Annotated in this window: 49 protein-coding genes and 1 riboswitch; of the genes, 17 read left to right on the forward strand and 32 right to left on the reverse strand. The window is 67.9% G+C overall.

From position 1 onward, the window contains the following. Positions 1-68: 68 nt before the first annotated feature. Positions 69-647: a histidine phosphatase family protein gene (locus IAE58_RS07400; protein WP_108752070.1), complete on the reverse strand. Its 579-nt coding sequence runs from the start codon at positions 645-647 to the stop codon at positions 69-71. A gap of 141 nt (positions 648-788) precedes the next feature. Continuing rightward, positions 789-1012, forward strand: a riboswitch (cobalamin riboswitch). Between the two features lie 116 nt (positions 1013-1128). On the opposite strand from IAE58_RS07400, the gene btuB reads away from it, so the two are divergent. Next, positions 1129-2970, forward strand: coding sequence for a TonB-dependent vitamin B12 receptor (gene btuB / locus IAE58_RS07405; RefSeq protein WP_199933204.1), 1842 nt, complete (start codon positions 1129-1131; stop codon positions 2968-2970). Between the two features lie 52 nt (positions 2971-3022). On the opposite strand, the gene gph is transcribed toward btuB, so the two are convergent. Genes gph through IAE58_RS07420 form a run of 3 tightly spaced genes read right to left on the reverse strand, consistent with a single transcriptional unit; the run spans position 3023 to position 5474 of the window. Further along, positions 3023-3694 (reverse strand): phosphoglycolate phosphatase, encoded by a 672-nt coding sequence (gph, locus tag IAE58_RS07410; protein ID WP_199933203.1) that lies wholly within the window; start codon positions 3692-3694, stop codon positions 3023-3025. Between the two features lie 59 nt (positions 3695-3753). Then, positions 3754-4545: a methyltransferase domain-containing protein gene (locus IAE58_RS07415; RefSeq protein ID WP_199933202.1), complete on the reverse strand. Its 792-nt coding sequence runs from the start codon at positions 4543-4545 to the stop codon at positions 3754-3756. After that, positions 4542-5474 carry a LysR family transcriptional regulator gene (locus tag IAE58_RS07420; protein ID WP_199933201.1) on the reverse strand — a complete coding sequence of 311 codons (933 nt, stop codon included), beginning with the start codon at positions 5472-5474 and terminating at the stop codon, positions 4542-4544. Before IAE58_RS07420 ends, IAE58_RS07415 begins: the two co-directional genes overlap by 4 nt. Positions 5475-5581: 107 nt before the next feature. Between IAE58_RS07420 and IAE58_RS07425 the strand changes: the two genes are divergently transcribed. Further along, positions 5582-6220 (forward strand): NAD(P)H-binding protein, encoded by a 639-nt coding sequence (locus tag IAE58_RS07425; protein WP_199933200.1) that lies wholly within the window; start codon positions 5582-5584, stop codon positions 6218-6220. Positions 6221-6341: 121 nt separating this feature from the next. Further along, positions 6342-7250, forward strand: coding sequence for an MBL fold metallo-hydrolase (locus tag IAE58_RS07430; RefSeq protein WP_199933199.1), 909 nt, complete (start codon positions 6342-6344; stop codon positions 7248-7250). A 221-nt stretch (positions 7251-7471) separates the two neighbouring features. Here IAE58_RS07430 and dinB read toward each other — a convergent pair whose 3' ends face one another. Continuing rightward, positions 7472-8566: a DNA polymerase IV gene (gene dinB, locus IAE58_RS07435; RefSeq protein WP_108752062.1), complete on the reverse strand. Its 1095-nt coding sequence runs from the start codon at positions 8564-8566 to the stop codon at positions 7472-7474. 191 nt (positions 8567-8757) lie between these two features. On the opposite strand from dinB, the gene fabA reads away from it, so the two are divergent. Both fabA and fabB read left to right on the forward strand, forming a co-directional pair. Then, positions 8758-9273: a 3-hydroxyacyl-[acyl-carrier-protein] dehydratase FabA gene (gene fabA, locus IAE58_RS07440; protein WP_079220498.1), complete on the forward strand. Its 516-nt coding sequence runs from the start codon at positions 8758-8760 to the stop codon at positions 9271-9273. Further along, on the forward strand, positions 9273-10481 hold the full coding sequence (gene fabB, locus IAE58_RS07445; RefSeq protein WP_199933198.1) for a beta-ketoacyl-ACP synthase I: 1209 nt from the start codon (positions 9273-9275) through the stop codon (positions 10479-10481). The genes fabA and fabB overlap by 1 nt, the downstream gene beginning before the upstream one ends. Before the next feature lie 190 nt (positions 10482-10671). Here the strand turns inward: fabB and IAE58_RS07450 are convergent, their stop codons facing one another. Genes IAE58_RS07450 through IAE58_RS07460 form a run of 3 tightly spaced genes read right to left on the reverse strand, consistent with a single transcriptional unit; the run spans position 10672 to position 13108 of the window. Then, positions 10672-11352, reverse strand: a complete 681-nt coding sequence (locus IAE58_RS07450; protein ID WP_199933197.1) for an HAD family phosphatase — start codon at positions 11350-11352, stop codon at positions 10672-10674. Beyond that, the gene (locus IAE58_RS07455) at positions 11349-12050 is read right to left on the reverse strand and encodes a pseudouridine synthase (protein WP_199933196.1); all 702 of its coding nucleotides are present in this window, start codon (positions 12048-12050) and stop codon (positions 11349-11351) included. Before IAE58_RS07455 ends, IAE58_RS07450 begins: the two co-directional genes overlap by 4 nt. Next, positions 12047-13108: a class I SAM-dependent methyltransferase gene (locus tag IAE58_RS07460; protein ID WP_108752058.1), complete on the reverse strand. Its 1062-nt coding sequence runs from the start codon at positions 13106-13108 to the stop codon at positions 12047-12049. The genes IAE58_RS07455 and IAE58_RS07460 overlap by 4 nt, the downstream gene beginning before the upstream one ends. 157 nt (positions 13109-13265) lie before the next feature. Between IAE58_RS07460 and IAE58_RS07465 the strand changes: the two genes are divergently transcribed. After that, a complete protein-coding gene (locus tag IAE58_RS07465) occupies positions 13266-13529 on the forward strand; it encodes a hypothetical protein (RefSeq protein ID WP_108748382.1) in 264 nt (87 codons plus the stop codon). Between the two features lie 60 nt (positions 13530-13589). Here IAE58_RS07465 and IAE58_RS07470 read toward each other — a convergent pair whose 3' ends face one another. Further along, a complete protein-coding gene (locus IAE58_RS07470) occupies positions 13590-13880 on the reverse strand; it encodes a DUF3247 family protein (RefSeq protein WP_108752057.1) in 291 nt (96 codons plus the stop codon). 44 nt (positions 13881-13924) lie between these two features. Further along, positions 13925-15985, reverse strand: a complete 2061-nt coding sequence (locus tag IAE58_RS07475) for a PAS domain-containing sensor histidine kinase (RefSeq protein WP_233614818.1) — start codon at positions 15983-15985, stop codon at positions 13925-13927. Between the two features lie 173 nt (positions 15986-16158). On the opposite strand from IAE58_RS07475, the gene IAE58_RS07480 reads away from it, so the two are divergent. Continuing rightward, positions 16159-16731, forward strand: coding sequence for a DUF3016 domain-containing protein (locus IAE58_RS07480; protein ID WP_108752056.1), 573 nt, complete (start codon positions 16159-16161; stop codon positions 16729-16731). Between the two features lie 78 nt (positions 16732-16809). Here the strand turns inward: IAE58_RS07480 and alr are convergent, their stop codons facing one another. Together alr and IAE58_RS07490 are read right to left on the reverse strand one after the other, a co-directional pair. Continuing rightward, complete coding sequence (gene alr, locus IAE58_RS07485) at positions 16810-17880, reverse strand: alanine racemase (RefSeq protein ID WP_108761133.1); 1071 nt, start codon at positions 17878-17880, stop codon at positions 16810-16812. After that, positions 17859-19163 carry a D-amino acid dehydrogenase gene (locus IAE58_RS07490; RefSeq protein WP_199933194.1) on the reverse strand — a complete coding sequence of 435 codons (1305 nt, stop codon included), beginning with the start codon at positions 19161-19163 and terminating at the stop codon, positions 17859-17861. Before IAE58_RS07490 ends, alr begins: the two co-directional genes overlap by 22 nt. Before the next feature lie 149 nt (positions 19164-19312). On the opposite strand from IAE58_RS07490, the gene IAE58_RS07495 reads away from it, so the two are divergent. Next, positions 19313-19792 carry a winged helix-turn-helix transcriptional regulator gene (locus IAE58_RS07495; RefSeq protein WP_108748377.1) on the forward strand — a complete coding sequence of 160 codons (480 nt, stop codon included), beginning with the start codon at positions 19313-19315 and terminating at the stop codon, positions 19790-19792. A 54-nt stretch (positions 19793-19846) separates the two neighbouring features. Here the strand turns inward: IAE58_RS07495 and IAE58_RS07500 are convergent, their stop codons facing one another. Together IAE58_RS07500 and IAE58_RS07505 are read right to left on the reverse strand one after the other, a co-directional pair. Further along, complete coding sequence (locus IAE58_RS07500) at positions 19847-20038, reverse strand: lana protein (protein WP_199933193.1); 192 nt, start codon at positions 20036-20038, stop codon at positions 19847-19849. A gap of 121 nt (positions 20039-20159) precedes the next feature. After that, complete coding sequence (locus IAE58_RS07505; RefSeq protein ID WP_199933192.1) at positions 20160-20534, reverse strand: classical arabinogalactan protein 4; 375 nt, start codon at positions 20532-20534, stop codon at positions 20160-20162. Between the two features lie 130 nt (positions 20535-20664). On the opposite strand from IAE58_RS07505, the gene msrB reads away from it, so the two are divergent. From msrB to IAE58_RS07530, 5 genes are all read left to right on the forward strand, one after another. Next, positions 20665-21132 carry a peptide-methionine (R)-S-oxide reductase MsrB gene (msrB, locus tag IAE58_RS07510; protein WP_108748374.1) on the forward strand — a complete coding sequence of 156 codons (468 nt, stop codon included), beginning with the start codon at positions 20665-20667 and terminating at the stop codon, positions 21130-21132. Positions 21133-21223: 91 nt separating this feature from the next. Next, positions 21224-22078, forward strand: coding sequence for a flagellar motor stator protein MotA (gene motA / locus IAE58_RS07515; RefSeq protein ID WP_108748373.1), 855 nt, complete (start codon positions 21224-21226; stop codon positions 22076-22078). 3 nt (positions 22079-22081) lie between these two features. After that, on the forward strand, positions 22082-23038 hold the full coding sequence (motB, locus tag IAE58_RS07520; protein WP_199933191.1) for a flagellar motor protein MotB: 957 nt from the start codon (positions 22082-22084) through the stop codon (positions 23036-23038). Positions 23039-23219: 181 nt separating this feature from the next. Beyond that, positions 23220-23717 carry a hypothetical protein gene (locus IAE58_RS07525; RefSeq protein ID WP_199933190.1) on the forward strand — a complete coding sequence of 166 codons (498 nt, stop codon included), beginning with the start codon at positions 23220-23222 and terminating at the stop codon, positions 23715-23717. A 13-nt stretch (positions 23718-23730) separates the two neighbouring features. Continuing rightward, complete coding sequence (locus IAE58_RS07530; RefSeq protein ID WP_108752048.1) at positions 23731-24003, forward strand: DUF4031 domain-containing protein; 273 nt, start codon at positions 23731-23733, stop codon at positions 24001-24003. A gap of 300 nt (positions 24004-24303) precedes the next feature. On the opposite strand, the gene IAE58_RS07535 is transcribed toward IAE58_RS07530, so the two are convergent. After that, entirely contained in the window at positions 24304-24846 is a 543-nt protein-coding gene (locus IAE58_RS07535; protein WP_199933189.1) for a hypothetical protein, read from the reverse strand. A gap of 90 nt (positions 24847-24936) precedes the next feature. Between IAE58_RS07535 and IAE58_RS07540 the strand changes: the two genes are divergently transcribed. Continuing rightward, the gene (locus IAE58_RS07540) at positions 24937-25185 is read left to right on the forward strand and encodes a DUF3297 family protein (RefSeq protein WP_108751456.1); all 249 of its coding nucleotides are present in this window, start codon (positions 24937-24939) and stop codon (positions 25183-25185) included. Positions 25186-25312: 127 nt separating this feature from the next. Here IAE58_RS07540 and IAE58_RS07545 read toward each other — a convergent pair whose 3' ends face one another. The 4 genes from IAE58_RS07545 to IAE58_RS07560 form a co-directional block, all read right to left on the reverse strand. Then, positions 25313-26962, reverse strand: a complete 1650-nt coding sequence (locus tag IAE58_RS07545) for a Na+/H+ antiporter (RefSeq protein ID WP_108752047.1) — start codon at positions 26960-26962, stop codon at positions 25313-25315. Between the two features lie 109 nt (positions 26963-27071). Continuing rightward, entirely contained in the window at positions 27072-27728 is a 657-nt protein-coding gene (locus tag IAE58_RS07550) for an alpha/beta fold hydrolase (RefSeq protein ID WP_199933188.1), read from the reverse strand. Then, positions 27725-28534: a class III extradiol ring-cleavage dioxygenase gene (locus IAE58_RS07555; protein ID WP_199933187.1), complete on the reverse strand. Its 810-nt coding sequence runs from the start codon at positions 28532-28534 to the stop codon at positions 27725-27727. The genes IAE58_RS07550 and IAE58_RS07555 overlap by 4 nt, the downstream gene beginning before the upstream one ends. A 31-nt stretch (positions 28535-28565) precedes the next feature. Next, positions 28566-28976, reverse strand: coding sequence for a DoxX family protein (locus IAE58_RS07560; RefSeq protein ID WP_199933186.1), 411 nt, complete (start codon positions 28974-28976; stop codon positions 28566-28568). A 96-nt stretch (positions 28977-29072) separates the two neighbouring features. On the opposite strand from IAE58_RS07560, the gene IAE58_RS07565 reads away from it, so the two are divergent. Continuing rightward, positions 29073-29954: a LysR family transcriptional regulator gene (locus IAE58_RS07565; protein WP_108752043.1), complete on the forward strand. Its 882-nt coding sequence runs from the start codon at positions 29073-29075 to the stop codon at positions 29952-29954. Between the two features lie 37 nt (positions 29955-29991). Here IAE58_RS07565 and IAE58_RS07570 read toward each other — a convergent pair whose 3' ends face one another. Then, entirely contained in the window at positions 29992-32943 is a 2952-nt protein-coding gene (locus IAE58_RS07570; protein ID WP_233614817.1) for an EAL domain-containing protein, read from the reverse strand. A gap of 279 nt (positions 32944-33222) precedes the next feature. Here IAE58_RS07570 and IAE58_RS07575 point away from each other — a divergent pair, with 279 nt between their 5' ends. Next, the gene (locus IAE58_RS07575; protein ID WP_199933185.1) at positions 33223-35334 is read left to right on the forward strand and encodes a M13 family metallopeptidase; all 2112 of its coding nucleotides are present in this window, start codon (positions 33223-33225) and stop codon (positions 35332-35334) included. A 212-nt stretch (positions 35335-35546) separates the two neighbouring features. Here IAE58_RS07575 and IAE58_RS07580 read toward each other — a convergent pair whose 3' ends face one another. After that, entirely contained in the window at positions 35547-36473 is a 927-nt protein-coding gene (locus IAE58_RS07580) for an oxygenase MpaB family protein (protein WP_199933184.1), read from the reverse strand. A gap of 309 nt (positions 36474-36782) precedes the next feature. On the opposite strand from IAE58_RS07580, the gene IAE58_RS07585 reads away from it, so the two are divergent. Beyond that, positions 36783-37397 carry a hypothetical protein gene (locus tag IAE58_RS07585; RefSeq protein WP_108748360.1) on the forward strand — a complete coding sequence of 205 codons (615 nt, stop codon included), beginning with the start codon at positions 36783-36785 and terminating at the stop codon, positions 37395-37397. Positions 37398-37469: 72 nt separating this feature from the next. Here the strand turns inward: IAE58_RS07585 and IAE58_RS07590 are convergent, their stop codons facing one another. The 11 genes from IAE58_RS07590 to IAE58_RS07640 form a co-directional block, all read right to left on the reverse strand. Further along, entirely contained in the window at positions 37470-38240 is a 771-nt protein-coding gene (locus IAE58_RS07590) for a LytTR family DNA-binding domain-containing protein (protein ID WP_199933183.1), read from the reverse strand. Continuing rightward, positions 38230-39489 (reverse strand): histidine kinase, encoded by a 1260-nt coding sequence (locus IAE58_RS07595; protein WP_199933182.1) that lies wholly within the window; start codon positions 39487-39489, stop codon positions 38230-38232. Before IAE58_RS07595 ends, IAE58_RS07590 begins: the two co-directional genes overlap by 11 nt. 163 nt (positions 39490-39652) lie before the next feature. Next, complete coding sequence (locus IAE58_RS07600; protein ID WP_199933181.1) at positions 39653-41302, reverse strand: M28 family metallopeptidase; 1650 nt, start codon at positions 41300-41302, stop codon at positions 39653-39655. A 194-nt stretch (positions 41303-41496) separates the two neighbouring features. Continuing rightward, on the reverse strand, positions 41497-43170 hold the full coding sequence (locus tag IAE58_RS07605; RefSeq protein ID WP_199933180.1) for a CsgG/HfaB family protein: 1674 nt from the start codon (positions 43168-43170) through the stop codon (positions 41497-41499). A gap of 16 nt (positions 43171-43186) precedes the next feature. Continuing rightward, positions 43187-43861, reverse strand: a complete 675-nt coding sequence (locus IAE58_RS07610; protein ID WP_108752036.1) for a hypothetical protein — start codon at positions 43859-43861, stop codon at positions 43187-43189. 89 nt (positions 43862-43950) lie between these two features. Further along, positions 43951-45051 carry a hypothetical protein gene (locus IAE58_RS07615; RefSeq protein ID WP_108755292.1) on the reverse strand — a complete coding sequence of 367 codons (1101 nt, stop codon included), beginning with the start codon at positions 45049-45051 and terminating at the stop codon, positions 43951-43953. Further along, positions 45042-46238, reverse strand: a complete 1197-nt coding sequence (locus tag IAE58_RS07620; RefSeq protein ID WP_199933179.1) for a hypothetical protein — start codon at positions 46236-46238, stop codon at positions 45042-45044. The genes IAE58_RS07615 and IAE58_RS07620 overlap by 10 nt, the downstream gene beginning before the upstream one ends. Before the next feature lie 105 nt (positions 46239-46343). Then, entirely contained in the window at positions 46344-47606 is a 1263-nt protein-coding gene (locus tag IAE58_RS07625; RefSeq protein WP_199933178.1) for a sigma-70 family RNA polymerase sigma factor, read from the reverse strand. Positions 47607-47660: 54 nt separating this feature from the next. Beyond that, on the reverse strand, positions 47661-48071 hold the full coding sequence (locus IAE58_RS07630) for a VOC family protein (RefSeq protein WP_199933177.1): 411 nt from the start codon (positions 48069-48071) through the stop codon (positions 47661-47663). Between the two features lie 32 nt (positions 48072-48103). After that, a complete protein-coding gene (locus IAE58_RS07635; protein WP_108748350.1) occupies positions 48104-48523 on the reverse strand; it encodes a VOC family protein in 420 nt (139 codons plus the stop codon). A gap of 69 nt (positions 48524-48592) precedes the next feature. Next, on the reverse strand, positions 48593-49006 hold the full coding sequence (locus IAE58_RS07640; RefSeq protein WP_199933176.1) for a YciI family protein: 414 nt from the start codon (positions 49004-49006) through the stop codon (positions 48593-48595). Between the last annotated feature and the right edge of the window lie 198 nt (positions 49007-49204).

The raw sequence follows: 49204 nt of genomic DNA on the forward strand, positions 1-49204 counted from the left end.
GGGGGGGTGGGGGGGGTTGGTTTTTTTTTTTTTGGGGGGGGGGGGGGGCCCCCCCCCCGGCGACGCGCTCACGGCTGCTGCAGCTCCAGCAGTTCGCCCACCAACCCCACTTCGCCGCGCTCCACCCACACCCGCAGGCGCGTGCCGTGGTCGATGCGCAGCGCCCAGCACAGCGATAGCGGCAGGCCACAGACCAGCGACAGCACCATGCGCAGCGGTCCGCCATGGCTGACCACCACGGTCGGCGCGGCGTCCTCCTCGTCCAGCAGACGGTCCAGTGCGCGCGCGATGCGGCGCTCGAAATGCCCCCAGCTTTCGCCATGCGGCGGCGGGAACGCATGCGGATCGGCATGGAACGCGGCCAGCGCATCTTCCGGCAGATCGAACAGGCTCTGCCCATCCCAGTCACCGAAATCCAGTTCCTCCCATTCCTCGTCGGCGTCCACGTCCAGCCCGCGCGGAGTGGCCAGCGCCATGGCGGTGTGCAGCGAACGCAGGCGCGGTGAGCTGATCACCCGCTGCCATTCCTGCGCGGCGTAGGCATCGACCAGTTCCTGCGGCAGGCGGGCCAGCTGCGGTGGGTCGGTGCGGCCGTCCAGGAACTCATCGCGACCATTGGCGGCGTGGCGGACCAGATCGAGGATCATGCGCAGGTCCTGAGCGGGCAGCGCGGAAACAGCGGGGAACAGCGGGACATCGGCAACGGCACCACGGGAGCGAGGGGATATTCTACGGGTACGGGAAATGCAGTCGAGCAAGCTCGACTCTACTTCGGGGCGTGATGGCGTAGACTGCGCGCACTTCCAGGTGACCTGCGGCCTTGGCTGGCAGGTTGAAACGGGAAGCCGGTGACGCGTGGCAACACGCCAGGCCGGCGCTGCCCCCGCAACGGTAAGCACGTCAGTTCCAGGCAATACGCCACTGTGCCGCGCGCACGGGAAGGCGCCTGGACGATGGCCTTGGTGCCATCAGGCGGCAAGCCCGGAGACCGGCCCGGAAGCCTCAGGTCGCGATGCGGTGGGCATGGCGCTGGATGACCGCGGCGCCTGCTGCGGCATCGGCGCGTGCCTGCCCTCGTGGCTCCTCCCCTTCGCCGCGCGGGCGTGCGCGGCCCCCGGAGTTCCCCCGATGAAGCCGCAGTCCCGATTGCTGTTCCTGGCCGTGCTGGCCGCCCTGCCCACGCTGGCACTGGCCGATGAAGCCGCCGATGCGCTCGACCCCATCCTGGTCACCGCCACCCGTACCCCTATCGCCCTGCAGGACAGCATCGCGCCGGCGCAGGTGATCGACCGCGAACAGATCGAGGCCAGCCAAGCCACCTCGCTGCAGGAACTGCTGGCCGGCCGCGCCGGCATCAACCTGACCAATGCCGGCGGCCTGGGCAAGCAGACCTCGCTGTTCCTGCGCGGTACCAATTCCTCGCACACGGTGGTGCTGGTCGATGGCGTGCGCATCAACAGCGCCGACCTGAACCTGGCCATGTTCCAGGACCTGCCGCTGGCGCAGATCGAGCGCATCGAGATCGTGCGCGGCCCGCAGTCCAGCCTGTACGGTGCCGATGCCATCAGCGGCGTCATCCAGATCTTCACCCGCCGCAATGCCGGCAACTTCGCGCCGCACTTCCAGCTGGGCGGTGGCAGCAATGGTTTGCGCCAGGCCAGCGGCGGCATCGGCGGCAGCGGCAGGAATGGCTGGTTCGGCGCCGACATCGCCTACCAGCACAGCGACGGCATCGATGCCTGCCGGGGTTCGGCCACTCTGTTCACCGGCTGCTTCGCCGATGAGCCTGATCGCGATGGCTACCGCAATCTGTCCAAGAGCCTGCGCGGTGGCTACAGCTTCAACGAACAGTGGACGGTGGAAGGCAGCGCCCTGCGCGCCGATGGTGAGAACCACTACGACGGCTACTACAACTACTCGGAAACCCGCCAGCAGGTACTGGCCGGCAAGGTGCGTTACACACCCTCCGAGCGCCTGGCGCTGACCGCCAACGTCGGCCGCAGTGACAACGAGTCGGACAACTTCGGCGACTTCGGTGTGCGTGGCAGCGCGCAGACGCACCGCGACAGCGCGTCGCTGCAGGCCGACATCGGCGTGGCCGACGGCCAGCTGCTGAGCACCGGCGTGGACTGGAGCCAGGACAACCTGGATGGCAGCAGCGCCGGCTACCTGGTCGACAGCCGCCGCAACACCGGCGTGTTCGTGCAGTACCAGGCGCGCTTCGGCCGCCACCAGCTGCAGGCCAGCGCACGCAACGACGACAACCAGCAGTTCGGCAACCATGCCACCGGCAGCCTGGGCTGGGCGATGGAGCTGGGCCACGGCCTGCGCGTGAACGCCAGCTACGGCACCGCGTTCAAGGCACCGACCTTCAGCGATCTGTACGACCCGTGGAGTGGCGTGCCGACGCTGGATCCGGAGAAATCCAAGAGCGCCAACATCGGCGTTTCCCAGCACGGCCAGGGCTGGCACTGGGGCCTGGATGTGTATGAAACCCGCATCGACGATCTGATTACCTACGACGCGGCCACCTTCATGATGCAGCAGGTGGAAAAGGCGCGTATCCGCGGCGCGGAACTGACCGGTGGTGCAGTGCTGGCCGGCTTCGACATCAACGCGCAGCTCAGCTTCACCGACCCGCGCAACCGCACCGCCGGCAGCAGCCAGTTCGACAACTGGCTGGCGCGCCGCGCACAGCAGACCGCGCGCCTGGACGTGGACCGCCGCTTCGGCGACTTCCGCGCCGGCCTGACCGTGCAGGGTGCCGGCAAGCGCTTCGACGATGCCGACAACGCCGTGAAGGTAGGCGGCTACGGCCTGCTGGACCTGCGTGCCGAGTACGCGCTTACTCCGGCTTGGTCGGTGCTGGCGCGCGTGGCCAATGTGTTCGACCGCCAGTACGAAACCATTGCCTGGTTCAACCAGCCGGGCCGCGAGTACCAGCTGAGCATGCGCTACCAGCCGAAGTGATCGGTTGACGCGCACACGATGGCGCCGGGCCACGCCCGGCGCCATCGATGCATCACGCGGTTGGCAGGTCGGCGACCAGGCCCGGCAGTTCGCGCAGGTCGTCGATCACCGCCACGGCCTGCGCGGTGTGCAGGTCCAGGCCGCGCGGGTAGCCGTAGCGCACCAGGGCGATCGGCATGCCAGCGTCCTGCGCGGCGCGGTAGTCGGTGAGCGAATCGCCCACCATCAGGCACTGCGCGACCGGCAGGCCAAAGTGCGCGGCGATATACCGCAGCGGTTCACCGCTGGGCTTGCGCTGCGGCAGTGAATCACCGCCCAGCACCAGGGCAAACGCATCGCCGATGCCCAGGTGCTGCAGCAGCGGCGGCACCAGAGCGGCCGGCTTGTTGGTGCAGATCGCCAGCGGCACCTGCCGCGCACGCAGCTGCGCCAGCGCTTCGGGCACACCGTCATACAGGCGCGGGCTGCGCAGCAGGCAGTCGCGGTAGTGCACCATGAACACCGGCATCACCTGTGCCAGGTCCATTTCGCGACCGGCCGCCTGCACCGCCTGTTCCACCAGCCGCCGCACGCCATCACCGATCCAGCCCAGCACGGTTGCTTCGGCCACGCGTGCCAGCCCGATGTCTTCCAGCGTGCGGTTCAGCGCCTCGGCGATATCGGCAGCGCTGTCCACCAGCGTGCCGTCCAGGTCGAACACTACCAACGGATAGGGATGGGACAAGAGACGGTACCTGTACGACGTGGGCCGCCCAGTGTACTCCTGCGGGTCTGCCGATCCGCTCAGCCTATCCGCCGCGCGCGGGTAGCCAGGAACGCGGGCAGGTAGCGTTCGATCAGCACCCGCGGGCGCGGCTGCCAGTCTTCCATGAAGCGCTCGATCACGAACCCTGCGTCCAGCTGGCCGCCGATCAGATCGCCCAGGCTGTGGCCGAACGTCATCGCCTCGCCACGCGCCTGCTTGGCCTGCCGCTCGTCCGCGGGCAGGTCTTCCAGATCGGAATAGGGAATGGCGAAGCGTGGGCGCATCAGGCCCTGTTCGGCCAACGGCGGATCGTCGCTGCCCACGAACAGCACCGGGTTGTAGAAGCTGGCCAGCAGCAGGCCATCACGCGCCAGCACGCGGTGGCACTCGGCCCAGACCGGCCGCACGTCGGGCACGAACAGGTTGGACACCGGATGGAACACCACATCGAAGCTGCCATGGCCGAAGGCCTGCAGGTCACGCATGTCGCCCTGCACCGCCTGCAGGCGCAGGCCATCGCGTGCGGCCACCGCACGGTCCAGCGCCAGTTGCTGCTCGCACAGGTCGAACACGGTCACATCGGCGCCGGCAGCGGCCAGCACGGGCGCCTGCTGGCCGCCGCCGGAGGCCAGGCACAGGATGCGGCGACCACGCACATCGCCCAGCCAGTCCAAGGGCAGCGCCCGCGGGGTCAGGTGTACCTGCCAGCGCCCAGTACGGGCGGCGGCGATGGTCTCCGCATCCACCGGCTGGGCCTGCGGCGGCGCCTGCTGCGCGTGCAGTTCCCAGCTCGTACGACGGTGATCCCTCACTACCGTTCCATGGTTCATGCGCTCTCCTTGCCCGTCGGTTGCCAGTCGAGGTCCTGGAAGGCCGGATCGTGCTCGAAGCAGCCGGCCAGGAAATCCAGGAATCGGCGCATGATAGCGGGCTGCTGTCGACGCGATGCGTAGACGGCATGAACGCCCAGCTCGTCCAGCTGGTAGTCCGGCAGCACGGCCACCAGCGCGCCACTGCGCAGCAGCGGCGCCACCTGGTAGCTGGGCAGCATGGCGATGCCCGCATTGGCGCGTACCGCTTCCACCAGCAGCGATGCCTCGTTCGCACTGATATTTCCGCCCACCGCCACCGACAGCGCACGGCCATCGCGGTGCAGGTGCCAGAGGCTGCGGCCCACGTAGTGGTGGGTCAGGCAGTTGTGCGCGGCCAGGTGTTCCGGCGCGGTGGGCGTGCCGTGTGCCTGCAGGTACGCCGGGCTGGCGCACAGCACCGACCTGCAGGTTGCCAGGCGCCGCGCGATCAGGCCCGGATCGATCTGCCGCGCGATACGCACCGCCAGGTCCACCCGCTCTTCCACCAGGTTCACCATGCGGTCCACCAGCAGCAGTTCGATGCGTGCGGCCGGGTGGCGCTGCACGAACGCCGCCACCGCGCGGGCCAGATGGCTCTGCCCGAACGACACGCTGGCGGTGATCCGCAACGTGCCGTGCGGTTCCGGGTCGTCGCTGGCCAGCTCGCCCTGCAGTTCCTCGCCGATGGCCAGCATCTGCCGGAAGCGCGCCAGTGCCGCCTCACCGGCCGCGGTCAGGCTGATGCGACGGGTGGTCCGGTGCAGCAGGCGCGCGCCCAGCCAGCCTTCGGCTTCGGCCAGATAGCGGCTGACCATCGCCCGCGACATGTCCAGCACCTCGGCGGCGGCGGTCAGGCTGCCACGCTCGGCCACCTCGACAAACACGGTCATGGCGGTCAATCGGTCCATATGCTCTATCCATGCAACAAACAAGCGCGTTATACGCTGTTTTTCGATCAACTGCAGCCGCCTACAGTGGGCCCGTACCCCAACCCACTGCCCCACGGAGTCCTGCCATGAAGATTGCCCTCGTCGGCGCCACCGGCAACATCGGCCGCCAGATTGCCCGCCACGCCCTGGCCCACGGCCACCAACTGACCGTGATCGTGCGCAGCGCGCAGAACCTGCCCAGCGAACTGGCCGGCGCCCACCCGGTCATCGCCGCGCTGGATGACCGCGACGCGCTGGCTGCCGCCATTGCCGGCCACGATGTGCTGGCCAGTGCCTATGGCCCGCGCCCGGGCGATGACATCGGCCAGATCGCCACCGTCGCCGGCCAGCTGGTGGCCGCTGCCCGCCACGCCCAGGTGCCGCGCGTAGTGGTGGTCGGCGGCGCCGGCAGCCTGGAAGTGGCGCCGGGCGTGCAGCTGGTCGACACCCCCGGGTTCCCCGAGGCTTACAAGCCGTACGCACTGGCCGCGCGTGAAGCGCTGAAGCAGCTGCAGGCCGTGGAGGACATCGACTGGACGTTCTTCTCGCCGGCGGCGGAAATCGGCCCGGGCGACGAACGCGGCCAGTACCGCGTGCAGGCCAAGACCTTCCTGGCCGATGCCGAAGGCCACAGCCGCATCAGCTATGCCGACTACGGCGCCGCCTTCGTGGCGGAACTGGAAGCGGGCAAGTACCCGAAGCAGATCATCACCGCCGCGTATTGATACCGAAACCGTAGAGTCGAGCTTGCTCGACTGCCCCCCCCAAGAAAAATCCGTCGAGCAAGCTCGACGCTACCTCGACTGCTATCCCGTCGAGCAAGCTCGACGCTACGAGGAATCGCGCATGCGCAACGCTCTGCTGTTCTCCATGGCGCTGGCACTTGGCACAGCCAGCACACCACTGCTGGCCGCCCCCGCCGCGCCCGCTGCTGCCACCGCTGCAAAGTCACAGCTGCATCTGCAGACCTTCCACCCCGGGCCGCAGGCGATGTTCGCGGTGTCCTCGGTGCTGATCGAAGGGCGTCGTGATGCGCTCCTGGTCGATGCGCAGTTCGCTGCCAGCGATGCACGTGCGCTGGTCGAAAAGATCCGTGCCAGTGGCAAGCAGCTGACCACGATCTACATCAGCCATGGCGATCCGGATTACTACTTCGGCCTGGCCACGCTGCAGGATGCGTTCCCGCAGGCACGCATCGTCGCCACCGCGCAGACGGTGGCCCACATCCAGCAGACCCAGGCCGCCAAGCTGGCGTATTGGGGACCGAAAATGGGCGCCGACGTACCCGCGCGCATCGTCGTGCCCCAGGTGCTGGAAAGTGATGCACTGGTCCTGGAAGGCCAGCGCCTGCCGCTGATCGGCCTGGACGGGCCGACGCCGGACCGCAGCGTGCTGTGGGTGCCCTCGCTGCGCGCGATCGTCGGCGGAATTCCGGTGGTGGCGGGCGAACACGTGTGGATGGCCGACACGCAGACGCCGCAATCGCACGCGGACTGGCTGAAGACCCTGCAGCAGTTGCAGGCGCTGAAGCCGAGTGTGGTGGTGCCGGGACATTGCGCGCCGGGCGCGGCGCTGGATGCCAGTGCATTGCGCTTCACCGCCGACTACATCCGTGCATTCGATGTTGAAGCGGCCAAGGCCAAGGACAGTGCGGCGCTGGTGCAGGCCATGCGGGCGCGCTACCCGGCGCTGGCCGGTGTGGAATCACTGGAGCTGAGTGCGAAGGTGGCCAAGGGCGAGATGCAGTGGCCGTAAGGTAGGGGGGCTTTTGCAGGGCTGCGCCCTGCACCTGCTCACTGCAACGGCAACAGCAACGGCAACGTCAAAAGCGGGCTATCCGTGATATGGCGGGGGGGGGGGGGGGGGGCCCCCCAACCCCCCCCCCCCCCGCCTTCGACAGTTTGCTGCGGTCTGTCGGAACGGCGCGGGGTCGGATCCCGTTGCTGCGCAACGGGCTCTGACCCCATGTTTGACGACTAGATTTCTGTGGGATGGGTCGGGTCGTGTCCGAACAGTTCACCCTGCACCACCGGTTCCTTTTCGCGGAAACCGCCCAGGCCCACGCCCACCAGGCGGTAACGGGTATCGGCTGGCAGGTCCACGCGCGCGCGCAGTGCCAGGGCGATGTCACGCAGCTCCTGTTCCGATTCGGGTGGGCGCTCGGGGGTGAAGCTGCGGGTCAGGATGCGGAACTGGGCAGTCTTCAGCTTCAGCACTACGGTATGGCCAATGCGTTCGGTCTTGCGCGTGGCCTTCCAGGTCTTCTCTGCCAACTGCACGATCGCCTCGGCCAGGTCTTCCAGCAGCAGGTCTTCGGCGAAGGTGTCTTCGGAGGAAATCGACTGCACCTGCTGGTCCGGTTCCACCGGACGCTCGTCGATGCCACGGGCGCGGTTGTACAGGCTGCGGCCGAAGCTGCCGAAGGCTTCTTCCAGGTCCGGCAACGCCCATTGCCGCAGGTCGCCACAGGTGACGATGCCGCGCGCGGCCAGCTTGCCTTCCATCACCTTGCCCACGCCGGGAACCCGGTTCACCGGCAATGGCAACAGGAACGCGTCCACCCGCTGCGGCGGAATCACGAACTGGCCATCGGGCTTGCGCCAATCCGAGGCGATCTTGGCCAGGAACTTGTTCGGCGCGATGCCGGCTGAAGCAGTCAGCTGGGTTTCTTCGCGGATCTGCGCGCGGATGGTGCGGGCGATATCGGTCGCCAGTGCCATGCCGCTCTTCGGCTCGGTCACATCCAGGTAGGCCTCGTCCAGCGACAGCGGTTCGACCAGATCGGTATGGCGCAGGAAGATCTCGCGCACCTGCCGCGACACGGCCTTGTAGCGGGCGAAATCGGGCGGAACGAAGATCGCATCGGGGCACAGGCGCTCGGCACGCAGCGCCGGCATGGCCGAGCGCACGCCGAACACCCGCGCTTCATAGGACGCGGCGCACACCACTGAACGCGCGCCGCGCCAGGCCACCACCACCGGCTTGCCGCGCAGTGAAGGCGCGTCGCGCTGCTCTACCGACGCGTAGAAGGCGTCCATGTCAACGTGGATGATCTTGCGCAGTGCGTTCATGGTCGGCCGACATCATACCTGCACCGTACCCGTCCAGACGCTAAAGTATGGTCGTTGTGCATCAACGGGATGCGCGATTCCGGCGCAGAACACTACGCACGCGTACGGTGTGGCGGTTTGATTCCCGTTGCAACCGTCGTGCATCCTCGGGGACTTGTTGCCTTGTTTTCGCTTCCAGGAATGCGCTTTCCATGACTCGTCTCCACGCGTTCAACCGCGACCAGCTGCTGGCCAGCGCCCGCGGTGAACTGTTCGGCGCCGCCGCCGGCCGTCTGCCCAACGACCCGATGCTGATGTTCGACCGCATCACCGAAATCCGCGAGGACGGCGGACCGCATGGCAAAGGCATGGTGCGTGCCGAACTGGATATCCGCCCGGACCTGTGGTTCTTCGGCTGCCACTTCATCGGCGACCCGGTGATGCCCGGCTGCCTGGGCCTGGATGCCATGTGGCAGCTGACCGGCTTCTACCTGACCTGGCTGGGTGCCCCCGGCAAGGGCCGCGCCCTGGGCTGCGGCGAAGTGAAGTTCACCGGCCAGGTGCTGCCGGAAGCAAAGCTGGTGCGCTATGAAATCGACATCACCCGCGTGATCAACCGCAAGCTGGTGATGGCCCAGGCCGACGCCCGCATGTACGTGGACGACCGCGAAATCTACAACGCCCGCGACCTGCGCGTGGGCCTGTTCACCGAAACCGGGAGCTTCTGATGCGTCGCGTCGTCATTACCGGCATGGGCATCACCTCCTGCCTGGGCAACGATCTGGATACCGTGTCGTCGGCACTGCGCGACGGCCGCGCCGGCATCACCGCGCTGCCCGACCACGCTGAAGCCGGCCTGCGCAGCCAGATTGGCGGCCGCGTGGACATGGATCTGGATGCGCAGATCGACCGCAAGCAGAAGCGCTTCATGAGCGATGCGGCGGCCTTCGCGTACGTGGCCATGCGCGATGCGATCGCCGACGCCGGCCTTTCCCAGGAAAAGGTCAGCGCGCTGCGTACCGGCCTGATCGCCGGTTCCGGTGGTGGTTCCAGCGAATGGCAGGTGGGTGCGGTGGACCTGCTGCGCGCCCGTGGCGTGCGCAAGGTCGGCCCGTACATGGTGCCGCGCACGATGTGCTCGACCGTGTCGGCCTGCCTGGCCACCGCGTTCCAGATCAAGGGCGTCAGCTATTCGCTGTCGGCCGCCTGCGCCACCTCGGCGCACTGCATCGGCGCGGCCGCGGACATGATCCGCCACGGTGCGCAGGACATCATGTTCGCCGGTGGCGGCGAAGACCTGCACTGGTCGATGAGCGTGATGTTCGACGCGATGGGCGCGCTGTCCACCAGCTTCAACGACACCCCGGCCACCGCATCGCGCCCGTATGACAAGGACCGCGATGGCTTCGTCATTGCCGGCGGCGGCGGGATGCTGGTGCTGGAAGATTACGACCACGCCGTGGCCCGTGGTGCGCGCATCTACGCCGAACTGATCGGCTACGGCGTGACCTCCGACGGTGCCGACATGGTGGCACCGTCCGGCGAAGGCGCAGTGCGCTGCATGAAGATGGCGCTGCAGAACGTCGACCGTCCGCTGGATTACCTGAACACCCACGGCACCTCCACCCCGCTGGGCGATGTGACCGAGCTGGGTGCGATCCGCGAAGTGTTCGGCGATGCCGTGCCGCCGCTGTCGTCGACCAAGGCGCTGTCGGGCCACTCGCTGGGTGCGGCCAGCGTGCACGAGGCGATCTACTGCCTGCTGATGATGCGCGACGGCTTCGTGGCCGGTTCGGCCAACATCACCGAGCTGGACCCGGCGGTGGAAGGCTTCCCGATCCTGCGCGAAAGCCGCGAGCAGAAGCTGGATACGGTGATGTCCAACAGCTTCGGGTTCGGTGGCACCAACGCAGCGCTGGTGTTCGGCCGGGTGTGATGGAAGGGCGTGCCACGTCGCCCTCGTAGAGTCGAGCTTGCTCGACTGCTCGAAAATCGTGCCAACCAAGGTTGGCACCTACCAGAGCGGTGTGGCGTGCCAACCAAAACGGTAGCGCCTGGCCATGCCCGGCGAGAGCGGTGAAGCGTGCCGACCAACGGTCGGCACCCACCAGAGCAGTGTGGCGTACCTACCGCAGCAGTGGCAGCAGCAGGGCGTGTGCGTCCAGCAGCGAGGTCACGATGCGGTGCCCTAGCGCTCGCTGCGCTTCGTCCGGATCAACAAGGTCCGGCACCTGGATCACGGTCATGCCGGCCGCCAGTGCGGCGCGCGTGCCTGCCGGTGAATCTTCCAGCGCCAGGCAGCGCTGCGGGTCCTGCCCGAGCGTGCGGGCGGCCAGCAGATAGATATCCGGCGCCGGCTTCGGCCGCTCCACGTCATTGCCCGCTACCACTGCATCGAAATACGGCAGCAGCCCGGCCGCGGCCAGCTTGCGGTTGGCCCGCGGCTGCCGGGTCGAGGTCGCCACCGCACGCGGCACGGCGTGCGCCTTCAGCAGCTCCAGCAGTTCCATGATGCCCGGCCGCAGCGGCAGGCCATGCTGGGTGCGCGCGTCATACAGATCATGGCAGCTGCCCACCAGTGTCTCGATCGTGCTCTCGCTCAACCCCTGCTGCTGCAGCAGCGCGCGGCAGTCGCGGTCACCCAGGCCCACCATGCGCAGGAAGAAGCGCTCATCCAGCGGCAGCCCGCTGGCCTGCGCCGCCTCGTTCCAGCACGCCAGCGAGACGCGCTCGCTGTCGATCATCAGGCCGTCCATGTCGAAGATGACGGCGTCGGGCAGGAACGGCAGCGCCGCGATCACGGTCATACGGTGAACAGCGTGTCCAGATCGGCGGCATCCAGCATGCGCCACTGGCCTTCGTCCAGGCCCTGCAGGTCCATGCCACCCACCCGGCTGCGGTGCAGTGCCTGCACGTGGTTGCCGGTGGCGGCAAACATGCGGCGTACCTGGTGGTAGCGGCCTTCGTGCAGCACCAGCCGCACCTGGCGCGGGCCCAGCACCTCCAGCTCGGCCGGCAGCAGCGGGGTCTTCTCCGATTCCAGCATCAGCGTGCCGCTGGCGAACAGTGCCACTTCATCGCCACGCAGGTCTTCGCTCAGCGCCACGTCGTAGACCTTGGGCAGCTTCGACTTGGGCGAAATGATCCGGTGCAGCAGGCCGCCATCGTCGGTCAGCAGCAGCAGGCCGCTGGTTTCGCGGTCCAGGCGGCCGACGGTGGACAGCACTGGGTCGCGGTCGCGGAAACGCGGCGGCAGCAGATCGTAGATCAGGCGGCCGGTGTCCTTGGTCGAACAGGTGTAGCCAGCCGGCTTGTGCAGGGCAAGGGTCAGGCCCGGCGGCGGGTCCAGCGGCTCGCCATCAACCCGCACCGCCTCGTGCGGCACCTGGTCATCGGCGTACAGCACCTCGCCGTCGGCATCGGTGATGCGCCCTTCGCGGAACATCCACTGGACCTGCTTGCGGCTGCCGTAGCCCAGGTTGGCGATGTGCTTGACCAGCTTCATCGGCCCTTCCCCTTCACGGCTTCCACCAGCTTGAAGCCATCGCGCTCGGCCACCACGCGCACCGCGCCGAAGCTGTCGTTCAAGGTGTGCTCGTACGGCAGGTGGCGGTTGGCCACTACGTACAGCCGGCCACCGGGGCGCAGCGCCTGCGCGGCCACGGCAATGAAGCGCTGGCCGATGTCCGGGCGGTCGGCACGCGAGGGTGTGTGGAACGGCGGGTTGCTGATGATGACGTCGTAGCCCGGCTCGATGCCGGCGGTCACGTCGCGCCACAGGAAGCGCAGCGGCAGCGCGCGCGGCGGCGGCGCCAGGTTCAGCTCGGCCAGGGCCAGCGCACGCTGCTCGGCTTCGTACAGGTCCAGCGCGGTGATTTTCGGGCAGCGCTCCAGCAGTTCGCGCGACAGGTAGCCATAGCCGGCGCCCAGATCGGCGGCACGGCCGGCCAGGTCGGCCGGCAGGTGCTCGGCCAGCAGGGCCGAGGCCGGGTCGATGCGGTCCCAGGCGAACACGCCCGGGCGGCTGAGGAAGCGCCCGCCCATGATCGGCCGCACCGCATCCAGTGCGGCCCAGCGCTTGGCCAGGTCGGCATCGTGCTGGCCCTGCAGCGGCGCGGTCCAGTACACACGGCAATGGTTCTTGGTCAGGCAGCCGCCCAGGCCGGTCAGCTGCTTCAGGTCGCCCTCGCCGGAGCGCGCGCCTTCATTGTTGGACTGGCAGGCCACGATGCGGCCGCCGTCGGCCACCAGGGCCAGGGCGCGGGCGAACAGTGCGCGTGCTTCTTCGCGCTGGCGCGGCGGCAGCACCAGCACCAGCGGGTAGCGGCCCTTGCCGGCGGCATCGTCCAACTGGCCGCTGACGGTCCAGCCGCTGGCCTGCAGCGGCTGGGCGAACGGGGCAAAGCTCTGTTCGAAGTGGACCTCGCGGGTGCCGGCGGCTTCGCGCAGCGGCCAGCCATCGCGGGCGCGCAGGAAGGCCACCGGACCCTCCGGCCAGCGCAGGGCGCCGCTGGAAAACGGCAGGAACAGGGTCTGCAGGGGGGCGTCGTCGCTGGCGGCCATCGGCGCGGGTACTGGAAGCGTGAGGGCCGTCCATTGTACCGGCTCGGCCCGCCCCGCCCCGGGCGCGCTTTGCGAAAGTTCAACGGGGCGTTGATGCGCCGCCAACATTGAAGGGTTCAGGGTAAGGGCTCCCCCCGCAACCTATTGGAGCTCCTGCATGCGCGCCTTGTTCGTCGGTGGTGTGGTCGACAACAGTGAAATGGACCTGGAGGGCAGCCATCCGCCCGTGCATTACCCCGAGGACACCGGCGGCGGCCATTCGCGCTATCGCCTGCACCAGATCGGCCATGGTGCCGACGGTGCCGTGGCCTACGCGGTGTATGGGGCCCCGGACCTGGCCGATGACGAAGTCGCCCGCGTGGCCGAGGAACGCGCCTACGCGCGCCGGTTCGAAGCTACGCCTACCGTGTTCGAGCATTAGGCAGAACAGCCACGCATGGCGTGGCTCTACTGGGTAGAGCCACGCCAAGCGTGGCTGTGCTCATGGTCTCGGCGGCAACCTGCGCACGCTGGCGATCTCGTCCAGCCACACATAGTGCTGCTGCACGGGCGCATCGTAGTCGTCCAGCCGCAGCTGGCCATTGGTGCCTTCATCACCGGCGTCATTACGGAACTGCTGCACCGTTGGCCTGACTGCCACGGTGCCCAGCAGGCGACGACCATCCTGCAGGGTCAGTTCCACCTGCGTTTCGCCTTCCAGCTGTGGCAGCAGGGATTCCAGGCGCGCGATCTGCGCCGGGTCGGTATGGATACGGGGAGCGATACGGGACATTCGGCGACCTCCTGCATGCAGGGTCGCCGATCGGCCGTGAATGCTCAGTGCAATGCGTCGCCGTTGCGCGCCGCCTGCACGTGGCGCACCGCAGACACCAGTTGCGCTACCGAATATGGCTTGGCCACATGCTCCTGGAAGCCCGATGCCAGCGCCCGACGCCGATCATCGGCACGCGCCAGCGCGGTCACCGCCACGGCCGGCAGGGTCGTGGCATCCACACCCATGTCATCGCGCAGGGTGCGTACCAGCCCGTAGCCATCCATACCCGGCATGCCGATGTCGGTCAGCAGCACGTTGTAGTGCAGATGGCCGTTGTCGGCCAGCAGGGCCAGCGCTTCCACGGCCGAGGTGGCCGCCGATACCGATGCGCCCTGCTCTTCCAGCATGCGCCGCAGGTATTCCAGCACTTCCGGCTGGTCTTCCACCGCCAGCACGTGCAGGCCACGCAGCGGGTACGGCTCCACCACCATCGGTTCGACGATGGGGCCGCTGATCACTTCGCGCAGCGGCCGCTTGTCCGCATCGGGGTAATGCTGCGGCAGGCGCACGGTGAAGGTGGCACCGTGGCCATGGCCCTCGCTGGCCGCACTGACCGTACCGCCATGCAGTTCCACCAGCTGCTGCACGATGGCCAGGCCCAGCCCCAGGCCGCCGTGGCGGCGGGTGGTGGTGCCATCGGCCTGGCGGAACCGGCTGAACAGATGGTTGAGGAATTCAGGCGCAATGCCATCGCCGGTATCGCGCAGGGTCACCACCCAGTACGCGCCGTCGGCCTGCAGCTGCACGTCGATGCGGCCCTCGGCCGGGGTGAACTTGATGGCGTTGGACAGCAGGTTCCAGAACACCTGCTGCAGGCGCGTGGCATCGCCCAGCACCAGGCAGCGTTCCTCGGGCATCTGCAGGGTGACGTCCAGCGCCTTGCCCTCGGCCACCAGCTCCTGCGCGCCCATCGCTTCGACCAGCTGCCCGCGCAGGTCCAGCGATTCCACTTCCAGCTGCACCTTGCCCAGCAGCATGCTGCTCAGGTCCAGCATGTCCGAGATCAGCCGCTTCTGTGCCGTGGCACTGCTGGCGATCACGTTCAGGCCCTTGAACAGCGGGCTGGTGTTGTCCACCCGCTGCAGCAGCAGTTCGCTCCAGCCCAGGATGGTGGTCAGCGGGGTGCGCAGTTCATGCGACAGCGTGGCCAGGAACTCGTCCTTCAGCCGCGCCATGTTTTCGGCCGCGCTGCGCGCCGCGCGCTCGGACTGCAGCAGTTCTTCGCGGGCCAGCTCGATCTCGCGGCGGTCGGTCACGTCCGGGCTGCTGCCGGCCAGGCCAATGAAGCGGCCCATGCGCGAAAAGCGCGGGCGGGCATTCATTTCCAGCCAGCGCCACTGGCCATCGGCACGCCGGGCGCGCACCAGCGCATGCATCGAGCGCTGCGCCTTCAGCGCTTCCTGCAGCTCGTACTCGAACACTGAAGCGTCGTCCGGGTGCACCAGGCCGCGCCAGACATCTTCCGGCACACGGGTTTCATCGCCACCGAAGAATTCACTGAAGGCGCTGTTGACGAAGCGTGCGTGGCCTTTGTCATCCAGCACCCAGACCGGCATGGGCAGGCCGTCGGCCAGCGCGCTGAAACGCGCCTCGCTTTCGCCCAGCTCCACTTCAATCTGTTTGCGGGCGGTCACATCAAAGAACAGGATGCCGACCATGTCTTCGCCGGCCTGGCCCACGCGCACGGCGTCGACCGAGAACGAGCGCCCCAGCGCGCGTGCTTCCATTTCAAACTGCGCCGGCCGGCCACTGCGGGCCACATCGCCGTACACCCGGAACCAATCGCTTTCATGGTTGGGTTCCAGCTCGGTCATGCGCTTGCCGCGCGCGTCCTTCAGGCCGGTGTGGCGCTCGAACGCGTCGTTGACCTCCACGAAGCGGTAATCAACGGCACGGCTGCCCTCGAAGATCACGTGAATCACGCAGAAACCGGCGTTGATGCGCTCGAGCACGCCTCGGTGCAGATCGGTTTCCGGCGTGGGGGCCAGCGGGGCTGGGCGCTCGGCGAGGGGCGGCAGTGTGGACAAAGGGGGTCGAGGCAAGCCGGTGTGGACGCACAGCATCTTCCAAAGGACGTATTCACAGCGTCAAGCGCCGTCGGTCATGCTTGACGAGCATGAATTCGCGACAACCAAGACTATTTGTGACGCATTTGGCCATTGCTGCGCCTCCGGGGCAGGCTCACACTCGCCCTGAAACCCCGACCGTCGGCCATCCCGGCCGCAGGAGTCCTGCCATGAACCGTTCGCGTTTCACCACCGCCACGTTGCTGCTGGCCTGTGCCCTGGCCGCGGGCAGCGCCACCGCTGCGCCACGCACGGTCACCGCGCCCGATGCGCCCCGTGCGCTGCAGGCCGACGGCCCGGTCAGCGTGAAGTGGACCGATCCGGCGCAGTTCACCGAGCTGCGCCAGACCACCAACCGCTTTGAAGCCGAGCGGGGTGACTGGGTGCAACAGATCGCCCGCTACATCCAGACCACGGCGGCCAAGCCGCTGCAGCCCGGGCAGACGCTGGATGTGACCGTGACCGACATCAAGCGTGCAGGCGACTATGAACCGTGGCACGGCCCGCGCGGCAGCGACATCCGGGTCATGCGTGACATCTATCCGCCGCGCATCAGCCTGCAGTACACGCTGAAGGATGCCAGCGGCCGCATCGTCAACGAGGGCGAGGCCAAGCTGAGTGACAGCGGCTATCTGCACAACATCGGCGTGCGCAGCGATACCGACCCGCTGCGCTACGAAAAGCGCCTGATCGATGACTGGGTGAAGAAGCAGCTGGCCCCGCAGGTCACCGCCGCGCGGTAACGCACGTCCGCCGGGCGTGGCCCGGCGCTGCCATCGCATGAACGTTCCAGCTAGCGCCGGGCCATGCCCGGCGTTGCCTCAACCCTGGTACACCCGCGCCACGCGCTTTACCGCGCACGGCAACTGGTAGGCACTCACGCCGCAGCGCGGTGCCAGTTCGGCCAGCGTGGGTGCGCTGCCCCACAGCTCAACCACGCTGCCCACAGCGGCCTGCGGGTGGGCGGTCAGGTCCACCGTCAGCATGTCCATCGACACACGGCCGATCAGGCCACCGGGCTGGCCGTCGATCAGCACCGGCGTGCCATTCGGGGCGAACTGCGGGTAACCATCGGCGTACCCCAGCGCCACCACGCCCACGCGGGTACGCACCTTGGCCACGAAGCGGGCGCCATAGCCCACCGGCTCGCCCGGTTCAATCCAGCGCTCGGCAATCACCTGCGACTGCATGGTCATCACCGGGCGCAGGCGCGCGGTCAGCGCGCTGTCGTCCGGCAGCGGGTTGGCCCCGTACAGCATCAGGCCCGGGCGCACCCAGTCACTGCGCACATCGGGCCAGCCCAGCAGCGCCGGCGAATTGCACACGCTGGTCTCGCCGGACAGGCCGTCGATGGCCGCCTTGAATGTTGCGGCCTGCTCATGCGTGCGCTCGCTGTCCAGCTCATCGGCGCGCGCCAGGTGGGTCATCATCACGATGCGCTCGACCTGCGGCAGCGCCGACAGGCGCGCGTGCGCGGCGCGGAAGCCGGCCACGTCCAGGCCCAGCCGGTGCATGCCACTGTCCAGCTTCAGCCAGACCGTCAGCGGGCGCGGGCTGTCGAAGGCGGCCAGCGCCTCCACCTGCCACGGCGAACCCACCGAGAACCACAGGTCATGTTCGGCCACCAGCGGCAGTTCGCTGGCTTCGAAGATGCCTTCCAGCAGCAGGATCGGCGCACGGATACCGGCCTGGCGCAGCTCCAGTGCTTCTTCGATGGTGGCTACCGCAAAACCGTCGGCCTCGCCTTCCAGCGCCTGCGCGCAGCGCACCGCGCCGTGCCCGTAAGCATCGGCCTTGACCACGGCCAGCGCCTTGCCGCCACCCAGTTCACGGGCCAGGCGGTAGTTGCTGCGCAGCGCGCCCAGATCGATCAGCGCGCGGGCAGGACGCATGCGCGGCTCTCCTGCTGAGGGGCGTGGCCGTACTGGCCGTAACGGAAGATATCCAGGCCCTCGGTGCTGATCTGCGGCTGGCGCGCGCTCATCAGGTCGGCCAGATAGCGGCCCGAACCGCAGGCCATGGTCCAGCCCAGGGTGCCATGGCCGGTGTTCAGATACAGGTTGCGCAGCGGGGTGGCGCCGATCACCGGCGTGCCATCCGGGGTGGCCGGGCGCAGGCCGGTCCAGAACTGCGCCTTGGCCAGGTCGCCGCCCTTCGGGTACAGATCGCGCACCACCAGTTCCAGGGTTTCGCGGCGGCGCTGCGACAGCGACAGGTCGAACCCGGCCACTTCGGCCATGCCGCCCACGCGGATGCGGTTGTCGAAACGGGTGACGGCCACCTTGTAGCTCTCGTCCAGGATGGTCGAGGTCGGCGCCATCGCCGGGTCGGTGATCGGCAGGGTCAGCGAATAACCCTTCAGCGGGTACACCGGCAGGCGCATGCCCAGCGGCGCCACCATGGCCGGCGAATAGCTGCCCAGCGCCACCACCACCCGGTCGGCGGTTTCCACGCGGTTGCCGATGCGCACGCCGGTCACCCGGTCGCCTTCCACCTGCAGGGCGGTGATGTCCTGGTCGTAGCGGAATTCCACGCCGGCGTCGGCCGCAAGCTGGGCCAGGCGACGGGTGAACAGCTGGCAGTCGCCAGTCTGGTCGCGCGGCAGGCGCAGCGCGCCCACCAGGCCGTCCACATGTGCCAGCGCGGGTTCGGCCTGGATGATGCCGGCGCGGTCCAGCACCTCGTAGGGCACGCCGTACTGGGCCAGGATCTCGATGTCCTGCGCCGAGGCGTCCAGCTGCTGCTGGGTGCGGAACAACTGGGTGGTGCCCAGGTCGCGGCCTTCGAATTCGATGCCGATCTGCGCGCGCAGCTCATTCAGGCAGTCGCGGCTGTATTCGGACATGCGCACCATGCGCGCCTTGTTGATCGCATAGCGCTCCTGGGTGCAGTTGCGCAGCATCTGCCACAGCCAGCGGTACTGGGCCAGGTCCATGCCGGGCTTGATCGCCAGCGGCGCATGCTTTTCGAACAGCCAGCCGATGGCCTTCTTCGGCACGCCCGGGGCGGCCCACGGCGAGGTGTAGCCGAACGAGAGCTGGCCGGCGTTGGCAAAACTGGTTTCCAGCGCGGGGCCCGGCTGGCGGTCGATGACCGTGACTTCAAAGCCGGCCTGCCGCAGGTACCAGGCACTGGTGGTGCCGATCACGCCGCTGCCAAGAACGAGGACTCGCATGGGGACTCTCCAACCCGATCATTCCCTGCGTTTGAGCACGCTGGGACCACAATTGGGGAAGTATAGGCGCGCATTCCTAGAGCATTTGCCTGTTTTTAGGACTACAGTCAGGCAGTTTCCCTGCGATTCATTCCCCGAGGTTGACGGCCATGGCCACCCGCTCCCGCGAACTGGACAAGATCGACCGCAAGATCCTGCGCATCCTGCAGGCCGAAGGCCGCATTTCCTTCACCGAACTGGGTGAACGGGTGGGCCTGTCCACCACGCCCTGCACCGAGCGCGTGCGCCGGCTGGAACGCGAGGGTGTGATCACCGGGTACCACGCCCACCTGGACCCCACCGCGCTGAAAGCCAGCCTGCTGGTGTTCGTGGAAATCAGCCTGGCCTACAAATCGGGCGACATCTTCGAAGAATTCCGCCGCGCCGCGCTGAAGCTGCCCAACGTGCTGGAATGCCATCTGGTATCGGGCGATTTCGACTACCTGCTGAAGGCGCGCATCAGCGAAATGGCCAGCTACCGCAAGCTGCTGGGCAGCACCCTGCTGACCCTGCCGCATGTGCGCGAGTCCAAGAGCTACATCGTGATGGAAGAAGTGAAAGAGACCTGGGCGCTGCCGATTGCCGATTGAGCGGTGCCGGGTGTGGGGTCAGATCCCGCATGGCGGGCTCTGACCCCTGACCGGTTACCGCTGCTGCGGGTGCTTCATGCCGCCCTGCTGGCGGTGGTCCTGCTGCTTGCCGCCCTTGTGCGCCTGCTGCGGGTCCATCTGCTGCTGTTGCTGCTGTTGCTGCTGCGGGTTGCGGCCCTGCGGTTCCTTGCCGGACGGACGGTTCTGCTGGTTCTTCATGATCGCGATCCATAGGACGAAGGACATGCGCCGACACCATGCCGGCGCAGCGCCACGGTGGTCCCGCAGCGGTTAATCGCAGGCGAAAAAACGGTGATCGGCACGCACGCGTTTTGCTGGGTTCAGCCCGCTACCCCGGCACGCCCTGTTACGGCTTGATCTGCTGCCCGGCGCCCTGCGGCACGCTGTCGTAGTAGCGCCCGGTGCGCGAGTCGAACACGCGGTTGGGACCCACCGGCTTCACGCCCGGCACGATGCGGCCGTTACGGTCGTAGACCTTGTCCGGCAGTGCCGGCGCCGGGGTGGCGGTGATCGGCGCCGGGCCGGTGGCCTTGATCGGCTGGCGGGGCTGCGGTGAAGGCAGCTGTTGCGGCTGCGGGCGTGCCGGCTGCACCGGCGGTGCCACCGGCGGCGGCGCCACCGTGGTGCTGCTGCGGGTGCCGGTCGGGTTGCCGGTGGGCACCTGTGCTTGTGCCACCAGAGGCAGCAGCGCCGACAACAGCAGGACAAGGGGGCGATTCATGGCACGCTCCAGCGTGGGTTGCCTCCACCATGCGCCCGGCCCCGTGTGCCGCCCATGAATGGCCATCACACTTGCAACGCCGCCCCGCCATCCCCACTTCAGCCAGCATCCCACCGCCCCGGAGAGCCGCATGAGCGCGTTCGACCTCACGCCCCCCACCGCCGCCCAGACCGATGCGCTGGTTGCCGGCCTGAGCGCCGAAGAGCGCCGCGTGCTGCTGCAGCACGGTACCGAGGCGCCGTTCTGCGGCGTGTTCCTGGACAACAAGCGCGACGGCGTCTACTGCTGCCGCCTGTGCGCGCTGCCGCTGTTCCGTTCCAGCACCAAGTTCGATTCGGGCACCGGCTGGCCCAGCTTCTTCGCGCCCTACGACCCGGCGCACGTGCGCGAAATCCGCGACACCAGCCACGGCATGGTGCGTACCGAGATCACCTGCGCCCGCTGTGGCAGCCACCTGGGCCACGTCTTCCCGGACGGCCCGCCGCCCACCTTCGAGCGCCACTGCCTGAATTCGGTCTCACTTTCTTTCACCGGCCAGGGCGAGCCATGGCCCAATCCGCTGCAGCGCGGCGGCGCCGAGACCGGCACGGCGGACTGAACACCCCCGCCGACCGACTTCACACAATTCCCTCTTCAGAAATCCCGCTGGCGGGCCGACAAGGAGATATCCCCCATCCTTGCGTCACGCCATGCTCATCATCGTTGGATTCCTGGTCGTCATCATCAGCGTGCTCGGCGGCTACCTCGGTGCCCACGGCCGCCTGGGTGCCCTCTGGCAGCCCTACGAACTGGTCATCATCGGCGGCGCCGCCCTGGGCGCCTTCCTGGTCGGCACGCCGGCCAAGACGGTCAAGCAGACCCTGCAGGCCATGGTGGCCGTGTTCAAGGGCCCGCGCTACAAGCAGCAGGACTACATCGATGTCCTAAGCCTGCTCTATGAACTGCTGAACAAAGCCCGCCGCGAAGGCTTCATGGCGCTGGAAGACCACGTCGAACGCCCCGCCGAAAGTGCCCTGTTCGCCAACTACCCCAAGGTGCAGGCCGACCACCATCTGGTCGATTTCATCACCGACTGCCTGCGCCTGATGATCGGCAGCAACATCGAGCCGCACGAACTGGAACCGCTGCTGGAACTGGAGCTGGAAAAGCACCACGCCGAAGCCATGGCGCCGTCGCAGGTGATGAACAAGGTGGCCGACGGCCTGCCCGGCTTCGGCATCGTGGCGGCCGTGCTGGGCATCGTCATCACCATGGGCTCGATCGGTGGCGACATCGTTGAAGTGGGCGGCCACGTGGCCGGCGCGCTGGTCGGCACCTTCCTGGGCATCCTGCTGGGCTATGGCTTCGTCGGCCCGATGGCCTCGGCCATGGAAGCCCGCGCCGAACAGGACAGCCGCATCTACGAATCGGTGAAGACCGCGCTGCTGGCCTGCCTGCGTGGCTACAACCCGAAAATCGCGCTGGAATTCGCCCGCAAGACGCTGCCGTCGAACGTGCGCCCGGCGTTCTCCGATTTCGAGCAGCACCTGAAGACGGTCAAGTAAGCCATGGCCGAGACCAAGCCCACCGTCATCGTCCGCAAGGTCAAGAAGGCCGGTCATGGCGGCCACCATGGCGGCTCGTGGAAGGTGGCCTACGCGGACTTCGTGACCGCGATGATGGCCTTCTTCCTGGTGCTGTGGCTGATGGCCAGCACCAGCAAGCCCGAACGCGCGGCCATTTCCGAATACTTCCGCAACCCCAGCCCGTTGGCCGGGCAGAGCCCCACGCCGGCACCGGGCATGGCCGGCCCGGGCGGTGCCAGTACCTCGATGATCAAGCTGGGCGGCGCCACCGATCTGTCCCGCGGCAACAGCAACGACCCCTTCCAGAACCAGAAGCAGGCCCTGCAGCAGCCGGTGGACCAGCAGCAGCGCGACAAGCAGCAGCTGGAAGCGCTGATGAAGGAGCTGCAGGAAGCGATCAGCCGCAGCCAGGCGCTGGAACCGTTCAAGGACCAGCTGCTGCTGGATTTGACCCCGGAAGGCCTGCGCATCCAGATCGTGGACAAGCAGAACCGGCCGATGTTCGACCTGGGCAGCGCGTCGCTGAAGCCGTACACGCAGCAGATCCTGCACGAGCTGGCCGAGTACCTGAACCACGTGCCGAACCGGATCAGCCTGACCGGCCACACCGATATCACCGCCTATTCGGCCGCGCGCGGTTATGGCAACTGGGAACTGAGCGCCGACCGCGCCAACGCCGCGCGTCGTGCGCTGGTGGACGGTGGCCTGGAAGACAGCAAGATCACCCGCGTGGTGGGCCTGTCCTCGTCGGTGCTGTTCGACAAGGTGGACCCGCAGAACCCGATCAACCGCCGCATCAGCATCGTGGTGATGACCCACGCCGCCGAAGAGGCCGCGCTGGCCGGTGCCGGCCCGCAGGTGGGGCTGTCGGCCACCACGGTCGACCCGGACGTGAAGGCTGCACAGGGCGAAGCCAGCCCTCCGGCCGTGACGCCCTGACCGGAGGTTGGGACGGGGAATCGAGGGGTAGAGTCGACTGTCAGTCAACTGCTCCAGGGCTGGTATCCACCATCCCGCGCTTTGCGCGCCAGTCGACTGACAGTCGACTCTACCGACCCCCGGTCCGCACCTACCAAGGGCAGTACAATGGCGGTCTTTCCTTTTCCAGGTGACCCCACCCATGTCCCAGAACTCCAAGGCCAAGCGCGACAAGCGCAAGAAGCAGCAGGCCAAGCGTCCGTTCCTGCGCCTGAACGCCCAGCAGCAGGTGCAGAACCATGCCGTGCTGACCAACGAAGACGGCCAGCCGGTCGCCGCTATTGGCCTGCAGGGCCGCGAGTGGCTGCTGGCCATCGGCGGCCAAACCATGGGCAACGCCGACAACCCGGTGCCGATGCTGGCCATGCTCAAGCACCTGTCCAACGTGCAGGAAAAGGAAGGCCGCAAGGTCAACCTGGAATATTCCGAGCTGCTGCAGAAGCTGCTGGACACCCTGGCCGCTGAAGCCGGCCAGACCGCCGATGAGTACCTGGACAAGCTGGTGGCCGAGTTCGAAGGCGTGGAAGCCGAAGAAGGCGCAGATGCCGGCGCTGAACCGGTGGTGGCCGAAGAAGTCGCTGCCGACGCCGAGGCCCCGGTGGCCGCCGACGCCGACACCGACGGCAAGCCGCAGGCCTGAGCCGGCCACGGCGGTGGCGGTCTACGTCGATGACGCGGTGCATGCCTGGCGCGGACAGCGCTGGGCGCACCTGATGGCCGACACCCTGGCCGAGCTGCACGCCATGGCGGCGCAGCTCGGCATTCCACCGCGGGCCTTCCAGAACAAGGCCAGCGGCGCGCACTACGATGTCAACGCCGAACTGCGCGCGCAGGCGATCGCCCTCGGCGCCCGCGCCATTTCCCGGCACAGCGACCGCGCCCTGGTGAAAGCGGTGATCGCCAACGCCCGCGCGCAATACCGGTAGAGTCGACCGTTGGTCGACTGCTCTCCGCCCCGGTCCCGATCAACCCCGCGCTGCGCGTGACAGTCGACCAACGGTCGACTCTACCCCGCCGGGGCGGGCCATCGCTCAGGACGGGTCGCTGCCCAGCCGCACTACGGCGTCAACGCCGAGCTGCGCGCACAGGTGATCGCCAACGCCCGCGCGCAATACCGGTAGAGTCGACCGTTGGTCGACTGCTCTCCGCCCCGGTCCCGATCAACCCCGCGCTGCGCGCGACAGTCGACCAACGGTCGACGCTACCCCGCCGGGGCGGGCCATCGCTCAGAACGGGTCGCTGCCCAGCCGCACTTCCACGTTCAGCAACGAACACAGCGCCAGCAGCGCATCGTCGTCGCGGGTCAGCGCCATCCAGCCGGCGAAGCCGCCACTGCCAGCATCCACGCTCCACAGCGTGTAGTTGTGCTCGCGCAAGCGGTCGAAGGCGGTGGACATCAGCTGCACCCCGTCCAGGTCTTCGGCGAAATCCTCGTCGTCCAGGTCGCCGCCCCAGTCCAGCTGCAGGTTGAAGCGCGCCGACAGCTCGTTCACCGCCGACTGCAGCGATTCCAGATCATCGCGCTCCACCTCGAACCCGGACTGCCAGGCAATGGCGGTGAACAGCGCAGGCAGCCAGTCCGCGTCGGCCTCCAGCGGCTCGCCGGCCTCGGCCAGCATCTCGCGCCAGCGGTTGAACTGCTGCAGGGCCAGCTCATCATCGCCGGGGTTGATCAGTACCAGCAGGTTCCAGATGCGGGCCTCGAAGTCGTCCTCGTCGAAATCGTGGGCGTCTTCCTCGAAGTCGAAATAGTCGCTGTTGTCGGGCATGGCGGGCATTCCTGTGGGGCAGGCCGGCATTCTACGGTTTATCCTGTGCCGCTGAAGCCGGCCGTGGTGGCCGTCACTGTGAATGATGCGATGAGCGATACCCCTCCCGACCACCTGGCCATCAACCCGGCCAGCCCCTTCCACGATGCGCAGGCGCTGGAGCGCGGCGTGGGCGTGCGCTTCAACGATGTCGAACGTGACAACGTCGAGGAATACTCGGTCAGCGAAGGCTGGATCCGCGTGCAGGCCGGCAAGGCGCGCGACCGCCGCGGCAACCCGATGACCATCAAGGTCAAGGGCAAGGTCGAGGTGTACTTCCTGGAACAGAAGCCGGAATAACCCGGCTCTCGTAGAGTCGAGCTTGCTCGACTGCTTTGAGCTTGCTCGACTGCTTTGAGAAAGAGCAGTCGAGCAAGCTCGACTCTACGTTTCAGGGTCAGCCACGCAGCGGCATGGGCCGGGTCGATCAGCCGCGCTGGCGCGACTCCAGCAGGTCCAGGTTGCGGATCAGGCGCCGCGAGATCTCATCGGAAATCACCCCGCGCCGGGTCAGCCGGAACAGCTCCTCGCGTTCGGCATTCAGCCCCGCGCTGCGCAGCTGGCGGTAGCCCTGCTCCATCCGCTTCACCTTGTCCGGGTCCACGTCGGGGCCTTCGTTGTCCTTTTCCAGGTGCCGCTGGTACAGCAGGCTCACCCGCGATGCAGCGTCATTGAAGAGCTGCACGTTGTCGGTGTTCTGGTTCATCACCAGCTGCTGACGCATGCGCTCCACCCCCGCCAGTGCGGCCTTGGAAGACAGCTTGCGGGCCAGGTCCTCTTCCTTGCGCTCGCCCGAATCGGCCGGCAGCTGCAGGCCCTTCAGCAGCTGCGGCAGGGCCACGCTGGCGCCCACCAGCGAGAACAGGATGACCGCCGCGGCCAGGAAGATGACCAGGTCACGCGCGGGGAACGGGCTGCCATCAGGCAGGAACAGCGGCAGGGTCAGCACGCCGGCCAGGGTGATGGCACCGCGCACGCCGGCCACCGAGGTGGCCACCACGATGCGCCAGTTCGGTGCCTCGCCGTGCTGCAGGCCACGGCGGCGCGCGCGCAGCAGGTTCCAGCGCAGCGACAGCCAGACCCAGAGCAGGCGCAGCGCGATCAACATCGCGTTGATCACCACCACGTACACCAGCAGCCACCAGGCGCTCTGGTGGCCGGTCTCATTCATGGTGGTGGTCGCGCGCTCGACGATGCCCGGCAACTGCTCGCCCAGCAGCACGAACATGATGCCGTTGAAGCTGAACTGCAGCATGTTCCAGACCCCGGCGCGCTGCACGCGCATGCTGCCGGACACGCGGCCGGTCAGCTCCACGTAGCTCATCGCAATACCGGCGGCCACGGCCGCGAGGATGCCCGAGGCATGGATCTCTTCGGCCAGCAGATAGGCCGCGAACGGAATCAGCAGGTTCACCAGCATGGCCGCGCCGGGCTCTTCGCCGAAGCGGCGCCACAGCCAGCGCTGGAAGGTGGACACGCCCAGGGTGACCGCCACGCCTACCGCCAGGCCCGCCACCGCCACCCACAGGAAGGTGAGCGAGGCGGTGGCCAGCGAGAACGATCCGGTCATGACCGCGGCCACCGCGAAGCGGAAGCAGACCAGGCCGGAGGCATCGTTCAACAGCGATTCGCCTTCCAGGATGTGCATCAGCCGCTTGGGAATGGGCGCCTTCGAAGCGATCGCGCCCACCGCCACCGGATCGGTGGGCGAGACGATGGCCGCCAGTGCGAAGCACACCGCCAGCGGCATCACCGGAATCATCCAGTGGATCAGCAGGCCGGCGCCGATGACGGTGAACACCACCAGGCCGAAGGCCAGTTCCAGGATCGCGCCCTTGTCGCGGAACAGGCCTTGTTTGGGAATACGCCAGCCATCGAGGAACAGCAGCGGCGGCAGGAACAGCAGGAAGAACACTTCCGGTTCCAGCGCATGGCCGCGGTTGAACACCCCGGCAATGACCGCGCCCAGGCCGATCTGCACCAGCGGCAGCGGCAGTGAAAAGGGCAGGACGCGAACCAGGTAACCGCTGGCGACAACGGCCACCAGCATCGCCAGGACGACTTCGATGGTGTGCATGCTTCTTCCGGGAAGCGGCGCGTGGGGCCGGAAAAACCGGTGTGCGCCGGAGACAGGAAAAAAACTTAGCACAGCTGGCGGCCGCTGCGGCCGCCCGTATGAATGCGCGTCAGGGCGGCGACAGCAAACGCGCCGCGATCCAGTCCCGGGTGTCCTGCTGCATGTCTGCGGACAAGCTATGCCCCACCGGGTAATCACGCAGCCGGTGGGCCACGCCCAGCCCCTGCAGGCGCTGCGAGGCAGCTTCGGCCAGCGCAAACGGCAGCTTGTCATCCTGCCGCCCGTGCACCACCAGGCCGTCCAGCCCGGCGCCGGCCACATCGGCCGGAATCAGCGGCGCGATCTCCGGCAGGATGCGCCCGCACAGGATCGCGAAGGACTTCACCCGCTCCGGCGCGGTCAGCGCCACGCTGGCACTCATGATGCCACCTTGGCTGAAGCCGGCCAGCACGGTCTGCCGCGCATCCAGCCCCAGCCGCTGCTGCTGCACGGCCAACCAGTCGCGCAACAGCACCCGCGACGCTTCGGCCTGGGCTGGATCGATCACCGGCCCCTGCGCGCCGAAGCGCACGGTGAACCAGCCGAACGCCTGCGGCCCGAACACCAGCGGTGCGCGCGGCAGCAGCACGTGCAGGCGCGGATCGAGCGTGCTGGCCAGCGCGGCCAGCGACTGCTCGTTACTGCCCACGCCGTGCAGCAGCACCACCAGGCCCTGCGCCCTGCCCTGCGCCGGCCGCTCCAGCACGGGCGTCAGCACGGGGTTCATGCGGCCTCCTGCACGGCCGCGGCGCCGTCGAAGCGGTACAGGTCCATCGCCAGCATGCCCGCATCGATACCCGCATCGATGCGGGTGGCACCGAAATCATCGCCGCCGGCCGCGCCCATGGCGAAGTACAACGGCAGCAGATGCTCATCGGTGGGATGCGCGCGCTCGGCAAACGGCGCCTGGCGGCGGTAGTCGAACAGCGCATCGCGATCGTTGGCGGTCAGGCGCTGTTCCACCCATTCAATGAAGGGGCGCACGTAGGGCGCTTCCTTGCCGTCCTGGTAGTCGCGCCAGTCATGCAGGTTGTGGGTGATGCTGCCCGAGCCGACCAGCAGCACGCCCTGGTCGCGCAGCGGCGCCAACGCACGGCCCAGCGCGAACTGGTGCGGCGGCCCCAGCATCGGCTGGATCGACAGCGGCACCACCGGAACATCGGCCTGCGGGCGCAGCAGCCGCAGCGGCACCCAGGCGCCATGGTCCAGCCCGCGCTGCGCATCCAGCGCCACCGGCAGGCCGGCCGCGGCGATGCGCCCGGCCACTTCTTCGGCCAGCGCGGGGTCGCCCGGCGCCGGGTACTGCAGCTCGAACAGCGCGCGCGGGAAGCCGCCGAAATCGTGGATGGTGGGCGGCTGCGGATGCGCGCCGACCAGCGGCTGGCGCGCCAGCCAGTGCGCCGACGCCATCACGATGGCGCGCGGGGTCGGCAGGTCGCGGGCCAGTTCGGCCAACCGCACGCCCACCTGCCCCGGGTGCAGGGCGGTCATCGGCGAGCCGTGGGAGATGTACAGCGAAGGCAGGCGGGACATGAGGTTCTCCAGATACGGGGGGAAGCGGCGATCAGCGCGAACGCAGGGTCCAGCGGCCATCGCCCAGCAGGAACAGCACCACCAGCGCCAGCGCCCAGAACGCCGGATATTCCCAGCCACCGCCGGCGTTGGCGAAGCCGAAACCGTTGGCGCCGTGCACGGTCACGATCGTGCCCAGCAGCAGCGGCACGCCCAGCAGGCCCACCCAGCGCGCGTACACGCCCAGCAGCAGGGCCGCCGCGATGGCCAGCTCGACCACGATGGTCAGGTAGCCCAGCGCGCCCGGCAGGCCCAGCGATTCAAAGAACGCGGCGGTACCGGCGGGGGTGAACACCAGCAGCTTGGTCAGCGCGTGCACCAGGAACAGGCCGCCCAGGGCCAGGCGCAGCACGGTGGCGGCATACGGGGCCAGCGGCGAAACGGCAGCAGCGGAGGTTTTCATGGGGGCGTACCTCAGGGAGAGTGCGTACAGGTTATTGCGCAGCCGCCAGCCGATAAATACGATGAAACGACCGTATTTATTTCAGAAGGCGCAACAATGGACACTCTGGACGCCATGCGCGTGTTCGTGGCCGTGGTCGAGCGCAACGGCTTCAGTGCCGCCGCCGAGGCGCTGGGGGTATCCACGGCCGGGGTCACCCGGCAGGTGGCCGCGCTGGAAAAGCGCCTGTCCACCCGCCTGCTCCACCGCACCACCCGCCGGGTCAGCCCCACCAGCGCCGGCGCCGCCTACTACGCCCAGTGCGTGCGCCTGCTGGCCGAATTCGATGCGCTGGAAGCCAGCGTAGGAGCGCAGGCGCTGGAACCGTCGGGCACGCTGCGCATCAACGCGCCGGTCAGCTGGGGCATCGCCCGGCTGGGGCCGCTGCTGGCCGGCTACCGGCAACGCTACCCGCAGGTGGAACTGGACCTGGCCCTGTCCGACCGTCTGGTGGACATGGTGGAAGAAGGCTACGACGTGGCCCTGCGCATTACCCGCGAACCCAGCCCGACGCTGATCGCTCGGCGCCTGGGCCAGGCCCGCATCACCCTGTGCGCGGCACCGGCGTACCTGGCCGCGCGCGGCACGCCAGCCACGCCGCAGGATCTGGCGGCGCACGACTGCCTGGGTTACAGCTACTGGGCCTCGGGCAACCAGTGGCCGCTGCAGGGGCCCGGCGGCGAAGTTCGGGTGGCGGTGAACAGCATCCTGCAGGCCAACAACGGCGACGTACTGCGCGAAGCCGCCATCGCCGGACTGGGCGTGATCCTGCAGCCCGATTTCCTGCTGGAACAGGCGCTGGCCGATGGCCGCCTGGTCCGCGTGCTGCCCGACTGGGAGGTACCGCCGATCGGCATCTTCGCGGTGTACACCAGCCGCAGCCATCTGGCACCGAAGGTGCGCAGTTTCATTGATTACCTGGTGGACGCCGGGGTGTGAGTGCATCCGCCGGGCATGGCCCGGCGGGTTTCCACGATCAGGCAACCACTTCGTCCAGCGCCTGGATGATCTTTTCCAGCGGCGCCGGCCGCCCCAGCAGGTAGCCCTGCACCTGGTCACAGCCGTGCGCGGCCAGCCAGTCCAGCTGGCCCGGGGTTTCCACGCCTTCGGCAATGATGGTCAGGCCCATGCTGTGGCCCAGCGACAGCAGCGCGCGGCAGATCGAGGCATTGCGCGGGTTGGTTTCCACGTCGGCCACGAAGCTGCGGTCGATCTTCAGGATGTCCAGCGGCAGGTGCTGCAGGTAGGACATGCTGGAATAACCGGTACCAAAATCATCCAGCGACACGCAGATGCCCTGCTCGTGCAGGCGGCGCATGGTCTGCATGGCCTGCGCCGGCTTGCGCATCAGGCTGCTCTCGGTCAGCTCCACGTGCAGCGCGCCGCGGGCCAGGCCGAAATCTTCCTGTGCGCGGGCGAACTCGGCCACCAGGTCGCTGTTGAAGAACTGCACCGCCGAAACATTCACCGCGATCGGCAGCTCGCCCCAGCCCGCAGCCACCAGTTGGCGCTGTGCCTGTGCGGCGGCGCGGATCACCCAGCGGCCCAGCGCCAGGATCAGCCCGGTGTCTTCGCACAGCTGGATGAACTCGCTGGGCGGAATGAAGCTGCCGTCCGGCTGCGGCCAGCGCAGCAGCGCTTCCAGCGCCGCCGGGCTGCCATCGCTGGCATGGCGGATAGGCTGGAAGTACAGCTGGAACTCGTTGTCGATGGCCGCATGGATGCGCCCGGCCAGGCGCAGGCGGTCGGCCAGGCGGGTCGACACGGCCGCATCGAACCAGGCCACCACGTTGCCTTCCACGCGGCCGGCATGTGCCGCCTGCGCGGCCATGCCCACCACCTGTTCGGCGCGCAGCGCATCGCCTTCCTCGCGCACGGCCACGCCGATGCGCGGCTCGAACTGGTGCAGCGAATCCTTGCCGCGCATCGGCGCCGACACGATCTGCAGCAGATCGTCCAGCACCGACTGGGTGTTGTGCTGCGGGGCGATGGCCAGCACGAAGTCTTCGGCCGGCTGGAAGGCCAGCGTGCCGAAGCGCGCGCCCAACCCACCCAGGCGCGCGGCCATCGACTGCAGGATGGCATCGCCGATGTCACGGCCCAGCGTATCGGCCACCAGCTGCAGGCCACGCAGCTGCACGTAGGCGATGGTGTAGCCGCGGTCCTGGCTGTCCAGCTGTTCGCTCAGGGCGCGCACGTTCAACAGGCCGGTGGCCGGGTTGTGCCGCGCGCGGTAGGCCAGGTCACGCTCGTAGGCCAGGCGCTCGCTTACATCTTCGGCCAGCACCAGGCAGGCGGGCTGGCCGTCGAAATCCAGCTTGGACAGGTGCGCACGCACTTCGAACACCGAGCCATCCTTGCGCCGGTGCATGCGCACGGCTGCATCCTGCAGTTCGCCCACGCGGGCGCGGGCAATTGCCCCCTTCACTTCCTCCCAGCCTTCGCGCGGGCGGATGTCCAGGATGCTCATGCCGAGGAATTCCTCGCGCGTGTAGCCGTACTGCAGCACCGCCGCTTCGTTCACTTCCAGGAAGCGCAGCGTATCGGGATCGAACACCCAGAACGGCGCCGGGTTGCGGTCGAACAGCAGACGGAACCGGCGCTCGACCTGGTTCATCTGTTCGCGCGCCAGATGGCGCTCGCTCACGTCGGTCAGCGCACCGATCATGCGCCGCTGGCTGTCGGCCAGTTCCACACGCTGCCCACGTGCGGACACCCAGCGCACATCGCCGCCGGGCAGCACCAGGCGGAACATTTCATCCAGCACCGCGCCGCGCGCGAACGCTTCATGGAACGCGTGCTGCAGCCGTTCGGCATCTTCGCGGTGCACGCGCCCGAAGAACTCGGCCACCGGCAGGGCATCGGTCTGCACGCCAAAGATCTCGCGCGCCAGCGGCGACCAGTGCAGCAGCGCGGCGTCTTCGTCCACGTACCAGGTGCAGACCCGGCCCACCTGGTGGGCCATGCGCAGTTCGGTATGGCCGGTGCGCAGTTCGGCCGCCATCCACTGCTGGCTGCGGGTGCTGCGGCGCATCGCGAACAGCAGGCCCAGCAGCACCAGCACGTAGGTCAGCAGGATCGCCACTGCCGCATGCAGGTAGGGCCACCACGCGGCCAGCACATCGGCATCGGCCAGCCCCACCTGCACCGCCAGCGGGCTGTGTTCCAGCGTACTGATGGTGGACATGCGCGGAATCTGGTCGACCACGCCGGGGAAGCTGCCCAGCTCCACCACCGCCGGTCCGCCCACCAGGTTGCGGTACGGCAGGGTGTAGCGGCGGCCCACCGTGCCGTACGGATCGGGCACGCGCGCCAGCATGAAGCCGTCGGCATCGGTGATCGACACCATGCCGTTGGGGCCAACGTCCAGGCCGCCGATGATGCGCTGCAGCTCGCCACAGCGCAGCCGCGCCAGCAGCCAGCGGTCGTCGGCCATGGGCAAGGCCAGCGGCACCACCCAGGTGCCATCGTCGGCGCGTTGCGGCGGCCCCAGGTACAGCGCGCTGCCCTGCCCGCGCCGCTGCGGGTCGGCCCACAGCGGCAGTTTCAGTTCGTCGGCACCGCCGGTCAGCGCGCGCCCGTAGGCATCGACCACCACGATGCTGTGCAGTTCGGCGTGCCGCTGCAGCACCCCGGCAATGGCCGCATCCAGCAGCTTCGGCGCCTGCGCCGGCACGTTGCTGAACAGCTCGGCGGCATCGCCGGCAATCCCGGCCAGCGCCCGTTCCAGATTGCGCAGCTCCAGCGCCAGCAGGCGTTCGCTGCCCACCGCCAGCGCGCGGCTCTGCCGCTGCGCAGCCTCCAGCCGGCGCTGGTGGTCGTTGGCCAGCATGGCCGCCATGCCCACGGCCAGCAGCACGCCCAGCGCCACGCCGCCCCAGGTGATGGCACGCAACGGCCGGGCCAACGCCCGTTTCAGCGCGGGCATCGGTCGGTATTCCCTGTGCAGACAGCTGGCTTCATGCGCGAACGATTCCTCCACATCCCCGACCAGAGCGGCCGCAGCGCGGCATTCTTGACGCCTGCACCTGCTCCGCGGGCCATTCCCTGTGTGGGTCCCTACCCCGCAGCATGCACCAGCGCGATGACTGCGTGAAGCGCGGCGGCGCGTGTTCAGCCAGATCGCGCACACCCGAAGCCGTGCTGGCGCGCGTCCGCCGCCGCCGCAGAGGATTAGACTTGGGGTTTTCCGTCGCAAGAGAAGTCCATGTCCAAGCTGCGCCGTCCCACCCTGGCGCTGGCCATTCTCGCCAGCCTGTCCCTGGCCGCCTGCGATCGCCCGGCCGAGCCGGCGGCAGGTACGGCCGCCCCCGCCGAAGCCGCGCCGGCTGCCGCCAAGCCGATGCTGGGCAGCTTCGGCTTCGATGCCAGCGGCATGGACCGCAGCATCGCCGCCGGCGATGACTTCTTCGGTTTCGCCAACGGCAGCTGGGTGAAGAACACCGAGATCCCTGCCGACCGTTCGCGCTTCGGCAGCTTCAACGTAATTGCCGAAAAGACCCAGGCCGATACCCGCGCCATCCTGGAAGGTGCGGCCGGCAACGCGCAGGCCAGCGGCGATGACAAGCTGATCGGCGATTACTACGCCGCCTACATGGACGAAGCCGGCATCGAGAAGCGCGGCCTGGCCCCGGTGCAGCCGCAGCTGCAGGCCATCGGTGCGATCACCGACAAGGCCGGCCTGGCCCGTGCACTGGGCGATGACATGCGCGCCGACGTGGACCTGCTGAACGCCACCAATTTCTACACCGACCGTCTGTTCGGCCTGTGGGTGTCGGTGGATCTGCTGCAGCCCGACCGCACCGCGCCGTACCTGGTGCAGGGTGGCCTGGGCATGCCCGACCGTGACTTCTACCTGGGCGATGGCCGCATGGCCGAACTGCGCAAGCAGTACCAGGCCTACATCGCCAAGGTGCTGCAGCTGGCCGGCGTGGCCGACCCGGCCGGCAAGGCGCAGCGCATCCTGGCGCTGGAAACCAAGATCGCCCAGGCGCATGCCACCCAGGAAGAAACCAACGATGTGACCAAGGGCGCCAACCTCTGGACCCAGGCCGATTTCAGCGCCAAGGCGCCGGGCATGGACTGGGCCGCGTTCCTGGAAGCGGCCAAGCTGGGCCAGCAGCAGGACTTCATCGTCTGGCAGCCCAAGGCCGTGGCCGGCCTGTCCAAGCTGGTGGCCACCGAGCCGCTGGATGCCTGGAAGGACTACATGACCTTCCACGCCCTGGACCGTGCCGCCAGCTACCTGCCCAAGACCTTCGCCGACGCCCGCTTCGCCTTCCACGGCACCGCGCTCAGCGGCACCCCGCAGCAGAGCGATCGCTGGAAGCGCGCGGTGGACGATGCCAACCACGCCGTCGGCGAAGCCATCGGCAAGCGCTACGTGGAAAAGCACTTCGACGCGAAGACCAAGGAACGCGCCGACGAGATGGCAAAGAACATCATTGCCGCCTTCGCCAAGCGCATCGATGCACTGGCCTGGATGTCACCGCAGACCAAGGCCAGCGCCAAGGCCAAGGTGGCCGGCCTGACCGTGGGCATGGGCTACCCGGACAAGTGGCGTGACTACACCGGCCTGGAGATCCGCCGCGACGATCCGCTGGGCAATGCGCAGCGTGCCGAACGCTTCGAGTACGAGCGCAACATCGCCAAGCTGGGCAAGCCGGTGGACCACAGCGAGTGGGCCATGCTGCCGCAGACCATCAATGCGATGAACGTGCCGCTGGAAAACCGCCTGGTGTTCCCGGCCGCGATCCTGCAGCCGCCGTTCTTCGACGGTGCCGCCGACGATGCGGTGAACTACGGTGCGATCGGCGCGGTGATCGGCCACGAGATCAGCCATGGCTTCGACAACGCCGGCGCGCTGTTCGATGCCACCGGCAAGCTGCACAACTGGTGGACCGCCGAAGACCTGAAGCAGTTCAACGCCGCCGGTGATGCGTTGGCCGCGCAGTTCAGCAGCTACGAACCGTTCCCGGGCGTGCACGTGAACGGCAAGCTGACCCTGGGTGAGAACATCGCCGACGTGGCCGGCCTGGGTACCGCCTACGATGCCTACCAGCTGTCGCTGCAGGGCAAGCCGGGCCAGACCCTGGAAGGCTTCACTCCGGACCAGCGCTTCTTCCTGGGCTTCGCCCAGGCCTGGCGCAGCAAGAGCCGCGAGCAGGCCCTGCGCAATTCGCTGCTGACCGACGTGCACGCACCGGGCCAGTTCCGTGCGCTGACCGTGCGCAACATCGATGCGTGGTACCCGGCGTTTGAAGTGAAGGACGGCCAGAAGCTGTACCTGGCTCCGGAAAAGCGGGTCAAGGTGTGGTGATGTAATGCGAACGGGCGCCGCGAGGCGCCCGTTTCGTTTGCGGGGGGCGGGATGCTCTGGTGGATGCCAACCCCATGCTCTGGTGGGTGCCAACCTTGGTTGGCACGATCCTTCCGGCACCCATCCACGCAGGGCGTGGATCTACGCTGTGCCAACCAAGGTTGGCACCTACCCAAAGCGTTGCGCCGGGTGCCGTCCACGCGTAGCGTGGATCACCGCGCGGCCGGCCACTCCCGCAATACGTCCACCGGCACGCCCATGCGTGCGCACGCCCGGGTGGCCAGGCCATCGGGCAATGCGCGGCGGAACAGCGGCGCCATGCCCTGCATCAGCTTCGCCGAAGCCGCCGCCTGCGCACGCTGGGCAGTCGTGCGTTCCAGCATCGCCTCGGCCCAGTCCGGCAACAGCGCTGCGCCCGCGCCCAGGAACACCGCGCGTGACAGCCCCGGGATCGGCACCGGCAGGTTCACCGCAGACAGCACGTCCAGCACTTCGCGCGAACGCGCATCGGCCATCAACTCGGGCTGGCGTGCACAGAAATACGCGGCCACTTCCGCCTCGCTGCGCGGCACGTCCACTGCGCCAAGCGCTTCGGCTACGCAGCGGTACTCGTCGTAGTAGCGATCAGCAATCGCTTCGGGAACCTCGCGCCCATAGCGGCGGTAGCCCTGCAGGAAGCCGTAGGCCTCGGTCACGTGCACCCACGTCAGCAGGTGCGGATCGTCAGCCGCATACGCCTGGCCCTGCGCGGTGCGGCCGCGGATCTGCGCATGGATGTGGCGCACCTTGGCCACCAGCGTTTCCACCTCGGCACTGGGCGCATAGCTGGTGCCGGCCACGAAGGCCGTGGTGCGGCGCAGCCGCCCCACCAGGTCCTGGCGGAAATTGGAGTGGTCATACACACCGGCCAGCGCGCGCGGGTGCAGGGTCTGCAGCATCAGCGCACACAGCCCGCCGGCCAGCATGGACGGCAGTTCCGCATGCACGCGCCAGGTGATGCTGTCCGGCCCGAACCAGCCGGGATCGCCCTGAGGGTGGTCGTAATCAATACCGCTCTGGCCACGCGGGAAGGCGTCGAGCACCCAGCGGCGGATGGGCGCGGTAACCGGGCGGGTCAAGCGGTGCAGCAACGGCGGCATACGGGGTCCAGTGGGTGGCGGAATCGACCGGGTTCTGCGCGGTCCGGCTTGATTCTGGGCGATCCGGCGTCCTGCGGCGAGCCCGACGGCCGCGCCGCGGCAGCATGTGCGCACGCAGCACGATTCACCCTGCGACATCTTGTCGCAGCCTGTGAATGCGATGGTGCGCCGCACCAATCTTCACGCATTCAGGCAAAACCCTTGCGCCCCTTCGCTTTGCGCCCATTGCACCGGCCGCTGGAAGTGCTAGAACTGAATCCGCCACATCGTCCAATGCTGATCGACGCACGTTCCAGAAAGGAGCCAGTCATGATTGCTTTGTTCAAGGGTTTGGGAATGCTGCTGCGGGACAACGAGCTGTACAGCAGCCCGTTCGAAAAACAGGTCGCGCACTGGCGCAACCTGAGCGAGCAGCAGATCCGCGACGAGGTGGCCGTGCTGGCCAAGGCCAAATGCCAGTGGCTGATGGCCTCGATCGTGGGTTGGCAGGCAGCGTCGCTGCTGATCCTGGGCCTGATCGCCAACTACCTGTGGCGCGACGACTTCCATATCACCTTCACCCGCGTGGTGATCGTGTTCGGTTCGTGGGTGTCGATCCTGTTCGTCATCTGGTTCATGGCCAACATGTTCGACCACACCGCCGGCTTCGAACGCTGGATGAAGGCCTTCAACAGCCGCGCGCGCATCAGCTCCAGTGCCGACAGCGTGGAATGCGTGGCCGAAGCGCTGGACCTGGCCGAGCATTACCCGGAAGTGCTGGACTACAAGCAGGCGGTCACCGCCAGGCGCGAGCTGCGCCATGAAGACATCCGCATCATGACCGAGATCGGGCGCATGAAGCAGCACTCGGAACTGGTGGGCCGCCTGAACCATGTGGGCGAGACCGAACACCACCACGACATGACGCTGCAACCGGCGTTCTGATCACCCGGAAAGCGGGGGGAGCCACAATGCCACCGTGCACTGCCACGGTGGCATTGTTCTTTCTGGCGCCTGCTACATGCCGCGGAACAGGCTCATGAACGGCTGGCTGACCACCAGTGTTTCCGGGCGCTGGCGCAGGCGCAGCACGCCCCTGCCGGTATCGTCGCGGCTGACCGCCGCTACCGCCTTCATGTGCACGATGGTGGAACGGTGGATCTGCCGGAACTGCTGCGGGTCCAGCGCCTCCAGCAGCTCTCGCAGCGGCGTGCGCAGCAGGCTCTCGCCCTCGGCGGTCACCACCGTGGTGTACTTGTTGTCGGCGCGGAAGTAGACCACGTCGTCCAGCATGATCAGCTGCGTTTCGCGGCCATTGCTGGCGGTGATCCAGGCCAGCGGCGGACGCTCGGACTGTGCCCGCGACGGGCCCAGGCGCTGCAGCAATCGCTCCAGCACGGCATCGTCCTGGCGCGTGGATGGCAGGCGCGACAGGATGCGTTCGCGCGTGGCCAGCAGGCGCTCATCGCTGACCGGCTTCAACAGGTAGTCCATCGCGCCTTGTTCGAACGCATCGATGGCGTACTGGTCGTAGGCGGTCACGAACACCACCTGCGTGCGCGGGCTCAGTTCGGACAGCGAACGGGCCACTTCAATGCCGCTGATGCCCGGCATGCGGATATCCAGGAAGGCGATGTCCGGCTGTTTCTCGGCCAGTTGTTCCAACGCGCTGGCGCCATCCTCGCACGCGGCCACCAGCTTCAGTTCCGGCCACAGCCGCGCCAGTTGTTCCACCAGTGCATGGCGCAGCAGTTCTTCGTCTTCGGCAATCAGGGCTTCAAGCGGCATGGGTGCGCTCCTTGGCCGGCTGCGGCAGGGTCATGGTAGCGGCCACGCCCGAGGGGAAGTTGGCCACGATCGCCACGCCGGCCTGCTCGCCGCAGGTCAGGCGCAGGCGCTCGCGCAGGTTCTTCAGGCCGATACCGGTGCCGCTGGTGCCCTGGCCGAAGCCCAGCCCATCGTCGGCCACCGTTACGGTCACGTGGTCATCGAAGCCACGCGCCAGGATCCAGATCGTGCCGCCCCCCGGCTTGGGCTCCAGGCCATGCTTGATCGCGTTTTCCACCAGCGTCTGCAGGGCCATGGCCGGCAGGTGCACACCCTGCAGTTCGTTGGGCACCTGCACTTCCACCGCCAACCGCGCGCCCATGCGGATGCGCAGGATTTCCAGATAGGCGCGCGTGCGTTCCAGCTCCACGCCCAGGGTCGACACCGATTCATCCACCTGCGGCAGCGAACTGCGCAGGTATTGGATCAGGTGCCCCAGCATCTGCTCGGCGCGGCCCGGATCGGTGCGGGTCAGCACCTGCGCATTGGCCAGCGTGTTGTACAGGAAGTGCGGTTCCACCTGTGCATGCAGCAGGTTCAGGCGTGCCACCGACAGTTCCTTTTCCACCTGGGTCTGTTCGGCAGCGGCCTGTTCGTCGCGGCGCTGGTCGGCCACCCGGCGGCTGATCGCGCGGGTCACCGCTTCGGCGTTCTCGTAGTTGCTGCCCTCGTCCAGCGCCAGCAGATCGGCCCACCAACCGGCATCGGGTTCGAACAGCAGGGTGACCGTGCTGGTGCCCTGCCCCGGGGTGACCGTGGCCTGCACGCTGTTGCGCTTGATCGCCAGCCGCGCCGGCAGGTTCCAGCGCGAGGGTTGGCGGCCATTCCAGGGGTCCACGCGGCGCACGTAGGCGCGCACCTGCAGGCTGCCGGCCGAACTTTCTACGTCTTCCACGCGCGGCAGCTCGGCCACCACCGCCTCGACCACCGCGTAGGCCTGGCCGGCGTCCATGGGCAGTTCCACCTGGCGCCGCTGGCGGCCAGACAGGGTGCTGCCGTCCAGCTTGCCGGCCACCATCCACACCCGGCGCACGTGGGTAATGGCACTGCCCAGCGCGGTAATCATCAGGAACATCGCCAGCAGGCCGAAGATCCAGCCCGGGCCATCGTTCATGCCGCTGAAGATGCCACTCCAGACCATGCCCGCCACCAGCAGCGCCACGGCCCAGGCCAACAGATGACGGACAATGAGAGTAAGGCTGGCGAACACGGCAGTGCCTTGGTGGGAAGGGGTGAGCCGAGCATAGGCCGGCGCACCGGGCAGACAAGCGGCCTGCGACGAAGCCCCGGAAAGCGGGGATGGAAGGTGTTACAGCAACGCCGGGCATGGCCCGGCGCTACCGGTAGGTGGCGGGGCAGCGCCCCGCCTTGCCTTACTTGCGCTGGTCGGCGCTGGCGTCACGCACGGCGCGGAACGACTCGTCGGTGCTCCAGTTCGGCCAGCCGCGCGAGTTGGCCAGCTGGCTGCCCAGCGTGTAGAGCACTTCCAGGTCGCGTGCCGCACCGGCGAACACCCAGTCCGGCTGCCACTCGTCGCCCTGCTGGTGGTAGCGCTTGGCGGTGTAATCGTCGGACGCCTTCTTGCCCGCCGCCACGCCACCGTCCACCCAGTCCTGGCCGGCCGACCAGGACAGCGCCGGTACGCCGCGCTTGGCGAACGAGAAGTGGTCGGAGCGGAAGAACAGGCCTGCCTCCGGCTTCGGGTCGGGGGTGTAGCGGATGTCCCAGCCCTTGGCCACGTCCTTCAACTGGTCCAGCAGCTCGAAGCGGGCGGTGCCGTAGATGCCGAAATCACGCGACGGACCGAACGGGGCCATGCCGTCCATGTTGATCATCGCCACGGTCTTTTCCAGCGGGTACAGCGGGTGGGTGGCGTAGTACTCCGAACCCAGCAGGCCCTTTTCCTCGGCGGTGACCGCCAGGAACAGCACCGAACGTTCCGGGCGCTTGCCCTTGGCGAAGCCACGGGCCAGTTCCAGCAGCGAAGCGGTGCCGCTGGCGTTGTCCAGCGCACCGTTGAAGATGCGGTCGCCACGGGCATCGGGCTCACCCACGCCAATGTGGTCCCAGTGCGCGCTGTAGACGATGGTCTCGTCCGGGTAGCGGCTGCCTTCCAGGCGCGCGGCCACGTTGTGCGAGGTGATCACCTCGGTCTTCACCGTGTACTTCGCATCCAGGCTGGCGCCGGTCAGCGGCACCGGGGTGAAGTCGCGCTGCTGCGCCTGATTCTTCAGCGCCTCGAAATCCAGGCCGGCCGAGCGGAACAGGTCCACCGCCAGATCGCGCTGGATCCAGCCTTCCAGCGTCGGATGGGTGTCGGCCGGGTTGTCACGCACCACGTCAAACATGGTGTTGGTGTTGGAGCCAGCCACGGTGGCCCAGCCGTAGGATGCCGGCGCGGTCTCATGCACGATCAGCACGCCCAGCGCACCCTGGCGGGCACCCTCTTCGTACTTGTACGGCCAGCGCCCGTACCAGGTCATGCCCTTGCCGTCGAAGTCGCCCTTGCCGGTCTCGAAGTCGGGGTCGTTGATCAGCACCACGGCGATCTTGCCCTTCAGGTCCACGCCCTTGAAGTCATCCCAGTTGCGTTCCGGCGCTTTCACGCCATAGCCCAGGAACACCAGCGGTGCCTTGCTGATATCCACTGCGCTGGCACCGTTCATGGCCGCGCGCACGGCAATCTGCTTGCCCTGCTGCAGCGCCACGGTCTTGCCGCCCTGGTGCAGCGCCAGCTGCGGCGCGCCGACGATATCGCCCTTCAGCAGCGGCACGGCCTGGGTCCACAGGCGCTTGCCATCCTTCAGGTCGCCGCCCGGCTGCAGGCCGGCGTCGGCGAACTGCTTGCTGAGGTAGGCGATGGTCTTCTCTTCGCCGGCGGTGGCCGGCGAACGGCCTTCATACGCGTCGGAGGCCAGCTCCTTCACATCGGCGGAAATACGCGCGCCGTCGAACTTCGGCGTGGCCGCCATCAATGCGCTGCTCACCGAAAGGGCCAGCAGGCCCAGTGCCACTCGTTTCATTGCTCTCTCCAGCAGGACAAACCTACCGGAGTGTAAGGGGTTCGGCAGGGCTGCGCCCCGCCCCCCTGTAGAGTCGAGCCATGCTCGACTGACGTCTCGCTCTGGTAGGTGTCGACCTTGGTCGACACGGACACAGACACGAAGGGGTCAGAGCCCTTTCCCGATGGGAAAGGGATCTGACCCCGCGCGATGTCTTACCAGTTCGGGTCTTCTGCCGGTGCGGCAGCAGCAGCGGCCTTGGGCTTGGGCTTGGCCGCCGGGCGTGCGCTGGCGGCCCCGGCCGCCGATGCGGTCGCCGTCGCCGCGGTGGCCGGCTTGCTGCCCAGCTTCTGCCGCAGCTCGATCTGGCCCGGGCGGAAGCCACCACGGGTTGCGTCCACACCGTCTTCGATGGTGCCGTACGACGTCTGCGCGGCCACGCGATCCACGCGGATGGTGCAGCACGGGTGCTCGCTGCGGCCCAGCGAACGACCGGTCTGCGGGTCCTTCAGTTCTTCGCCCAGGCGCACGGCCTGCCAGCGCTGGCCGGCCTGCAGCGTTTCACCGCCCTGGCTCAGCACCACCTGGTCGCCGTCCACCGACACCACCGACACCGGGAACAACGTGGTGACGATGGTCGTGCCGATCTGCCCGGACAACGACTCCATCATCGAGGCGGCCATGTTGCGGCCGTTGACCACCCGCGGCAGCGTGCTGGGGCCGGTCGAGGCCAGCTGGTGGTCGAAACTGTCGGACATCACCACCTGGCCGGTGGTGGCGTTGACCAGGCGCAGGGTGATGCGGCCGCCACCGGAATACGAGGTGACCTGGCGATCGGACATGCGCAGGTTGCGCACGCTGCGCGGATACTCGAAGCGTTCGATGGTGGGAATCAGGATCAGATCGGTCGCCAACTGCTGGCCGATGCGTGCAGTGTCCTGCAGGCGCACGTTGCCGCTGTTGATGTGGTCGATCTCGGCCTGCAGCTCATCGCCGAACTCGCGGTCCAGCACGATGAAGCGCTGGGTCTGGGTCAGCGTATCGGACAGGCGCGCACGGATCGCGTCGGCCACCTCGCCGGCATCCACGCGACCATCGCCCACGGCATAGCTGCCGGACTTGGTGCGCGGCAGGGCCACCACGATCTTCGGCTTGCCCTGTTCGTCCGGCGCGCGGTACTGGGCAATCTGTGCGCGCACGCGCACCTTCCAGTAGCTGCGCATGCTGCGGTGGGTCACGTCCGAATCGAACGAGCTGGCGCCGCGCTTGGCGTCCACCTGCACGTTCTCTTCGTAGTTTTCCTTGTAGCTGGCTTCGGCCGAACCACCGCCGCCGGAGGCCTTCGCCGAGGCCTGGCCCGACGCGCTGGCCGACGCCGAGCCCTTGAAGCTCCAGCCTTCATCACTGGCGCGCACGCGGGCAATGGTCTCTTCATCCAGCTGCCGCACTTCGTCCTGCGACAGGATTTCATAGCCCAGCACCGCGCCCTGCGAGCCGGCAATCATCTGCTGGGTGAACGCGTCGGCGCGGATATCGCCGACGTGTTCCCCATCCACGTCCACATGCAGGCCTGCGCGCAGGCCCTGCATCTGGCTGGCCACGCGCACGCCATTTACCTGCGCCACCGCCGACTGCAGGGCGGCCAGCACCGCCAGTTCCGGCGTGCTGCCGATACCGTCGGCCTCGCGCGCGACCTGGGTGGTGCCGCCGAAATCCGGCGTGCCGCGCAACGGCGCATCATCGGCCGGTGCGTTGCTGGCCAGCGCGCTGGCCGCCTTTTCCTTGGCGGGGGCCGGCGCGGTGTCCGCCGCCGGGGCTTCCTTGTCGCCACAGGCCGCCAGCAAGGCAGCGGCCAGGCCCAGGCCGATCAGTCGGGTGGTGGTGCGCATGGACATGGACCTGCGATCAGAGGCTGTCGAGCAGCGAATCGGCGTTGGACGGCACCTTCACCTTGCTCTTCTTGGCGAAGGTCACGGCCGACTTGGACGAGCTGTACAGGCCCTTGATGAAGCCCGGCGATTCCTTGGCCACCCAGGCACCGGCAGCCAGCTTGCGGCCCACGGTGGCCAGCTGGGTGGCGCCCAGGTTCTTCATGCCCGCGGTGAAGTTGCCGGCTTCGCCGCCCAGCTTCTGTGCTTCGGCGGCCGAGGCCAGCATCGACACCAGGCCTTCGGCGTAGTGCTGCTTCGATTCGGCGCTCAGTTCCGGCTGCGCGGCCACGCGCTCATCGATGGCGGCCTGGGCCGATTCGCTCACCGAGACCGACTTCTTCATGGCATCCACGCTCACCGAGCCGGACGACAGCGCCTGGCGCTCGGCTTCCAGCAGCTGCACCTGCTCGGCCAGGCCGAAGGCGCGGGCGAACGAGGTCTGCGCCTGCAGCGAATGCGACTGCGAGCTGACGAAACGGCGCACCAGCGCTTCCTGCGCGGCTTCGTCCGGTGCGGCGGCGCTGGAGGCGCTGGCGGAGGTGCCGGTGGCAGCACCGGCCAGGTCCTTCAGCTTGCCCAGGCCAGCGTGGGCCGGCATCGACAGGGTGGCGGCGGCAATGGCCACGGCAAGAGCGGTAGTGCGGATCATGGAGTTTCCTTTATGACAGAGACGGCCGCGGTGCGGCACACAGGCAACGGGGTAGCGCCGGGCCATGCCCGGCGTTGGAACGCGGTGGATCAGCGAACCGCCTTGACGTTCAGTTCGTTGATCATCTGCTGCGCGGCCTTTTCAGCGGCCAGCTGCAGCGCGTTGGTACGGGCCACGGTTTCGTTCGGGCCGGTACCGGAGTACTGCACCGGGCCGACCGACGACACCGTGCGCGGGAAGCGACCGGTCACGTCCAGCACCTTGCCGGTAACAGTGACGAACACGCGGGTGTTGCCGCTGGCCGGATCGCGATCGCGCATGCCCACGTCCAGCGTGCCCACCGCGATGTACGGAATGTTGGCCGCGCGGATGCCGTTGGCGGTATCGCGCAGGGTGGCCGGGGCCAGATCGTTGCCGGTGCTGAAATCCTTGCGGATGCGTTCGATGTTCAGCAGGCCACGCGACTCACCTTCCACGTATTCCGCTTCCACCACTTCATAGCCGGCGGCACTGAAGGCACCGGTCATGGCGGTGTTCACTTCAGCCGCATTGGCCACCTTCCAGCTGATGTTGTCGCTGCGCGCGGTGGTGCTGCCGCCGGTGGTGACCGACATCGAGCCGTTCTGGTTGATGCTGCCGTTGGTGCTGACCGAGTTGCCACGGAACGAATCACCTTCGCGGGTGTTCTCGCTGTAGCTGGTGCTCACGTCGGCACGGCGGTATTCCTTGTCCTGGAACGACTGCACGGTGTCCTGCGAGCGCGCCATGAACAGGAAGGTCAGCAGCGAACGCTGTGCCGCAGTGGCGCCGGCCACGGCCGAGCCGGCATCCAGCTTGGTCTGCAGCAGCGTGGTGTTGATTTCCGCACGCACGGTCACGCTATAGGTCTTGGCCTTCTTGTCTTCGTTGTCCGACAGCTGCACGGCGCTGAGCACGTAGCGATCGATTTCACCGATGAACTCGGCGCGGCGCGCTTCGAACAGGCGCAGCTTGGCTGCACCGGTTTCGGCGATGTACGCCTCCAGTGCATTCACCTTGGCCTTTTCCAGGGCCTCGGCGCGGGTGCCTGCGCTCAGGCGCAGGCTGTAACTGGCCGAACCGGTGCCGCGCGAGCTGGCGGACTGCGCCGCCACCGGCGAAGCCACCGCCAGGGCGATGAGGACGAGCAGGATGGTACGCATCAACGACATGACTTGATCAACTCCTGGAGGGCTTGGGTCTGCTGCTGCAACGGGCGGCCGCCCGGCTTCTGTTCGTCCAGCCAGGTGCGCGAATCGGCACGCTTGGCGGCGGCGCCGGCGAAGGCATCAAAGCCCGCCAGCAGGGTTTCGTAGCTGGCCGACCACTGGTCAACCTGCCATTGCGTGACCGGCACCACCTTGGTGGCGCCCTTGCGCAGCGGCTGTTCGAAATAGACCTTGCCCGAGAACGGCTCGGTCACCTTGGCGGTGAAGAACGCGCCGAACAGCATCGTCTTCATCGCCGGGGTTTCTTCGATCACGCCGTTCTTCAGCGCATCCACCTGCACGCTGATCAGGTAATCGGCCTCGGGAATCTTCAGCTGGTAGACCTTGCCGTCGGCAAAGCGCGCGGCCATGGCACCGCCGATCGCCTGGCCCGAGGCTGGCGGCAGCAGGCCGACGCCCGTGTTGGACGACAGCGTCTTGGACAGCTCGTGGGCCAGGGTGGCGCGCAGTGTGTCGGCCCACTTCGGGTCCGGCAGCTTGGCCAGCGTGGCATCGGACAGGGTGACCGCGCCCACCTGCAGGCGGCGCGTGGCCGCTTCCGGCAATCTGGCCTGGGCCAGGGCCTGGGCCAGCACCTGCGACAGGCTGGTGTCGGCACTGCCGTACAGCAGGTCGGCCACGATCGCGTCGATATCGTCGCGGTCCGGGCGGTAATCCTGCACGTCAATGCGCTGCAGGGTAAGCGGATAGGACGCGATTACCTGGCGCTCGCGGAAGTCGAAGAACAGCGCCTGCAGGGCCACTTCCACCAGCACCTTGTACTGGTTGCCGATCGGCTCGACCGACACCAGTTCGCGGTCCAGCGCGGCAGCCAGCACGGTGGCGCTGGTGGTGCCGTCCAGCATGGCCACCGGCTGATCGATCAGCTCCAGCTGCGCCGGCTTGCGGCGTTGCAGTGCCTGCCACAGCGTCTGGTTCAACGGCAGCAGGCCGCGCGATTCCAGCACCGCCTGCGCGTGCGGCGTGGTCGCCTTTACGGCGGCGGCATCGGCGGTATAGGCGAAACCGGCCCAATAGGCCTGCTGTGATTTCTCTGCGGCCTGGGTTGCCAGCGGCCAGACGGCCAGGCACAACGCATAGGCAAGCAGGCGCGCAAAAGCGCGCGGCGCGCTCTTCGTCCTTGAAAACATCCAACCGCTCCTGGGTCTACACACGGAATGCGAACGCGTTCACGTTCGCTGGGCGCGAAACATAGCCGCTCAGGCGCCAGCCGACAAGTGCTGCCTTGGTCGGCTTCAGTTTTCCGGGGCGTGGCCGGCCCTCTCCCGCAACACGGCGCGCTCGGCGGCATTGGGGGTCTGTGCCGCCGCCGTGGCAAATGCGTCACGCGCATCCGCCTCCCGCCCCAACTGCAGCAGCAGCTCGCCGCGCACCACCTGCAGCGGCGCATAGCCCTGCAGGCGTGCATCCACCAACAGCGGCTGCAGCAGCGCCCATGCGGCGAACGCGCCATCGCTACGCGATACCGCCACCACGCGGTTCAGTGCCACCACCGGCGACGGCATCACCTGCAGCAGCTGTGCGTACAGGGCCGCGATGCGTGCCCAGTCGGTGTCCACCGCCTGCCGCGCGGCGGCATGGCAGGCGGCAATCTGTGCCTGCAGCACGTAGACATCGTGCTGACCACCGGCGGCCACGGCCTGCGCCAACGCCTGCTGCCCACGCGCGATCTGCAGCCAGTCCCAGCGCGCGCGGTTCTGCTGGTCCAACAGCACCGGCATGCCCTGCGCGTCCACCCGGGCTGCCGCGCGCGAGGCCTGCAGTTCCATCAGCGCCAACAGGCCCAGCACCGGCGGTGCCGGCATGCGATGGGCCAGGATGCGCGCCAGTCGCAGGGCTTCTTCGCACAGCGCCGGACGCATCCAGTCATCACCGGCGCTGGCCGCGTAGCCCTCGTTGAAGATCAGGTAGATCGCCTCCAGTACCGAACCAAGCCGTTCCGGCAGCGCGTCGGCGCGCGGCACTTCATACGGCACCTGCTTGTGCGCCAGCGTGCGCTTGGCGCGCACGATGCGCTGGGCGATGGTGGGCTCCGGCTGCAGGAACGCGCGGGCGATCTCCACCGTGGTCAGGCCACCGAGCAGGCGCAGGGTCAGCGCCACCCGGGAATCGGCCGGCAGCAGCGGGTGGCAGGCCACGAACATCAACCGCAGCAGATCGTCGCCCAGGTCGTCTTCCAGCATCTGGTTGTCATCGGGCGCGGGCAGCGCGGCCGGGTGCAGCAGCTCGCCCCACTGCGCGTGCTGCTGGGCCACGCGCTGGTGCTGGCGCAGCACATCGATGGCACGGTTGCGTGCGGTGGTCATCAACCAGGCCCCCGGGTTGTCGGGCATGCCCTGCGCCGGCCAGCGCTCCAGCGCGGCCAGCCAGGTGTCCTGGGCCAGCTCTTCGGCACGGCCCACGTCACCGCCCAGCAGCCGTGCCAGGCGCGCGATCAGCACGGGCGATTCCATTCGCCACAGGGTATCCATGCGCTGGGTCAGGGTGGGCTCGGCCATGTGCCGATCACAGCATCAACGGCCGGGCCCCACAAGCGTGCCGCTCACCCCGGCTCACCCCGGCTCACCGTCCATGTGCGCGATCTCCCACAGATGGCCATCCAGGTCCTGGAAGCCCCGCTGGTACATGAAGCCGTAATCGCGCGCCGGCTGCGGTTCGCGGGCACCGGCCGCCAGTGCCTTGTCCACCAGCGTATCCACCGCCTTGCGGCTGTCCGCCGACAGGCAGGTGATCACCTCGGTGCTGGCCTGTGCATCGGCAATGGCCTTGGTGGTGAACTGCTGGAAGAACGGCTTCACCAGCAGCATCACGAAGATGCTCTCGCTGATGACCATGCAGGCCGCGTTCTCGTCGGTGAACGCGGGATTGAACTGGTAGCCCAGGGCGCTGAAGAACGTCTTGGACGCCTCCAGATCCTGCACGGGCAGGTTGACGAAGATCATCTGCGGTTGCGCTGCACTCATGGTCTTTTTCCTTGGGTTGAACAGAGGGCCGGTTACGGCTGCTTCATGCAGTTGACCATCCACGGCTTGCCGAAGCGGTCGATCAACATGCCCCAGCGGTGCGCCCAGAAGGTTTCGGCAATCGGCATCTGCACCTGGCCGCCTTCGGCCAGCGCGGCGAACACGCGTTCGGCCTCCTCGATGCTGTCCACGTCCACGTTGATGGTGGTGGCGCTGCCACCTTCGCCGCCGGGACCATCGGCGGCCATCAGGATCGCCGCACCGATCTCCAACTGGCTGTGCGCCACGTGGTCCAGCGTTTCCGGCGGCATCTCGCTGCAGCCGGGCTCATCGGACGGCGGCATGTCGCGGTACTTCATTTCCGACGTGACCTGGCCGCCCAGCGCCTTGGCGTAGAACGCCATGGCATCGTGGGTCTGGCCGCTGAAGCCAAGGAAGGGAATCAGTTTCATGGCATTGCTCCATTGGGAAGGCGGGGGCGTGGGTGCCGGGGCGTACCCGGCGATGGCACTACGGCGGGCTCAAGCGTCGATCTGGTTCCGCAGACGCTGTTCCTGTTGCTGTAATTCGGGGGTGAAAGCCTCGCCGAAGTCCTCGGCGGTGATCAGCGGGCGCAGTTCCAGCGCATCACCGGACTTGAACGGTGCGCGCCGCGCCCACTCGATGGCTTCGTCCAGCGACCGCACTTCCCACAGCCAGAAGCCGGCGATCTGCTGCTCGGCCGGGCCGAACGGGCCGGGCTGCACGGCCGGCGCGCCGTCACCGAACTGGATGCGATGGCCGCGGGCGGTGGCGTGCAGGCCTTCGCCGGCGAGCATGATGCCGGCGGCGACCAGTTGTTCGTTGTAGGCGCCCATGGTGGTCAGTTCCGCTGCGCTGGGCATGCGCCCGGCTTCGGAATCGGCGCTGGCTTTGACGATCACCATCACTTTCATATCGGTCTCCCGTGGGCGGCATTGGCGCGCCCTTCACTCTTACAACGAACGAGGAGGACGGGGATCGACAGGTTCCTGGAAATTATTTTTCCCGCGGAGAGCGCGCCTTCGGCGGGGGTCGGCGAACGGCGGAGCCCCTCCGTGGTGGGTCGCTGGGTCGCAGGAAGCTGGTTTCCTGCGAGAGGGCCGGGCGGGTGG

This window comes from Stenotrophomonas sp. S49, assembly GCF_016624905.1.
In the GTDB taxonomy this organism is placed as follows: Bacteria; Pseudomonadota; Gammaproteobacteria; order Xanthomonadales; family Xanthomonadaceae; genus Stenotrophomonas.

What these genes read in the sequence shown, in the direction of transcription:
- btuB (WP_199933204.1), top strand. Translation starts at nt 1,129, where the DNA reads ATGAAGCCGCAGTCCCGATTGCTGTTCCTGGCCGTGCTGGCCGCCCTG.
- IAE58_RS07505 (WP_199933192.1), bottom strand. Translation starts at nt 20,534, where the DNA reads ATGAATCGCCCCCTTGTCCTGCTGTTGTCGGCGCTGCTGCCTCTGGTG.
- IAE58_RS07610 (WP_108752036.1), bottom strand. Translation starts at nt 43,861, where the DNA reads ATGATCCGCACTACCGCTCTTGCCGTGGCCATTGCCGCCGCCACCCTG.
- IAE58_RS07625 (WP_199933178.1), bottom strand. Translation starts at nt 47,606, where the DNA reads ATGGCCGAGCCCACCCTGACCCAGCGCATGGATACCCTGTGGCGAATG.
- IAE58_RS07460 (WP_108752058.1), bottom strand. Translation starts at nt 13,108, where the DNA reads ATGGCCGCCAGCGACGACGCCCCCCTGCAGACCCTGTTCCTGCCGTTT.
- msrB (WP_108748374.1), top strand. Translation starts at nt 20,665, where the DNA reads ATGAGCGCGTTCGACCTCACGCCCCCCACCGCCGCCCAGACCGATGCG.
- IAE58_RS07605 (WP_199933180.1), bottom strand. Translation starts at nt 43,170, where the DNA reads ATGCGCACCACCACCCGACTGATCGGCCTGGGCCTGGCCGCTGCCTTG.
- IAE58_RS07400 (WP_108752070.1), bottom strand. Translation starts at nt 647, where the DNA reads ATGATCCTCGATCTGGTCCGCCACGCCGCCAATGGTCGCGATGAGTTC.
- IAE58_RS07550 (WP_199933188.1), bottom strand. Translation starts at nt 27,728, where the DNA reads ATGAACCCCGTGCTGACGCCCGTGCTGGAGCGGCCGGCGCAGGGCAGG.
- IAE58_RS07465 (WP_108748382.1), top strand. Translation starts at nt 13,266, where the DNA reads ATGCGCGCCTTGTTCGTCGGTGGTGTGGTCGACAACAGTGAAATGGAC.
- IAE58_RS07455 (WP_199933196.1), bottom strand. Translation starts at nt 12,050, where the DNA reads ATGAAGCTGGTCAAGCACATCGCCAACCTGGGCTACGGCAGCCGCAAG.
- IAE58_RS07580 (WP_199933184.1), bottom strand. Translation starts at nt 36,473, where the DNA reads ATGCCGCCGTTGCTGCACCGCTTGACCCGCCCGGTTACCGCGCCCATC.
- IAE58_RS07600 (WP_199933181.1), bottom strand. Translation starts at nt 41,302, where the DNA reads ATGAAACGAGTGGCACTGGGCCTGCTGGCCCTTTCGGTGAGCAGCGCA.
- IAE58_RS07640 (WP_199933176.1), bottom strand. Translation starts at nt 49,006, where the DNA reads ATGAAAGTGATGGTGATCGTCAAAGCCAGCGCCGATTCCGAAGCCGGG.
- IAE58_RS07500 (WP_199933193.1), bottom strand. Translation starts at nt 20,038, where the DNA reads ATGTCCTTCGTCCTATGGATCGCGATCATGAAGAACCAGCAGAACCGT.
- motB (WP_199933191.1), top strand. Translation starts at nt 22,082, where the DNA reads ATGGCCGAGACCAAGCCCACCGTCATCGTCCGCAAGGTCAAGAAGGCC.
- IAE58_RS07475 (WP_233614818.1), bottom strand. Translation starts at nt 15,985, where the DNA reads ATGCTGTGCGTCCACACCGGCTTGCCTCGACCCCCTTTGTCCACACTG.
- IAE58_RS07620 (WP_199933179.1), bottom strand. Translation starts at nt 46,238, where the DNA reads ATGTTTTCAAGGACGAAGAGCGCGCCGCGCGCTTTTGCGCGCCTGCTT.
- motA (WP_108748373.1), top strand. Translation starts at nt 21,224, where the DNA reads ATGCTCATCATCGTTGGATTCCTGGTCGTCATCATCAGCGTGCTCGGC.
- IAE58_RS07555 (WP_199933187.1), bottom strand. Translation starts at nt 28,534, where the DNA reads ATGTCCCGCCTGCCTTCGCTGTACATCTCCCACGGCTCGCCGATGACC.
- IAE58_RS07565 (WP_108752043.1), top strand. Translation starts at nt 29,073, where the DNA reads ATGGACACTCTGGACGCCATGCGCGTGTTCGTGGCCGTGGTCGAGCGC.
- IAE58_RS07535 (WP_199933189.1), bottom strand. Translation starts at nt 24,846, where the DNA reads ATGCCCGACAACAGCGACTATTTCGACTTCGAGGAAGACGCCCACGAT.
- IAE58_RS07635 (WP_108748350.1), bottom strand. Translation starts at nt 48,523, where the DNA reads ATGAAACTGATTCCCTTCCTTGGCTTCAGCGGCCAGACCCACGATGCC.
- IAE58_RS07615 (WP_108755292.1), bottom strand. Translation starts at nt 45,051, where the DNA reads ATGTCGTTGATGCGTACCATCCTGCTCGTCCTCATCGCCCTGGCGGTG.
- IAE58_RS07585 (WP_108748360.1), top strand. Translation starts at nt 36,783, where the DNA reads ATGATTGCTTTGTTCAAGGGTTTGGGAATGCTGCTGCGGGACAACGAG.
- IAE58_RS07425 (WP_199933200.1), top strand. Translation starts at nt 5,582, where the DNA reads ATGAAGATTGCCCTCGTCGGCGCCACCGGCAACATCGGCCGCCAGATT.
- IAE58_RS07430 (WP_199933199.1), top strand. Translation starts at nt 6,342, where the DNA reads ATGCGCAACGCTCTGCTGTTCTCCATGGCGCTGGCACTTGGCACAGCC.
- IAE58_RS07525 (WP_199933190.1), top strand. Translation starts at nt 23,220, where the DNA reads ATGTCCCAGAACTCCAAGGCCAAGCGCGACAAGCGCAAGAAGCAGCAG.
- fabB (WP_199933198.1), top strand. Translation starts at nt 9,273, where the DNA reads ATGCGTCGCGTCGTCATTACCGGCATGGGCATCACCTCCTGCCTGGGC.
- IAE58_RS07480 (WP_108752056.1), top strand. Translation starts at nt 16,159, where the DNA reads ATGAACCGTTCGCGTTTCACCACCGCCACGTTGCTGCTGGCCTGTGCC.
- IAE58_RS07495 (WP_108748377.1), top strand. Translation starts at nt 19,313, where the DNA reads ATGGCCACCCGCTCCCGCGAACTGGACAAGATCGACCGCAAGATCCTG.
- IAE58_RS07575 (WP_199933185.1), top strand. Translation starts at nt 33,223, where the DNA reads ATGTCCAAGCTGCGCCGTCCCACCCTGGCGCTGGCCATTCTCGCCAGC.
- fabA (WP_079220498.1), top strand. Translation starts at nt 8,758, where the DNA reads ATGACTCGTCTCCACGCGTTCAACCGCGACCAGCTGCTGGCCAGCGCC.
- IAE58_RS07545 (WP_108752047.1), bottom strand. Translation starts at nt 26,962, where the DNA reads ATGCACACCATCGAAGTCGTCCTGGCGATGCTGGTGGCCGTTGTCGCC.
- IAE58_RS07490 (WP_199933194.1), bottom strand. Translation starts at nt 19,163, where the DNA reads ATGCGAGTCCTCGTTCTTGGCAGCGGCGTGATCGGCACCACCAGTGCC.
- IAE58_RS07420 (WP_199933201.1), bottom strand. Translation starts at nt 5,474, where the DNA reads ATGGACCGATTGACCGCCATGACCGTGTTTGTCGAGGTGGCCGAGCGT.
- IAE58_RS07415 (WP_199933202.1), bottom strand. Translation starts at nt 4,545, where the DNA reads ATGAACCATGGAACGGTAGTGAGGGATCACCGTCGTACGAGCTGGGAA.
- dinB (WP_108752062.1), bottom strand. Translation starts at nt 8,566, where the DNA reads ATGAACGCACTGCGCAAGATCATCCACGTTGACATGGACGCCTTCTAC.
- IAE58_RS07590 (WP_199933183.1), bottom strand. Translation starts at nt 38,240, where the DNA reads ATGCCGCTTGAAGCCCTGATTGCCGAAGACGAAGAACTGCTGCGCCAT.
- IAE58_RS07540 (WP_108751456.1), top strand. Translation starts at nt 24,937, where the DNA reads ATGAGCGATACCCCTCCCGACCACCTGGCCATCAACCCGGCCAGCCCC.
- IAE58_RS07450 (WP_199933197.1), bottom strand. Translation starts at nt 11,352, where the DNA reads ATGACCGTGATCGCGGCGCTGCCGTTCCTGCCCGACGCCGTCATCTTC.
- IAE58_RS07560 (WP_199933186.1), bottom strand. Translation starts at nt 28,976, where the DNA reads ATGAAAACCTCCGCTGCTGCCGTTTCGCCGCTGGCCCCGTATGCCGCC.
- alr (WP_108761133.1), bottom strand. Translation starts at nt 17,880, where the DNA reads ATGCGTCCTGCCCGCGCGCTGATCGATCTGGGCGCGCTGCGCAGCAAC.
- IAE58_RS07570 (WP_233614817.1), bottom strand. Translation starts at nt 32,943, where the DNA reads ATGCCCGCGCTGAAACGGGCGTTGGCCCGGCCGTTGCGTGCCATCACC.
- IAE58_RS07630 (WP_199933177.1), bottom strand. Translation starts at nt 48,071, where the DNA reads ATGAGTGCAGCGCAACCGCAGATGATCTTCGTCAACCTGCCCGTGCAG.
- IAE58_RS07470 (WP_108752057.1), bottom strand. Translation starts at nt 13,880, where the DNA reads ATGTCCCGTATCGCTCCCCGTATCCATACCGACCCGGCGCAGATCGCG.